Raw genomic sequence first — 57,671 nt, 5'->3', positions numbered from 1 at the left:
TATTCATCATTGATCCACCTGGCTTAAGAGAATATCCACCAGTATCAAAAACTAAACCCTTTCCTACGAAAGCGATGTGCTTCATGTTCTTAGTAGCTTTTGTTGGAGTATAAGTAAGGTGAACAAGTTGAGCATCGTATGCAGAACCGTTGTTAACAGATAGGAAAAGATCCATTTTTTCTTTCTTAAGTTCTTTCTTTCCAAGGATCTTACACTTTACACCTGCGATACCTTCAACATCTTTTTTAACACGCTTTGCGTATTCAGTTGAACGTAGAACGTTTGGTGGCTCGTTAACAAAGTCACGTGCAACATTGATCGACTCAGTAACAAATTGTGAATCTTTGATAACTTTATCAAAGTCTTTCTTCTTTGCAGCTTTTTCAGCAGTATCAATGATTACTTCTTTAAGAGCAGCTGGCTTTGATTCTGAAAGATACTTATCAAATTTATAAGCAGACATTTCAAAAGCTTCAACTAGAACTGCTAGAGACTCTTCTTTTTTCGTTTTAAAAGTAAACGTATCAAAAGCTACAGCAACTTTCTTATACTTAGAAACAAGTTTATAAGTTTTCGCTAACTCTTTTCTAATGTCTTCAGTTGTAACTTTAGTTTTGTCACCAAGTCCAACAACTAATACGTCGCTACCATAGTGATTGAAAGCATAAGTAGTACCTTTTGTACCATTGTAATCAACTGAGCTATTCATTGATTCAAAAGTAGCTTTAAGCTCTTTTGGCCAACCTGTAAGAGCTACAGTTTCTACTTCTTTTTTACCTTTTTTTGTTTTTGTTGAATAAGCACCAATTACATAACAATCAGCACTTGAATTTTCTTTAGAATTTAAATTCAAAGTGAATTTCATATTTGCTCCTTAAAAGGGGGTTTCAAAGTGATTTAAGAGGGTATAAACTAGCAGTAACTATACAAAAAGACAAAGTATGACAACAGTCGCTAAGGGTTTTCATGGACGCAGTCAAAAAGATCAAAGATTTAATCCCAACTAAGATATTTCAAAGATACCTTGCGTCAAACTTTATTGTCCCTTTTGCGATGAGTCTTACTTTCTTTGTTGCCTTCCTCTTAACGACACAACTGTTCAAATTCATGAGGCTTGTGACAAAAAAAGGTGTAGGAATTTTTCAATTTTTAGAAATTCTTGGCCATATCTCTATTAGTTTCATCCCAATGGCGACTCCGTTATCGATTCTTTTTGCAATGATCTATACACTAAATAAATTAAGTGAAGACTCAGAAATTGTTGCATTGAGGGCCATGGGAATTAATAAGCACAGAATTTTTTCTCCTTATTTTATTATCTCAATTCTTATTGCTGTCTCTGTCGTTTCTTTAAATACGAATATGATTCCTACTTCAAAGAAAATATTCAGGAATACTTTTAAGCAACTTGGATCAAAGGGAATTCTGACAGATATTAAAAAAGAACAATTTTTTACAGAGATTCCTGGGGTAATTCTTTTTGCTGAAGATGTGAAGGATGATGGAAAGATATTAGAAAATGTTTTTTTGAGAATCTCTTCTAAAGATGGTGTTGATAAAGTAATTATGGCCAAACAAGGAGTCTTGAATAAGCCAAAGTCTGATGGAGACTCAAGTGGTTTAAATATTAGATTTGATTTTTTCAATGGAAGTATTATTTCTATTGATAAAGAAGGCCATGAAGTAGAAAAAATTCTATTTGAAACGTATGAATATCCAATAGTAACAGGTCAGAGTTTTTCGAGTGTTAACAAGGCAAGTATGATGTCATCTAACGAGCTGAGAAGACATATTAGAAAGCTAAAGGGCCAATTAAAAAATACTAAGACGAAGAAGATAAAGGATAAGCTAGAAGATGATATAAGAAAGGGAAATATTGAGTATTGGGAACGTTTTACGATACCTATTCAATGTATTGTTTTTGCTCTTTTAGGCTTTGTCTTTGGTGTAAAAAAGGGGAGAGGTGCAACTCGTAATACTAGTGCATTAGCTCTTTTGGTAACGATTGTTTATTACACTCTTTATTTCTCTGGTGTGTCTGTTGCTAAGAAAAGTAATTTACCAATCCCATTAGTCCTGTTCTTACCAGCGGTAGTCACAGGAGCTATTGGAATTAGTTATTATAAAAAATTAGATTGGAATTCTTAGTTTTGAGAATTTTCTTTTTGTTCTAAATATTCTTTAGATGTTTGAACACCACCGTTTTTATCAAAAATAAACAGTGGTAACTTGTAATCTTTTGCAATTTCAACAGGGAAAACTAAGCTTTTGACCCCTGAGCGAGAATTCATACCTAGTAGTTCACCATTATAAAATACGTTTAGAGCATCAATATTTCCTAGGCGAAGTAGAATCTTATCACCCTTAATTAGAAGATACCTTCCTTCTTTAAGCGTGAACTTTTTGATTGGATCTTCATCACTTTGATAAACAATCCAAGAATCACCAGTCATAGCTTTTAGAAAAATATTTTGTTTTCCATCTTCAAATGCAGCTCTGATATTTGCTGGAATAATCTCATTCTTCTCATCTTCTGAGATATCCTTGAATGCAAAGAGTGGAGAAGGAAGATTGTAGAAATTAAGCTCTTTTTCTTCTTTTTCTTCTACCTTTTTTTCTTCTGGCTTTTCTTCTTTTTTAGTTTCAACGATAACTTCAGGTTTTGTCTCTTCTACTACTTGCTCTGTAGCATCTTCACTTGTTGCTTCTTGTGAAGTTGTTTCTGTCTCTTCAACGCTTTCTTCTTGTAGCGGAGTGTTCTCATCTAACACTTGTGCTTCGACAACGACTTCTTTAGTTTCTTCACCAGTATCTACTTCTCTGGATTTATCAAGATTAATAAAAATAAAAATACCAATAGAGAAGGCCGCAACAACACCTAGTAATTTATATTTTAGAGAGTCCGAAATCTGTACTTCTTTTTTAACAAGATCCTGCTTCTTCTCTACGTTTGCTTGAGGGAAGTCTGTTGCTTCAAGCGGTTGTATCTGTTCACTTGCAGTTTCGCCATAAAGCTCTTCAAGCTTTCTTGTTGCTTCTTCGACATCAATGTCATAAGTTTTTGCCAGTGTCTTAACGAAACCTCTTACGTAAGCGATATTAGGTAATCGCTCGACGTCGTCCGCTTCAAGTGCCGAAAGGTTTGTTAGGTTGATTCTAGTATGTCTGCTTACTGCTTCGATACTTAGATCTTTCTTATCTCTGGCCTTTTGGAGATATTTTCCTAGAGATAGGTTTTGGGCTTCTTTTGCAACTTCCTGTTCCATTATTACGCCTTTTTAATTATAAATTATCAGTTTCAAATTTGTTTGAGTAATAAACATTCTTCATTAGATTATTCTTGATTACTAAGCTTCTTTTCGCATAATCAGTTCTTGGGAACTGCTCAATAATTTCGTTGTAAAGAGGTAGTGCCTTCTTAGCTTCACCAAGAGAACGATAGATTTCTGCAAGTTCAAACTTTGGTGCAATCTCTTTCTTACATTCACCTGTTGTTGCAATATTTAAGTTCTTGATGGCCTCTTTGATATTTCCATCTTTCTTATAGATTAGGGCCAATTGATAAGGAGCAGGACAATAGTCTAGTGTGTAGCCAGTAACTTCTTGAAGGTACTTAACTGCTGCATCTTTGTTTCCTCTCTTAAGTTCTATAAGAGATAGGTTGTACTTAACTCGATAGTTGTAGCGATAAATAAGGTCTTTTAAAACAATTTTGTAGTGCTCTTCTGCTTTATTGTAATCACCTTCTTTGAAATAAATTGAAGCAAGGTTATTTCTAGCGTCTGAGTTTTTATTATCTATTTTAATCGACTGATTAAAGTAGAACTTTGCTTTTTCTGGTCTATTTTTAAAGTAGTATGCAAGACCAAGATTGTTTAAAGTTTTTGTATCATTAGGATTTAATTGATTCGCATTCTCTAAAGCTTCAAGTGCTTGAGAGTAATCCTTATCGATCATTTTTTGAGTACCATATGTATAGAAGAGCTCTGCCTTCTTTAACTGTTCTGCTTTCTGATTCGAAGAACATGAAGTCGTCATGATTCCAATTAATGTTGCAAATAGAAAAGTAACTGTAGTTCGTTTCATCATTTCACCAAAAACGTTAGATTAAAAAGAGAATATACTCTTTAATTGTAATGGCTTTCAGTGCCCATTACAATGTTAATCTAAGAACTTACAATCGTTACCTATGCGCGAAGAAGATAACTGATTCAAAGTGTCGGGTACCAGGAAAAAAGTCGAACATGTGCGACTCTTCAATACGATATTCTGATTGAATTTTATGGGTATCTCTGGCCAGAGTTTGGTTATTACAACTGACATATACGATATGTTTTGGCTTTAGGATTTTAGTGAATTCATCAATATTTTTAAGTCCACTTCGAGGAGGATCAATTACAAGAAGATCAATTTCTGTAATTGCCATTTCCTCTAGCTTCTTTATGGCCGTGTGGTGGTAGATATCTAATTCAATATATTCCTGATGCTCTTTATTTTGTAACTTGATAAATTTAGTCGGAGTTGCATCCATGACAACAGTACGATGTGAAAGTGCTTTTGTAATATTTCCGCTTCCTCCAAATAAATCAACAGTGATAGAGGAGTTACTTGTGACTTTACTCATATATTCATTAACTAGTGTTAATAGGCGTTCATTCATCGGTGGATTTACTTGTAAGAACCCTTCCGCTGAGTAGTAGGAATCAAATGTTTTTAAAATTTTTCCATCTCGTTGAAATAATTCAACATGGCCTTTGCTTTTTTTTGCATCACTTTGCCAGTCTTCATGAAGCACTGCTAATTCACTATTAATGTCATCATTTGCCATTAAACAATTTTTAATTGTAATGATTTTAGAATTTGAATCGTTAAAAAAGCCAAGAGAGTTGTCCTTCTTATTATAATGAAGTTGAATACGATTTCGATATTTATAGCGTTCGTCTGCTTTATGAATAATCAGAGATTCACTTAAGTCGATTTTAAATTGGCGACTAAAGTTGTCGAGATAAGCTTTCTTTTTAAACTCAATCTCATTTTCATAACTAGTATGTAGGAAGTGACAACCTCCACACTCGCTATAGTAAGGACATTCAGAATCAGTACGTAATTGGGACTTCTTAGTTAATTCAGTTAAGCTTGCAAATTGAATACTTTTCTTAGACTTGTATACAAGGGCCTTTCCTTCTTCTCCGGGAAGTGTTTTTTGAATAAAAGCAATTCCATTTGATTTTGAAACTCCTTGACCAAGAGAGTCGAGGTGTTCGACTTTGAAATCGATTGGGAAAGTTTTTGGAAACTTGATCTCTTTGTTTGGTTTCTTCTTTTTAGTCATAGGAAAATATGTCTCAATCTGCTATAAGTATCAACTTAGCTAAATTAGTAATATTATTAAAGAATATGGCATCATTATTACAAAAATTGTCATTCCTGTTTGAACTTTTTTTCAACGGTAGTTTTATCCTCTTATTCACTCTCTACGATAATAAGAAGATCCCGGCCAGTTGGAATCAAAAGTTTATCGTGAATACCCTAGACTTAATGGTTTGGGTAGTCCCAATTGCCATTGCTTTAACGGTTATTAAGAACATGATTGAAGCAAAAAATGGTGAAGACTTTTTTCGTCGATATTCATTTTCTTTACTCGTATTTATACCGACACTCATTACTTGGGGTGATTTAAAGTTTACCTATTTGCTCGCCAGCGCGCACTTACTCTCGACTATTTTATCTTTATATGATGATGGGGGAGAGCCAACAAATCGAGAGTATAAGAATCGTTTTGATACGCTCTTTAGTAAAATCAAATTAACGTCTGCTCAGCTTGTTCTCTTCACCTTTGGTGGGGTTATCATGGCAGGGACTTTATTACTCATGCTTCCTCTCTCTGCTGCAGATGGAGTAAGTATCAGTTTTGTGGATGCCCTCTTTACTGCAACCTCGGCAACTTGTGTTACAGGACTTTCAACCCTTGGAACGAATACGAGTTTTAGTGTGGTCGGACAATTGGTCATCTTAGGACTAATTCAAATTGGTGGTCTTTCCATTATGACCCTTTACTCTTCTATGGCCATTGTTCTAGGTCGATCGATGAAGATGAAAGATCGTATCATCATGCAGGACCTTCTCGATGTTTCTTCTCTGGAAGAGCTCTTTGCTATGATTATCAATATTGTTAAATATACTTTTATTATTGAGCTTTGGGGGGCCATTATCTTAACGATTGGTTTCACTTTCGAAGGCTTTGAATTTGGCCAGGCAATGTACTACGGATTCTTCCATAGTGTTTCTGCATTTTGTAATGCTGGTTTTGCTCTATTTGATAACTCTCTTGAAAATTATGCTACTAATCCATTAATTCACGGAACTATTGCAATTCTTATTTCTCTTGGAGGAATTGGTTTCATTGCTCTAAAGGAATTAAAGGAAGTTGTCACTAGAGAGAAGACGATTGTTCGTTTAGGGATGCACACTAAAGTTGTTCTTATAACTTCATTAGCTCTTACTGTTGGTGGTGCAATTTTTATTTTCTTTGGAGAGTTTCTTGGTGCTCTTGATAGTTATAATCTTTGGGAGAAAATTCAGATTTCTGTCTTCCAATCAATTACCCTTAGAACTGCGGGATTCAACACGATTCCTCTGACGAATCTTCATTCGTATACGATTTATATGATGGCCATGTTTATGTTCATCGGTGGTTCACCAGGTTCGACGGCCGGTGGGGTTAAGACGACGACTCTTGCTATTCTTGTTCAGTCTATTATATCAACACTAAAAGGTGATAAAAACGTTATGATGTTTGATCGCAAAATTGCTGGACCTGTTGTTGTTAAGGCAACAGCACTTATGTTCATCTCTATTGTCGTTTCAACATCATTTATTTTTATCATGATGAAAATAGAGCCAAATCAAAACTTCTTACCACTTTTCTTTGAAGTTCTAAGTGCAGGGGGAACAGTTGGGCTCACTCTTGGAGTTACTCCATTTTTAACAGTCGCAGGGAAAGTCGCAATTTCTATTCTGATGCTTATTGGACGTATTGGTCCTTTAACTCTAATCTTAGCAATTGGTGAGAGACAGAAATACTCAGGTAAATTAGACTACCCTGACGGACGAATAATGATTGGTTAAAATTAGATAAAGGATTTTATATGCTAGTTGCTGTTATCGGGCTAGGGACATTTGGAGCAAAAACTGCGGTTGGACTTTTTGAAAAGGGAGCCGAGGTAATTGCTATTGATAAGAATGATGAGCTCGTTGATAAAATTAAAGACCGTACAACACACGCTGTTGCACTAGATGTTACTGATGAAAGATCTCTACGATCTGTAAATATTTCTGACGTTGATACTGCGGTTGTTGCCATTGGTGACAATATTCAGATGTCGATTATGGCCGTAACAATGCTTCGAAAGCTTGGTGTAGGTCGTGTAATTGCCCGTGCTACTTCAAAACTTCACGAGCACGTTCTTCATGAAATTGGTGCTTCTGAAATTATTAAAGTTGAAGAGGAGATGGGGGAAATCGTCGCTTCTAAGATTATTGCTCCTCACGTTCTTCAGCGTTATAACTTTGCGGCCGGATATTCTATTGTCGAGCTTAAGCTTGGAAAGAAATTTGAAGGAAAGACTCTGGTAGAGAGTAAGATTCGTCAAAACTATTCACTTAATATTGTTGCCCTTCAAAAGAAGGTTCCATATATCACTGAAGACGGTAAGTCTGCTTATCGTATGGAAATTAACGATTGTCCAATGCCGATGGATATTATCGAATCAGATGACATCGTTGTTCTAGTTGGAAGTGAAAAGAATTTTAATAAACTTTTTGCTGATCTTGAGGATGCATAAGTCTTTGACGTCGCATAAAGGGGAATAATTTTGAATTTATCACTAAGAAATCGAGTCGCCTGGAGTTTTTCATTTGCAGCAGCAGTTGTAATTCTTCTAGCGTTCATCGTTTTTTATCATTTAAATAACCTCAATAAAGAAATTGAGTCGATTACTGATCGTTCAAATAAAGTAACTCTTATTACTGACGAGGTTAGGATTTCAGCGGTTGCGATTTTAAAGAATCAAAGAAGGATTCTCACAAAAAAACCAACTCCAGAGATGGTGGAAAGAATTCTAAACCTTTGTGAGTCTTTTACATCACAACTTCAAAGACTTGATACTCACTACGATGAACCAGAGGTTAAAAAGATTATTGGACAAATGCTCTCTTATACCGATTCATTGAAGGTTATTCTAAGTAAAGCTTCTTTATTCCATCGAAATAATATCGGAATGACTTCCATAGGTGAGCTGGCCGATAAAATTCTTGATGCATTCTCTGAGTTTCAAGACATTCAGTATTATCAGAATGTGGAAAGAGAAGAGAAAATTAAAGGAATCATCAACGAAACTAAACGCAAGATGATGATTACTCTAATTATTGCATTTCTTTGGACGATTATTTTAGGTCTAGTTATCCCTGGTAAAATTGCTTTACCATTTAAGAAGATTAAAGATGCTATTCGAGAGCTACAAGATTGTAACTTCGACGTTTCGATCTACTATTCGCAAGATGACGAGATTGGAGAGATTGCTCAAGAGATGAATAAGATGATTCACTCTTTCAAAAAGTTTGAAGAGTTACGTGCAGATAAGATTGTTGTAGAGAATAGAAAGTTTGATGTACTTGCCAATATGGTTAAGAGACCTGTTCTTTTAACAAATGCCAAGGGTGAGCTCATGTATATGAATAATCAGATTTACCAACTTCTTCAGGTTCAATCAGAAGATACAATTGGTAAAGTGATGACAGATTCAATTATTCCTCAGTGCATCATTGAAACATATGAACTTGCCATTAAGCGTCGTTCTAAGATTGAAAACCAGGAAATCAAAATCGCTAAGCGCGATGACTCAGCTAAATCAGATAAAGAGATTGGAGATAAGATTTCTGTAAAGGTTGATATCGAAGGGGATGAAGCAGGTGAGTCTCATGAAGATATCGAGGAAGTAGTTGAATATATTTACGAAGGCTATGCGTCAGTAATTCCAATTCGTGGACGCGACTCGTCACTAGATTATTACTTAATGGTAATGTCAAAAGAAGTTCAGGCATCTTAAGTATTTAGGTGCCTCAAAACTCTCGAAAATATAGTTATCCCTAGAAATATGTGCTATGATTCGTGGAATTTAGCGGAGTTATAGATACAATGATTGATAGGAAACTAATTCGAAATTTTTCCATTATTGCACATATTGACCACGGGAAATCGACTCTTGCGGATCGTTTAATTGAAAAAACAGGTTCAATTACTGATCGCGAGAAATCTGATCGTATTCTCGATAATATGGAGCTTGAAAAAGAGCGTGGGATTACCATTAAGGCACAAACTGTTCGATTGAACTACAAGGCCCGCGATGGACAGACTTACTACCTAAATATCATCGATACTCCGGGTCACGTTGACTTCTCATATGAAGTTTCAAGATCACTTGCTTCTTGTGATGGTGCTCTTCTTGTTGTTGATGCCTCTCAAGGTGTTGAAGCGCAAACTCTTGCTAACGTTTATATGGCCATGGAAAATGATCTTGAAATCATGCCTGTCCTTAATAAAATTGATCTTCCTCACGCAGATGCAGAACGTGTTAAGCAAGAGATTGAAGATGTTGTTGGTATTGAAGCATTAGATGCTGATGAAGTTTCAGCTAAGTCAGGACTTGGTGTAGAAGACCTACTTGAATCGATTATTGAAAAAATCCCTTGTCCTAAAGGGGACCCAAATAAAGATCTTCAGGGTCTAATTTTTGACTCATGGTTTGACCCGTATCAGGGTGTAATCTTCTTACTCAGAGTGGTTGAAGGTACGATTAATAAGAAAGATATTATCTATCTTAAGAATTCAGATCAAGAATATGAAGTTCTTAAGCTTGCTGTGAACACTCCGTTCTTTACTGAGGTAAAAGAACTCGGTGCCGGTGAAGTTGGGATGGTTATCTGCGGTATTAAAAATATTCGTGACGTAAAGGTTGGGGATACAGTTGTTAATGCTAAGAAGAAAGATACGCCAAGTTTAGGTGGATACGAAGAAGTAAAGCCAATGGTTTTCTGTGGTATCTTCCCTGTTGAATCTCATGATTATGAAGTATTAAAAGATGCTCTAGAAAAACTAGCGCTAAATGATTCTTCATTTACATACGAGCCTGAAACATCTCAGGCACTAGGCTTTGGTTTCCGTTGTGGATTCCTTGGTCTACTTCACATGAATATTATTCAAGAACGTCTTGAGCGTGAATTTAGTTTAAATTTAATTTCAACTGCACCTTCTGTGTCTTATAAAGTTAAGATGAATGACGGTGAGATTGTTGATGTTGAAAACCCTTCAACAATGCCTGAGCCTGGAAAATTTGAAGAAATTACTGAGCCGGTTGTTTCAATCTCAATTCACGTACCAAACGAATTTGTTGGTAAGATTATTCGTCTATGTGAGGAAAAGCGCGGTATTCAGACAGATATGAAATATATTACTGAAGAGCGTGTGCAGGTTACTTATGATCTTCCACTAAGTGAGATGGTTTTTGACTTCTATGATAAGTTAAAAAGTTACACTAAGGGATATGCATCGATGGATTACGAGTTCAAAGGTTATCAAGCCTCAAAACTTGTTAAGGTTGATGTCCTTTTAAATAGTGAGAAAGTTGATGCTCTATCAATTATTTGTCACGTTGATAATGCATACTATAAGGGTCGTGATCTTGTAGGGCGATTAAGAAAGATTATTGATCGTCAGCAATTTGATATTGCCATTCAGGCTGCAATTGGTGCTAAAATTGTTGCTCGTGAAACTGTAAAGGCACTTCGTAAGAACGTACTTGCTAAGTGTTACGGTGGTGACGTTTCAAGGAAGAGAAAACTACTTGAAAAGCAGAAAGAAGGTAAGAAGAGAATGAAGATGGTTGGATCCGTAGAAGTTCCACAAGAAGCATTCTTGGCCGTTCTTGCTGTAGATGAAGAAAGTAGTGGTGGGAAAAAATAAACATGGAAGAATTGAGAAGTATTTTAGACGATGCTGTAACTAAGTTTTCGTCGAATGAATACTATGACAAATTAAGATCAGCAAAAGAAGAGTATTTTAAGCTTGCTGGGAAATTATCGGAAGAGGATGAGGATTACGAATCTCGTATGAATGGATTCGTTTACTGGTATATCACTCAACGTGACTTCGATGATAATGGGCCACTTATTAAGAAATTTGTTAATGAAATCTCAATTGAAGAAAATCAAAAAGATTCAATGTTAAGTATTAATCATTCTCTTTTTGAATACCGTGGACAAAATCTTTTTAAAAAGCATGTCTTTAAAGACATTCTACATAATACTAAATTCTATATTCCTAAGAATGAGTTTACGTTACAACTAGTAAAAGATGACTTATTCATTGCTCGAACAATTTCTCACGAAGGAAAGACGATGTTATTAGATGATATCTCTGTTCTTCCTTATGATGCGAGAGGGCCGCTTGTTAAGGAATCTAAGAAAGTCAGAAAGCTAAATGATCGTAAAAGAGATATGCAATTTCTTTTAAGGATTGAAGCTTTAAAGACTAAGTGGCGTCAGTACGGCCATATCGATCCGAAAAAGATTTTTGTTTTTAACTAATTTACTTAATTTTCTTCAAGTGCTTCAGCTTCTTTGAAGGTGTGCTTCTTTTTCCAAAGAACGTATGGAATGACACCTAGAAGATTCACTGAAATTGCTACTAAGAAGTAGAGATTGAAAAATGAAGCACCTTTATCTTGTCCCAGTGCCTTAAAGAGCTCTTCAAAAACAAGGTGGCCAACACCTGCTCCTGCAGGAGATATTGGAATAGCTATTGAAATCAGCCCAATAGGGATAATACTAAAAAGTTGTTTAATTCCAATATTTGTATCTAGGAAAGAATGAACTAAACTCCAGAAAGCGCTAATTGCAAAGATGTGGACTATCACTGAGAGGCCAATTGATTTTAATATCACGCTTCGACTTTCACCAATTTTCCAAAACGTTTCAGTAATATTTGCAATCTTATCTCCAACAATTGGTAGAATTTTTATTAATTCAATGACATGTCTTTTAATTCTTACCGGCATAAAGAGTACTAAGACAAAACCAAGTGCACCAAGTAGAAGCATAATATTGAATGAAATGAGAGGTTTTACCTTTGGTGATAAAACGATCAGTTCCGAATAAAAATAAATCGAAGAGGAGCCACCGACAATTAAAAGGCCAATAAGGCCAATGATTCGATCAATAAGTGCAGTACTTAAAAGAAATGATCTTTTTAAATTTCGATCACAATCTCTAACATAGAGAAGTTTTAAGAAGTCACCAGTTACAACACCTGGGAGAAAAGTGGAAAAGAATTGTCCAATCAAATTAATTGGATAAATTTTCTTTATATGAATCTTTTCACTTTTTGTTTTAAGGAGAAGTGACCAGCGAAAAGCTGCAATAAATGAACCACACACTAACAGAGTAAATGAGATCAGGGCCCATGGCCCATTTTCAAGTACTTTGTTTATTAGCCCAAGGTCAAGCTTGTCTGACTTTGCAAGCCATGTCAGGATAGCAATTGCGAAAACTACTTTGAGAATTGTCTGGAATGACGCCTTGAGCATACTGTTGAAGTCCTTATTTAGACTTAAAACTTAGCATAAAAGGTGCTAATCTAGTACCAATTTTTAAAAAGGATAAAAGCTTGAAAATTACAGTTATTGGAACAGGATATGTAGGTTTAGTAAGTGGAACTTGTTTTGCGGAAATCGGTCACAAGGTTACTTGTGTTGATATCGATGAAAATAAAGTTGCAATGATGAGACGTGGTGAATCACCAATTTTTGAACCAGGACTTAACGATCTACTAGAAAGAAATATTAAAGCAGAGAGACTAACTTTCTCAACAGGTCTTGAATCAGTAAAAGATTCTAAGTCAATCTTTCTTGCGGTTGGAACTCCTTCTGGAGATGATGGAAGTGCAAATCTTTCATATTTATTTCAAGCTGCCGAAGATGTAGCAAAAAATATTAGTGATGATGCAATCATTGTTATTAAATCAACAGTTCCAATTGGAACATGTGAGAAAGTAAAAGAGATTGTTGCAAAAAATACTGACAAGAAATTTCATATCGTAAATAACCCAGAGTTCTTAAAAGAAGGATCAGCAATTGAAGACTTCATGAGACCTGATCGTGTAGTTATCGGTCACAACGACCCGTACGCAGCGCAAGCTATGGAAGAGCTTTACGAGCCATTAGTAAAACAAGGTAACCCAATTTATATGATGTCTAATCTTTCAGCAGAGATGACAAAGTATGCGGCAAACTGTTTTCTAGCGACTAAGATTTCTTTCATTAATGACATTGCAAGACTTTGTGACACTCTTGGTGCAGACATTAATGAGGTTCGCCAAGGAATCTCAAGTGATCGAAGAATTGGACCACACTTCTTATATCCGGGCCCTGGTTATGGTGGATCATGTTTTCCAAAAGACGTGAAGGCCTTAATTTATACAGCTAAAGAACATGGGCATACTCTAAGAGTCATTGAATCAACTGAAGATGTAAATGATGAGCAAAAACTTTACATGGCAACAAAAATCAAAAAGCATTTTGGTGAAGACTTAAGTGGAAAAACTTTTGCATTTTGGGGTGTAGCATTTAAAGCAAATACTGATGATGTTCGTGAGTCTCCTGCAATTTATATGGCAAAGGACCTAATCGATGCTGGTGCAAAGATTCGTTTCTTCGATCCTGAAGGTGGACCAAACTTCATGAAAGCTGTGGATGAAAAGTATCACTCATCTATTGAGCAAGTAGCTAATAAGTATGACTGTTTAAGTGGATGTGACGCTATGGTTACTGTAACTGAATGGAGAGAATTCTCTACTCCTGACTTTACTGAAATCTCTTCGCGCTTAAATGGTAAAATCATCTTTGATGCAAGAAACTTATTTAAAACAGAAAAAGTTTTAGCGGAAGGATTCACTTACTACGCGATCGGAAAGAAAATTTAATGAATGAATTGGTTATCGCCAATATTCAAATTTCTTCATCTCTCGATTATCAATCGAATCTAAAAAAAATTAAAAAATACTTATCTCAGGCAAAAGAAGCGGGGGCCCAAGTGGCCTTCCTGCCTGAGTGTTTTTATTCAATCTCAAATGGCCGCATGCCAAGTCCATACCTTGTGGAGTGGGACAATGAACACTTTGATAACATCAGGCAATTGGCCATTGATTCTGGGCTCTTCCTTGTTGGGGGCTCTGTTGCTTTTAAAAGTAATACAGCTATTTATAATAAGGCCATTAACTTGGATCCTAAAGGTTGTGTTATTGGTAGCTACGACAAGTGCCATTTATTTTCTTGTGACATCACAACTGTAGATGAACAGGGAAATGAGATTCATAAGAAAGTTAATGAAGCTGATATTTATACAGCAGGAAATGATCCTTTAATTATTGATATTCTTGGCTGGAAAATTGGTATCGCAATTTGTTTTGATCTTCGATATCCAAAGTTCCTTCAGTATTACTACGATAATAAGGTCGATCTGATTACTTTTGCTTCAGCGTTCACTGTTCCTACTGGAAAGGCACATTGGCATACTCTATTACGAGCTCGTTCAATTGAAGGACAGTGTTATGTCGTGGCCAGTGCACAGAGTGGTGAAAATAATCCTGGCATTCACACTTACGGACACTCCCTTGTTATTAACCCTTGGGGCGAGATTCTTTCTGATCAAAAAAATGAAGAAGGTGTGTCTATTGTAAGACTCAAAAAAGAGCAAATTCTTGAGGCCCGTTCAAGAGTCATTCTCTAATCTAAGTATTTAAATTTATTGAAAATTGAGTAGAATTTGGAGGTATTCCACATTTATCTGCCGATAAGTCTATATGATTAGATTAAGGAGGCAAATATGGAATTACTAGAGATTATACTCGTGACTACAGTCATGGCATTTGCCACCAGCGGAAGTATTATCCTTTCAGGATTAAGTTATTGGGAGACTGAGGATAGGGTGAGAAGATCAATTTCTCATGCAAATGAAGACTATGGAATGCGCGAGTCCGAATTAGAAGAACATACTAAAGTCGCTTAAACTTTAATAAGCTGATAGCTCCCGACTGGGAGCTATTTTTTTACATAAACGGATTATCACCCTTTGAGTGATCTGTAACATCCACAACTTCTACTATGTCTGGAAAGTTTTGCTTAACAAGTCTTGCAACACCATCTGTAAGCGTTGCCTGTGAAGCAGAACAACCCTGACAACCACCAGTCATCTTTACATAAAGTTTATCATTATCGTAATCGATTAATTCGATATTACCACCGTGAGCAGCAAGAGCTGGTCTTACTTGTTCATCAAAAAGTTTTTCAATTTTTCTAAGCATATTATTTCCTATCCATTAATTGGTTTAAGTGGCCAAGGATTGCGATTGAGGCATTTTCAACTCTCATAATTGAAGGACCTATGCTGATTTCTTCAAAACCAAGATTTTTAAATTCAGTTATTTCTTGGTTGGTCCATCCACGCTCTGGGCCAATGGCCAATTGTAATGGTCTTTCAATATCTATTTTAACATCTTTTAACTTTGTTGTGGCATAAGGTGAGAGAATAAATCGTTGAACACCTTTCGCTTCTATATCCTCATATTGATAAGTCTTCTTAAGAGTTGGAGCTTTATAGAAAACAGCAGACTGACTAACGCCAAGTTCTGATAATTCTTGAAAGCGCTCATAAACTTTAGAAGTGAGATAGCTCTTATCACTTAAAATGGCCTTAAAAATATGAAAGTGACTTGCACCCATAGCACTACAGTGCTCAAACACTTTTTTCATTGTAGGAGGTCTTGAAGCTGCAATAATCAACTCAATTGGAAAGTGAAGCCCTTTTCTGACTTGCCCAATTTCTACTTCAACAATTCCATCGCTAATATTACTTACAGTAATAGTCGTTAGACCTTCTTCAAGAATTGTCCCTTTGAGTTCGTCGCCAACTTTTACTTTTACAATTTCAAGTAAATGCTTCGACTGTTCTTGTGTGAGAACAGCTTTTGAATCGTGAATTTGCTCTTTTCTAATTATGACAGAATTCATGTTCTTTAATTTTAATGAGTTATAGCTTTAACTCTTTTACCACTTCTTGCACCTCTTGGGTATGGATTTTAAAGCAACTTTGTCACAGATCGTCAATAGAGAGCATTCATTCACTTTATTTATGGCCCCTATGGGCTGGGGGAAAACAAGACTTATTTGGCAATTATTAGAGGACTTTGAAAGGATTATTATTGTCTCTCCGCTGCGTTCAATACTGGAAGATTTGAAGGAGAGGGACTGTGTTGTGAATAATATTTCTGACAAAGGAATCTTTTTAACGACAGTGGAGTCGCTTTCTCGGGATGATTTAGAGTTTGCTTTAAAATCCAACTCCTTGTTTGTGCTTGATGAATTTCATCTCTTTTACGAATGGGGAGAGTCTTTTCGTCCACGCTTGCTTGATTTTCTCTATCAAATCTCTTCCTCTAGAAATACAAAGGTGATTGGTTTAAGTGCGACAATCACTGACGAACTTTATCGAGTGATTGAAAGAGATGTTGAAAATAATTTTAGGCATTTTTGTTTTCTAAATATCGGAAATTTTCAAAAGAAAAATATGTATAAAAAGAAGAGGATGTTAATTAGGCCACTTCTTTTATTGAAGCTTATCTTTGAGCAGTTGTTCTTTGAGAGGGGACGAACGATTCTGTTTTGCTCATCACGAAAAGAAGTCTTTTTTTGGAATAAGTTCTTTCAAAGATTAGGTGTTTCTTGTGATTATTGCGTGGGGGGAGAGGTTAAGGATTTTGTTGTCAGAGAGAATCAGGCACCCTCTGATTTAATTATTGCAACTAGCGCCTTAAGTCACGGGGTTAATTTACATGGAATAGAGAATATTTATATTAGTTATAAACCAAATGAATCGACAAATTTTCAAATGATAGGTCGCGGAGGACGATTTGGAGAGGAATTTCAATACATTGGAGCTCTTGAAAAGGGGAAGAAGTGGTGGGAAAGAATTCACTACAAGATATGTGATTATCTCTTTATAATGAGTCAGGATTTATTATTATGGTTGAATTAGAAGGCATTCTTATTAACAAAATTCCATATCAAGACAAACACTTGATTGGAAATTTACTCCTCAGAAACGGAAATAAAATTTCTGTGATGTTCTATGGTGGACAGGGAGGAGGAAAGAGGAAAGTATCTTCTATCTTGCAAGTTGGTTATCTTTTTAAAGTTGGCTTTGGCCGAGTTAAAAATAGTTTCGAAATACTGACTAGTAAGGATCATGTTGAAAAATGGTGTCATAAAAATATCTCACATAATCCAATGGCATTCTACCTTCTTTGTTTTTTCTGCGAACTTTGTCAGTCTTTTGCTCCACAGATTACGCACAAAGATGATCTTGATTTAAGTGAAAAAAGTCATGAAGGTATTTTTCGACTTCTTTCAAATGCAATCTTTCGCTTGGAAAGTCGAGTTACTGCTAGCGATTTTAATCCTAATCATGAACTATTTATTTTTCTAGTAAAGGCGATGGTCGAATTGGGGATTTTTCCTCGAACTGAAACATGCGCCGTCTCTGGTGTTGAAATTGGTGATAATGACTTTGTGTCACTCTCAATTGAACAAGGTGGCTTTATTCACTTCTCACATTTAAGTCTCGAAGAGCAACGATTGGTAAATGGGCAAGAGGGAAAGAGCCTTCGAAACGAAATGCTTAACGTAGCTGCAAGTAAGTATTCGGATTATAAAGTTAGTACACATATTCAAAAGTCGGATCTTAATCAATTAGTGAATTATATTTGCTACCATCAACACGTGCAGCGTGAACATTATAAGTCACTAAGCTTATTATTATAGATCTTCAAAAACTTTATATGTAAGTGAAATGGCCTTAGCTAAATTTGTATTCTTTGCAATATTTAAAATTGTTTCATCTGAGTAATTTAAGACAATAGAGCTTCTCGTAAACATATATGAGTAATTGAAACTCGTTGAAAGGTAGTATTTGTTTTCACCTTCGATGCCATCTATCTTAACGGCACTGTCTTGCCAATAAGTTAAAGAAGTTCCAAAGCGCATAGTTGCATTTGGATTATAACCAAATCCTAAGGAAGAAGAGTACCCAAAACCTGGCTCTACTTCTTTATTGTCTATCGTTCTTTTAAAACCGTAGTGACCTTCTAGTGTTAATGAATAATCGTATTCGTATACTACCTTAAAAAATGCAAAACCTAGAGTTGATTCAAAAACACCACGGCTTAGGGAGTCTGACAATAGAGGATCGTTATAGCTGTATATTGAATTACCATTTGGAATTAACTGTTTAAAGAATATAAAACCACGAGGCTTAATGAGATTATAAGTTAACTCCGGTAAGAACTCCCAAGTAAATTGAAAGCTTGGATCGACTATCTCTGTGGTACTCGTCCTTTGGGTTGGAGACTCAACTGTTCTTTTTTTGATTGGTATATCAAAGGCAAATTGAAAGTAGCTATCAATTAGATAACTGCCTTTTAAGGCGATTGTTTCTGTTACTTCATTTTTAGAATTAATATTATGAATCTTACCATCTACTCCGGCTTCACTTGTTACTGCTGAGTTGGCATAATTAATTTTTGCCTCCCATTGGTGATCGCCAAGAATAATATTAGGTATATTTGCTCCGCCGCCACAGCATGAAGACGCATAAGTGCTAATAGTAAAGATAATTGTAAATAGAATTAAAGTGTAAGAGGCCATGATATAGAGTCGTATAAATTTCCGTTATCTTTTAATTGTAAGTGAAAATCCCAGAGGCCACCCATTGTGAAATAGATATCAGTAAGTTGATAAACTCCAGTAGCTATTCTCGTTACAGTAATTGGGTATGAGCCATGTCCCATATCTGGCATCCAGATGTAGGCAGAGAATTCACCTGCAGGATCTTTCAAGTTATTTGCTGAGTCTTTAAATGTAATTGTAAGTGTTGAACTATCGTAAACTATTGGGCCTTTATCCCACTGTCTCAAAATAGTTAAGGCCTCCGTATCAAAACGTATTTCGTTAGAAATATTATCAACTCCACTAACTAACTCTTTAAGACCACCAGAAAAGGGAGAATCTCCACAGCTTGTAAATAGTAAGAATAGAAGTGTAAGTGACAATAGTTTCATTACTTCTTAAGCTCCACATCAATAGCTGTAATGTCGCCGTCTAATTCAAAGCGAACTTGCCAGTAACCTTTCATATGTCCCATGAAGAACTTAGCATTTCCATTGATTATTGACTCTTCATTAAATGACCAAGTGATTGCAGGCCCACCATGTTGATGCCCATTGGCCATCATCATCCATACATATACTTTTAAATCTTTCGGTGTCACTCTCTCTAGTGAATCTTTATCAAAGACAACGGCTTCAAATGTAGATGGTTTTCCATCAAAAGGCCCATTAGTCCATTCAAGATCAACACATAAGTTTTGAGATTCTATTTGGTAAGGACATGCAACAATTGAAGCTGTCATAAGTAGTGTAATTAGTGTCTTAATCATATTTACCTCGCGATATAGCAACCAAGTGCTTTTGATTCTTTATATGGTAGCTCTTTATTATTTTTGAGTGCAGTTAGCACATCATTTAAATAAAATTTCGTCGATAATTCAGGGCTTCTCTTATTTGTCACAGCTCCTTGATAGATAACTTCTTCTTTCTCATTTAATAAGAAAATATGTGGGGTCTTTAATGCATTCATCTTATTTGCAAACTTAAGATCCTGATCGATAAAGATTGGAAAGTTAATTTTGAATTGATCAAAGTACTCAAGGGCCTTCTTTTTACTTATATGCTTGTTAGAACTAAAACCAATAAATTCAATGTTATTGAACTTTTTTGCAAGAGAGTTTATGTAATCAAATTGTTTTTGGGAGCAAGGACAGCTTGGTGAAAGAAAAATAAGAACTTTCTTATTTTTAGTTCGAGAAATTTGTTTCTCTTTATGTGTTGATAAATCGTAGCGAACTTCTGTGAAGGCCCCAAAAGTTATACTTGAGAAGATAAATGCAATTAGTAATTTCATATGTGATATTTATAAAATCTCTAATTGAAGTACAAGAATTCAATACCCTAGTAGGTATTAATATTTACGATTTCTTGATTAATGTCAGTTTTTGGGGACGTGTTAATTTTTTAATTTGGGCTTCTCGTTTACTCGCACTTGAGCGGTCAGGGTGCTCTTCTGTAAAACGAATTTTTTTAGGAGGGTTTGCTTTAGTGAATTTTGCTCCTTTCGGATCATTTTTGTGTTCTTCAAATCGGCGCTCTACATCAGTTGTAATACCTGTGTAGAGCTTTCCATTTTGAGTTTCTATAATATAGACAAACCACTTGTTGGCTTTTGCCATTAATTCTTTCTCGCTTGATAAGTATCTTCTTTCATTAGCATCCCTGTACCAATTCCGTACTTTTCCTGAGTGCCTAACATTGATTTTAACTCATTCGTTGAAATCTTTCCATTGAAGAAGTTTAGATAACCTTCAAGTTTACTCTTAAGTTTGTCATCGTGCTCATTTAAAAGTTCAATTCTAAACTGTGAGACACCTTTTGCAATTAACTCATCAATTAAGTCAGTTGAGCTTTGTGCAATAGCATTGAACATTGTATTTCGACACTCTTGATCGGCTTTAATAAAGTGCATATTTCCAAATTGATCTTTAAGTTCTACATGATGTTTTTCACAAGGCTTCCCACAGTCCTTAAACGATGAACCTTCTGATAAGAATGCTGCATACACACAGTGTTCCATGTGAAAGCTTGGCATATACTGATGAATATTAACTTCAATCTTTCCAGCATCAGTATTGGCAAGAAGATTTTCTAGTTGTTTTGCATTTAAGTCATATGATGAAGTTAATGTTTCAAAACCTTTATCAAGTAAATAATTTGCTGTTTGAGAGTTTGCAACGTTAAGAGAGAAATCTCCTTTCAATTGAACATCTGTCTTTGATCTTAAATATTGATACGACCCTAGATTTCGACAAAGGATAAAATCCGGATCCAATCGAGTCAGAACATTTAAATGATGGTATTCTTTAGGTTTTAAAATTCTATTAGTCGCAACACCAACTTGGCAGTTTGGTAGTTGTTTAAGAAGCTCTAATGAGGGCTTATAGTCTTTTCCAAATTCAAAATCTAAAGTAATTAGAAGTCTTTCAAAATCACAGTTTTTCAATACTTCGTATGCTTGCTTAACCTGATCAAAATCTCTAAGAAGAAAGTTTAGTGTGATCTCGTTTTCTGAAACTTCTTTTTTAGATAGTTTAAATGATTGCGATTTTGGTGCTTTGACACTAACTCTTTGACTATTCAATTCTTCAATAGCTTCTTGTCTTAATTTCTTAAGTGCCTTTGAGTGAATGAAAGGAGACTTACCATTTGTTTTTAAATCGAATTTTGAAACAGAATAAATAGTACGCGAAAGTGCACAAGCATCTTTTTCAACTTTCTCAAGATCAGCTGGTTTTCTCGCTTCTTCTACTAAGTCATCACTTTGTCTAATAACTTTGTATTGGCCATCTGTAATAATATAAGTAAGCTTTTCTCCTGCATTTGCTAACAGTGTTACTTCAACAGGTATACGCTTTTGCTTATTAATATCGCTAATTAGAGACTCGCTCTCTTTTGCAACCTTTGGGTCAGAGTTTAGGTAGATATCCATACCTGGGCGAACTTGCTTCCATTTAAAATCATGAGCAAGAGAAAGGCTAACTCGTTTTCCTTTTCTTTTTACACTAAAAATAGATGAGCCAATTTCAATACCTTTATTGTCATCACAAATTGCAACACCCATTCCATTCTCTAATTCACGGTCGGTATCGATTTCAAGATATGGAGGATCAACTCTCTTGATCTTACCAAGTTCAATTCCTCGGTGAGCTCCGTAGTTACCTTTTACTAGTTGTTGATGGTCAACACCATGAAGCCAACCAGAAAACAGGCCACGTGAATAAGTAAGTGCCATATTATCTATTTCTTTTTGACTTACTTCTTTCCCTTCAAGTTTTGCTTTAAAAGCACCTGCTGCTGTCGACACATATGCAGGACCTTTAAGACGGCCTTCAATTTTAAAAGAGTCAATGCCCATGTCTTGAAGTTCGTTAACTTCTTCAATTCCACAAAGATCTTGAGGAGACACAAGATAGCTCATTTTACGGCCATGTTTCGTGAGGTCTTCTTTTTTACCATCCACAAACATTTCATAAGAGAAGCGACAGCTCTGTGCACATTGACCACGGTTGGCCGAACGTCCGCCGATACTTTCTGAAGTAAAGCACTGGCCAGAGTAGGCAACACACAGCGCCCCGTGAGTGAAGACTTCAAGCTCTCGCTCAGTATTTGCTCGAATTTCTTTTATTTCAGGAATTGAGTTTTCGCGTCCTAGTACGAAGCGTTTGATATCAAGATCTTCTAAGAAAGTGATGTGATCATGATTTGTCACAGTCATTTGAGTTGAGCCGTGTATTACTTGATCTGGATAAATTTGGCGAACAAGATTTGCAAGGCCAATATCTTGAATGATTAGAGCATCGGGACCTAATACCACCACTTCATTTAATCTTTCGATGGCATCTGTTATCTCTTCTTCAAATATTAAAATATTAAACGCCACGTGAACCTTAACTCCATAGAGGTGGCACATGTCGATCATCTCTTTTAGTTCACCAACTGAGTGGTCGTGAGTTCTTCCACGGGCATTGAAGCCAGGCATTCCTACATAGATGGCGTCCGCACCACCGTGAATTGCTGCTAAGCACATTTGCATATTGCCCACTGGGGCGAGAATTTCTGATTTTTTCATGACCTGCTTTTAGCACGAGCGCAAAAAGTATGCGATATCAAATCGTGATTTCAGTAATTTATATATAGATAATCGCCATATTTATCTGAATTTTGGAGCTAGATCATTGGATTATAATTATCGCTAATTACTTGCATGAACTGTTATTAGCTTTTGCTTATATTTGACTGAAAAATCACGGTTTTTGAACAAAAAATGACGCATAAGTTAGTAATATTACAAAAAGGTGGCGTTTACCTTAATGGGAAAATAATTAGCCGATTGGTGAATGAGTGGGTATACTTTGTGCAATTATTTACCATAGTAGGGGGCATTGTGTCAGAAAGTAATATTAAGGACATGCAGCAAATTGTTAGTCTAGCTAAACGCCGTGGATTTATTTTCCAAAGTTCGGAAATTTATGGCGGTCTATCTTCTTGTTGGGATTACGGCCCATACGGAATTGAGTTAAAAAGAAACTTAAAGAATAAGTGGTGGAAGGCCATGACTTTACGTTCAGATATCGTTGGTGTTGATGCTTCAATTTTCATGCACCCAATGGTTTGGAAAGCTTCTGGTCACGTTGATGGTTTCAACGATCCAATGGTTGACTGTAAAGCATGTAAGTCTCGTTTCCGCGAAGATAAAATTGATACATCAGCTCCTTGTCAAAACTGTGGTGCTGTTGGTGAGTTCACTGAGCCACGTGATTTTAACCTAATGTTTAATACACAAATGGGGCCAGTTGAAGATTCATCTTCAAAAGTATACCTAAGACCTGAAACGGCTCAGGGGATTTTCGTAAACTTTCTAAATGTTCAATCAACAATGAGAAAGAAGCTTCCATTTGGTATTGCTCAAATTGGTAAAGCTTTCAGAAACGAAATTACTCCAGGTAACTTCATTTTTAGAACTCGTGAGTTTGAACAAATGGAGATGCAATATTTCATTAAGCCAGGAACTCAAGCTGAGGCAATGGAGCAGTGGAAAGAAATTCGTTGGAATTGGCACTTATCAAATGGTCTGCGTCCAGAAAACTTAAGATGGCATCCACACTTAGGTGATGAGCTTGCTCACTACGCGGATGCTGCAGAAGATATTGAATATAAATTCCCACATGGTTGGGATGAGATGGAAGGTATCCACTCAAGAACAGACTTTGACCTTCGCCAACACGAAGAGTTTTCAGGAAAGAACTTAAAGTACACAGATCTACTTGATGGAAATAAGAAATTCCTTCCTTACGTTCTTGAAACATCTGTTGGTTGTGATCGTTCACTACTAGCGATTCTATGTGATGCTTTCAGAATTGAAAATGAAGGAGATAAAGAGAATGAAAGAGTTGTAATGAAATTCCACCCTTCTCTTGCTCCTGTTAAAGTTGCTGTTCTTCCACTAACGAAGAAATTAGATGAGCCAGCAACAAAATTATTTAATGAACTCCAACAAGAGTTTGCAGCTGAATATGATGTGGCAGGTTCAATTGGAAAGCGCTACCGTCGTCAAGATGAAATTGGTACTCCATTCTGTATCACTTTTGACTTTGACTCTTTAGATGATAACGCTGTTACGATTCGTGATCGCGATTCAATGAATCAAGAGCGAATTGCACTAGATCAAGTTAAGAATTATTTAAGAGATAGAATCTACATTTAAAATAAATTTTTTGAAGGGCCACAAGTTCGTGGCCTTTTTTCTATACTAAGCAAGGAGCGCAGTTATGAGTAAATGGGTTTACTCGTTTTCAAAGGAAAAAACTGAAGGTAATAGAAGCATGAAAAATCTTCTAGGTGGTAAAGGTGCCAACCTGGCTGAAATGTCTGCTCTTGGATTACCAGTCCCTCCAGGTTTTACAGTTACAACTGAAGCCTGTATCGATTATCAAAAAGCTAATAAAATAAATGAAGAAATTAAGGCCCAAGTTATTGAGTCTTTAAAGCTTGTTGAGCTTTCAACAGAGAAAACTTTCGGTGGTGGAGACAATCCTTTACTATTTTCTGTTCGCTCTGGAGCAAGAGTTTCGATGCCAGGAATGATGGATACGGTTCTAAACTTAGGACTTAATGACGAAACTGTTGAGGCCCTTGCCAAGAAGTCTGGTAACGAGAGATTTGCTTGGGACTCATATAGAAGATTCATTCAAATGTATGCAAACGTTGTTATGGGAATGAGCCATTCACTCTTAGAATCTACTCTTGAAGATTTAAAAGAAGCAAAGGGCGTTGATTCTGATACAAAGTTAGATGCAAAAGATTTTAAAAATTTAGTAAAAGTCTATAAGCAAATTATTGCACAAGAAACAGGAAAGGCTTTTCCTACTGATCCAATGGAACAACTATGGCTAGCAATTGAAGCAGTATTTGGTTCATGGAATAACCCAAGAGCTATCAAGTACCGTCAGCTTAATAATATTCCAGGAGACTGGGGAACTGCTGTAAACGTACAGGCCATGGTTTTTGGAAATATGGGTGATGATTGTGCAACAGGTGTTTGCTTCACTCGTGATCCTTCTACTGGGGATAAGAAGTTCTTTGGTGAATACCTTGTAAATGCTCAAGGGGAAGATGTTGTTGCGGGAATTAGAACTCCTGCTCCAATTAACGAGTGTTCAAAGAATGATTCAAATAGAAATGAAAAAACACTTGAAGAATATATGCCTAAGGCGTTTGCTGAATTAACTAAACTTTATCAGCAACTAGAAAAGCATTACAAAGATATGCAGGATATCGAGTTTACGATTGAAGCAGATAAACTATATCTTCTTCAAACTCGTAATGGAAAAAGAACTGCTGCAGCTGCATTAAAGATTGCTGTTGATCTTGAGAAAGAAGGAATTGTGACGAAGGAAGAAGCGATTATGCAAATCGATCCTGAAGCACTTAACCAACTTCTTCACCCGAGACTTGATCCAGATGCAACAAAGAATATTATTGCAAAAGGTCTTCCTGCTTCTCCAGGAGCTGGTGCAGGTAAGATTGTATTTCACTCAGACGATGCCACTAGTATGCACGAAAATGGTGTGAAGGTTATTCTTGTTCGCCAAGAAACTTCTCCTGAAGATATTGCTGGAATGGCAGCCGCTCAGGCGATCTTAACTGCTCGTGGTGGGATGACTTCACATGCGGCCGTAGTTGCTCGTGGTATGGGGAAGCCTTGTGTTGCAGGATGTTCTGACATTCTCGTTGATAGTAAGCATCGCACGATGATGATTGGCGATAAGAAATATGTTGAAGGTGACTTCATCACACTTGATGGTGGAACAGGTGAAGTTATAGAAGGTGAGGTTCCAACACTTGATGCTGAAATCAATGCAGATTTCGCTGAGTTTATGACTTGGGCAGATGAGATTAGAACACTTAGAGTTCGTACTAATGCTGATAACCCAGAAGACAGTGAAACGGCCGTTAAATTTGGTGCAGAAGGGATTGGACTTTGTCGTACGGAACATATGTTCTTTGAGCCAGAGAGAATCCTTGCCGTTCGTGAGATGATTTTCGCTGATTCAACAATTCAAAGAGAAAGAGCACTTGCAAAACTTCTTCCTTATCAGAAAGAAGACTTCAAAGGAATATTCAAGGCCCTTGATGGTATGCCTGTTAATATCAGACTTCTTGATCCACCTCTACACGAGTTCTTACCTCACTCAGATGAAGAGAAAAAAGAACTTGCTGAGTATATTGATGTTGAAGTTAAAACAATTGAAGATGGCTGTGAAAGACTTCACGAGTTTAACCCAATGCTTGGACACCGTGGTTGTCGTTTAGGAATTACATATCCAGAAATCTATACAATGCAGGTAACTGCTATCACTCAAGCAGCTCTTGAGTCTATTGCTGAAGGTGTTGATGTTAGACCTGAGATTATGATTCCTCTTGTTGCAACAGCAAAAGAACTATCAATCTTAAGAGAAATTCTTGTTGAAACAATTAATAAGACAAAAGGTGATAAAGAGTTCAAATACAAACTTGGAACAATGATTGAGCTTCCTCGTGCTGCTATTACTGCTGCTGAGATTGCAAATCATGCAGACTTCTTTTCGTTTGGTACAAATGACTTAACACAAACAACTTTTGGACTTTCTCGTGATGATGCTGGACGTTTCTTAACTGAATATATTTCAAAATCAGTTCTTCCAAATGATCCATTTGTTTCTCTTGATCAAGAAGGTGTTGGTTATCTTGTTAAGTTTGCAACAGAGCAAGGTAGAAGTGCCAATAAAGATATTCACGTTGGAATCTGCGGAGAGCATGGTGGTGAGCCACAATCAATCGACTTCTGTCATAGAATTGGATTAGACTATGTTTCTTGTTCTCCTTACCGAGTTCCTATCGCTCGTCTTGCAGCGGCACAGGCCGTGATTCGCAACAAGTAATGTCGATTACAGAATTAACAAACAAAATAAAAGCAGAGTTTGGCAGTTATAATTTTAACTGCCTTGCTTTTGCTTATATTGACTTCAAAAAAAGCACGTATGAAACATTTTCTTTTTTTGAAAATCCTTTTTTAAAAGGTCAAAAGGTTTATTTTGATTTGGCCTCTCTGACAAAGCCTCTGACACTTGGTTTTGCTTATTTAAATAAACCAGAGCTATTCTCTGAAGATATGAAGCTTCTTTTAAATCATCGTGGTGGTTTGAATTCTTGGGGGAGACTCTCGGTCGATACTTGGAGAGAACAAATTCTTTCATATGAGATTAAAGAGAGCGAAACTCTTTATTCTGATTTTGGCGCTCTAAGGCTTCAACTTGAAATCGAAAAGGAGCAAGGGCTTTACGAACTTGTTTCAACAATGTGGGATGAAGAAATAAAGCATTGGCTTGATATCGAAGATGAGATCTGTGTACCAACGGGACGTCGAAACCGAGATATCATTGATGGGGAAGTTCACGATGATAATGCTTTCGTTATTGCGCAGAAAGTTTCACATGCTGGGCTCTTTGGAACCATTGATGGCGTTTGCCGAACACTTCTAAGAGTAAATAATGATTATCAATTAATTAATAAAACAAATCGTGAAAGTGATCATCGATTTATTAATGGTTGGGATAGCGTGACAAATCCTGAAACATCTCTTGCAGGTATTTATTCCAATAAAGATACTTTTGGTCATCTTGGTTTTACAGGTACTTCAATTTGGATTGAGCCACACTCGCAAAAAGGAGTGGTGATCTTATCGAATGAAGTCATTAAGTTTTGGTATGATCGCCAGAAATTAAGTGAAATCAGGAAGGAAATCGCAAATAATTTCTTTTCTAAGTAGCTGAATTTACAGTTCCTCTTATAGCTTCAATTAAGAAATTCTTAATAATTGCCGATAAATATCAAGTATTTTATCGGAGATGAATAATGGGACTCGTCCTTAAGCGCATTCAATTATTATTTTTAGTATTTTCATTCTTACTAATGTCTTGTCAGCAAAAAGATCGATCGATCTCAAGTGTCGATGGTGAGATTAGTAATCAACCTGCTCTTTACTTAAATTCTGTTACAGAGGTGTCTGACCTATTTGACCGTAACTTAGAAGAGCTAGTTGCACATTACAATGTAAACTTACAAAAGAGAGTTTATGATTCGAGTGAAACAAGGGCCGTCTTAATTTCACTAGACTCTATGGATTTACCTGAAGGTCAAGCATTTGCAATTGATACATCCATTGAAGAAAATGGTGTTCATGTTTTAAAAGTTATTCGTTCAACAAATAATGAAGCAATCACTAAATCTTCAAAGAGTCTTTTATTCAATTTTCTATCTGAAATTAATGAGAAAAAGAATATCGTAAATATCTATTCATTCTTTGAAATTGCACATAATGCTAAAAATGGAGACCTTCGTGCAAAGATCGCTTTAGAAGAATTAAAAATTAAGGCATTAGGTGATTCAGCGCTTTACGATGAAGATCGTAAAACGATCGAAGAAGGAATCTCTCAACTTGAAAGTGATTTTAAAGTTGTGAAAAAAGAAATGAAGGCGAAAGAGACAGCGCGAAAAAATGCAATGGCCGCGCTGGATAAAGCTGCTGAAAATCATCAGCTTAAAGCACTTATTCAAAGTAATGACCGAAAAGGTGTTGCAGATCTTCTTGAAAAATATCTTCCTTGGGAGCAAATGACTCCTATTGAAGATTCGTATTGGAATCATATCCTTAAGCGCATGCGAAACCCTATTGAAGCCAAAGATAAGGTTCTAGTATATCGTGGAACTTATGGAGATCGACTTTTTCCACAAATCGTAAACGGTCAAGAGCTAGAATATGAGGATGCTGTTAAGCAAGCAAACCTTGGCTCAATGTCGACAATTCTTACAAGAAATCAAGGGACTTATAACCGTAGGCTTCGTTCTTTACAGACGATGTATGGTAAGAAGATTGCTTCAAACCCAAGTAATGCAGACTCTAAATTTGTCGAAACTGCTCGTTTAACGACAATGCTTAAACAACACTCAATTGAAGCGCAAGGAAGCCCATTCCTTTCTTTCACTTCAAACTTTGATACTGGATATACATTTGGTTTTTCTATTGCAGATGATAAGACTGTGGCCGATGCAAAAGGTGCTATGGGGGCTTTCCTAATCGATCCAGAGCTTCTGATTTTTAATCAAATGTCTGGTTTTAAGTCTGAAATGGAATACCTTGCTCCACTAATTACTTTCCCAGATGAAATGGTTGGATTCTTTGATGAAGATTATATGGAGAAGACAAATCGCGAGGCGATTAAAGACTCACTTCATGACGGTCTTAGAAAAGAGATGATTAGGATTTATGGAGATGCTCAAGGGCCTAGTATTGCTGACGAGATTCTGTCTCGCTCTAGTGAGTTCAATGAATATGATAAGGCATACCTAGTTCCAAAGTTGAAATCAAACCTAACAGGATCGACAGAAGGTAATGTTGGAGTTGCCAAGAAGATTAGTAATTTCTTTAGTAACTTAAAAAATAAATTTTCTTCTTCAAGTAAGGGGAAAGTAAAAGTGATTGATGAAATGCCTAAGATTAATAATTGTTTATACGCTATTAAGAGCTTCTTACAATAATAAAAGAGGAATACATGCATAAGAAAGCATTTGGTTTACTTTCCGTCTTACTACTCACTCTCACTGTTCTAACACAGTATACTCAGGTCGATCGCTCTGAATATTCGTATTTTAGTACGAGAGCTCCTGCATCTGTTGCAGATATGGAGAGGCTAGAGACTTTATTAGCAGTTGATAAACTTGATTACTATATCGGCGAGTACGTTAATAATTTTGGAAAGAAGATTGATGAGGAATCATTAGATGTTCTTAAAAAAGTTGAGCTTGATTATATCGTCGATAAATATTCAAGCGATTCAAGAATATTTGATGCAAAAAATTATGATGCAATCATTTATGATATTCTAAAAGATCGATTAGGTAAGAAGCCTTCTGGGACAAAAACAAGCTATGAATGGGGTTATAACTTCTTTAAGAATAAGCTTAATGAAGGTTTCACTCTTCTAGATTCTAAGATTAAACCAAAAGATGATTCAGCTGTTACTAAAGTAGAGCCGCGATCAGAATTCACTCTTCCTGATCAAGGAATTAAAAATGGTGAATTAACCCTAGATGCGGATCACTATATTTCTAATCGAACAACACGTGCTGTATTTTGGGAAGCTGTTGAAAGTAATCGCGATGTAGAATTTCACCTTGAGAACTCAAGAGAATTCTTAAAGAATCTTCAGGCAAATGGTGGTCAGATATTAAAGGAAATCCGTCCTTTTGCTAATAATTATAATAAAATTTATGCTGTTCAATATCCTGGAGAATCAACTTATCGCTACGCTATCACGGCCATTGGTGGGAAAGATCGCCTTAATCACTTAATGTTGCAATTTGGACTTTCTAAAAGAGGTCACACAGTAACTAATAAGGTGAGAATCTTTGGTGATCTGGATGAGACTCACAAAATGATGGAGGATGAGTTATCAGGTATTTTTAGACATTTACCAAAATCTGAAAGAGTCATCATTGGTCAAAAGGGTGCTATTGAGAGGACGTTTGAAACGTTATGGAAAGTACGTGCACTTAAAAATCTTTACGAAGACGAGCCTGATTTGGTGCTTTCACATATTTCGGATAAATTGAAAGACTCCTTTAAAGCGTTAATGGCTGATGGTGATATTAAGAAATACGATATTTTTAAAAATAAAAAAGATGTCGAAACAGCTTATACGAAATTAGAAAAGACAATTAAGGCCAAGGGGATAGAACCTTTTGAGTTTAAGAAATATGACTATGATAACTATGTTATCTCAATGTCTGATCTTGTCTTTAAAAATTCTGAAGGTGAAGACGTTGTTTGGCGTGTTGTTGCTAATAGTTGGGGGGATGAGATCTCTCCACTTGCTAAGGCCTTAAAGAATACTGGACATAAGAATATAACATATATCGGTACTGCGGGAGCGTTTCCTGATAAAGGCTATAGTGTTGGTGATCTTGTGATTCCTTCACATACTCGTTTAGACGGAGAAAGCAAAAAACTTCGTGGAACGATTATGGATATTGATGGTGCTAAAGTCGGTGGTACTGTTGATCATGTTTATTCTCCTTTTATTGAAACAAATGAGTGGTTAACAGAGAGTTCTAGTCATTCAGATTTTGTTGAAGTTGAAGTAAGTCACTTAAGAAAAATTCTTAATGGTCAAGATGATGATCTCCAAGCTTATCTTCTAATTTCAGATGTTTTAAATTCTGAAGGTGAAACACTCGCATCTGCCACTGGTGCAAAAAGAAGAAATTCATTGAATAAACTTCTCTATGCAATGCTTGATAGAGACAAAGTAGGTATTCCTCAAGGAGTAAATACTGCTGATAACCACATTGGAATATTGAGAAGTACAATTGATAAAGTACTAGGGAATAAGGCAAATACATTAAAGTATTATGTCTTTTCAATGCTAAAGGATAATAAGAATGTTTCTGAAGCAGAGATTCAGGCCGTAGTCGATTCAGTTGATAACTTTAGTGATAATTACTTTACAAAGAGAATTACTGAATCATCTGAAGTTTCAAGCTATGTTTTAAGAAAACTTGAAGAGTTTGGGCATATGCCAAAGATTTCTATCGATAAGAAATTTGTTGATGGTAAGTGGCATCCTAAAACAGATAAGATTATTATCAACGTTCATGCTGATACAGATGCTATTGTTGAGCAATATAAAGAAGTTGTTGCTGACTTAGAAAAAGAAATTAGTAAGGTTTCTAAGTTTTGTGAAATCAATTTTATAAGAGGACCTCCATCTGAGGAATTTGTTACAATTCCAAAATACGTAGGTCTTGACAGTGACTTCCTTGTAAATCTTTATTCTCAGTCCGCATTTAAGCAAGCTGGTCTTGATGCACAAGTTACTTATAATGGTAATTTAAAATTTAATTTCCTACCTACTGTTAATAACTCAGATGTTTGTGTTGATGATAAATTCTGTCACTTATCATTTTTTAAACCAGACCAATCAACAAAAGATCTTTTAGTCGATTTTGATACACATGCAAAATTTAAAGCACAATTTGATAAAGATCCTGTTTATATTTTTAATGAATATATTAAGTCAGCTAACTTACAAGGAAATGCTAAAAACTACAGATATGAAGTTGTAGTTGAAAAGAATGCTACACTTGAAGATGGAAAGCTTGCTGAAATTGTTCCAGATGTTGATCCTGAAAAAGGGCTTCTAATAAAGGTACGTTTTACAGAGGAAGGATATAAGAATCCTCTGGTTCTTTTAGAAGAGGCTATGCATGTGGAGCAAATTACACGCAATGGCGACTTCTTGAAACATCCGGTATTTTGGGCCGAAGCAGCTTTAAATGCAAAGCATGGATCAATGCGTTCTCGTGAGTTTTTAGCACGTGCAGAAGTAGATGCTATGGATAAGCTTACTAATATGATGAGAGGCTACTTCCAAGGAAATGCTGATGAAGCACTTTCTAAAATTGAGCAATATGCAAATACGAGAAAAGAACACGCATCAAAAATTGTAAATAACCTTAAGAAGAAAGTGCGTTCTGAAAAGACTGTTCGAAATGGTTTGGCCAAACAATGGAAAGAACTTCATAAAGCACTTGAGGCGCAAGATCTCAAGTTAGATGATTATATTTCTTCAGGTAATCGTAAGAAAGTGGCAGAACTTATTGAAGCTTATATGCCATGGGAACAAATGGAGCCAACTGAGATTGCAGCTTGGCAAAGATGGTTAAAAGAAATTGAAAATCCAAGTGATGACTTCTTTGTGAGCTTTAGAGGCCTAGGAGATGATCTTGTTCGTGAATCAGATGATGGTGGACACTTCCTTATGGCCAAAATGCTAACTAAGAATCAGGGAAGTTATACGAGAAGGCTTCGTTCTTTAAAAACTTTCTTTGATAAAAAAATTAGTAAAAAGTCAGGTCAATATATGCCAGTTGAATTTCAATCGTTGGCCGCAGTATTTAAAGGGCATAGTGTTGAGCCTTTAGGTTCTCCATTTTTATCAGGCTCAGTCCTATCTGTAGCAGATAGTTTTGCTAGTGAATTTAAAGGGCAAAATATAGCCGCACTAAAGATGTCTAATAATAGGAGCTTATTAAATCTTGTTTCAAATTATAATGAGCTAGAAGAGATGATTCCACTGATTGTCTTTCCTGATGAGATTATTTCAATTGAACCTGCTGGAGATCTTGAAGCAATTCAGGATGCTGTTGAGGAAAAGATTGGACGCCAACTCAAACCAACTGAATTAGAAAGAATTGCGGTACAGTCCGATGATAATGAAGATTTCAAAGTTAAAGCGGTGCTTGAGTGGTGGAATCAAATTAACCCGGATGGTATTACATCTGCAAACTCAACTAAGACATGTAAGGATGTAATTAAAATGTTCCTATCTCAACAGTAATTGATTAATTACAAATATTTACCCTTACCCTTTGTCCGAAAAACGGTTAAAATTGACGGATAAAGGGTAAGTTATGAATTTAGAAAATTATAAAGATATAAATGCACTTTCTGCATTAACAGAATCAAATAAATTTAAAAAAGTATTCTTTTACCGCATTTGTGGGACGGGAATGGGAGCAGCTGCTTGTTTACTAAAAGAAGCAGGCTTTGAAGTAGCTGGTGCGGATCGTATGTTTTACCCACCAATGAGTACCTATCTAGATAACTCGGGTATTGATGTCTATAAATTTGAAGAACATAATATTGAAGAAGTAATTAAAGATTTTGATCTAATTGTTGTAGGTAATGTCGTTGCAAGAAACTCTGATGATGCAAAATTTATTGAAGAATCAGGAATTCCTTTTTGTTCATTTCCGGCCGCTATTGGAGCACTCGTTTTAAAAGATAAAACTGTTGTTGGTATTTCGGGGACGCACGGTAAGACGACAACTACATACTTCGGTGTTCAACTTTTTGAAAAGTTGGGGATGGAGCCGGGCTACCTTATCGGTGGTGTTATGGACGAGCGCCCACCTGCAAGAGTTGGAAGAGGGGATTACTTCTTTATTGAATCGGATGAGTACGATTCGGCATACTTTGAAAAATTCTCAAAATTTCGCTCTTACTATATTAATAAATTAATTATTACATCTCTTGAGTTCGACCATGCAGATATTTTTGAATCAATTGAAGATATAAAAAATGAGTTTAAAGCAATTCTTCCTAGTGTGGACGAAGTAATTGCATGCTCTGAATGGAAAAGTATTAACGATCTTAAAGTTACGGATAAGTCTTGGTCAGAATATGATCGTGATAATGTGAAAATAATCAATGTCGATAATGGTTTAACGACATTTACTATGAAATGTTCATTGGGTGATCACGAATTCAAAACAAATCTAATGGGACATCATAATATTTTAAATTTAGCTTCTGTTATTATCGTTGCCTTAAAAGCTGGGAAAAAGCCTGAAGAGATTCAAGCAGGAATACTAGATCTAAGAATGGTTCAAAGAAGGCAAGAAGTTAAGGGGATATATAACGAGTCTCCGATAATCGATGATTTTGCACACCATCCAACAGCTGTTTTGGAAACACTACATGCTATTTCATTAAAATATCCAGGTAAGAAGATACATGCTTATTTAGAGCCAGGCTCAGCAACAGCTCGAAGTGACCTATTTCAAGAGCGCTTTGCTGATTCTTTAAAACAGGCTGTCAGTGCAACGATTATCAAACCATCTCGTCCGACGACGGCCAAAGGGCAGGGGGATTTAGATGTTGATAAGTTACAATCAGACTTAGAGAAAAGCGGAATTAGAACAAATGTTGTCACTGAGCTAGAGTCTTTAATTTCTTTAATTAAAGAAAATAGTAATGGGCAAAGTGTTCAATTAGTTATGAGCAATAGTTCTTGTCTCGGTTTATGGAGTAGTGAGTTTGTTAAAGCACTTTAAAACAACTCTTCCATTTTTAATCGCTTTTACAAGTTTTTCAAATCAGTTTGTTCAAGCAAAAGAAATTAGTGATGCTCAAGTTATTAATGAGTATATGAAACTTCATCGCGCCCAGTATAAAGCGACATGCTCAATGAAGATATATAATGAGTCACAAAAGCTTTATAAAAACTTTTTAGGTAATGGTATTTTTATTCCGTTCAAACTAAATGGTGAACTTGATGAAGCTACGATTAAAGAATATCTCCCATTAATGCAAAAGAAACGTGAGTGGATAAAGGGTGTTAATAAACGTCTTTCAAAAATGCGTTCGTTTAGAAATGTTCTTTCGCGAAATCGTGAAATTCAAAATCAGTTTGAAAAGGCCATGCGCCACAATTATAAATATCGCTATATAAAAGACTTAAAAACTAAATCATTAGTCGCTTTAAAATCAAAGAACGAGATAAAAAAATTTCTAACAGATCTTGAAGCATATTTAAATAGTCTTTTCTTTCTACAGTCATTCAGCTTTCCCGTTGATCATCTTCACCTAAGAAGTGAATACGATAAAGTTAAAGATATAGAGACAGCAGAAGGTAAGCAGAAGTCAAACTCTGCTTATTTGTTAAGGAAGATCGTAGAAGATGGGAGTGTTGACCCTAAAAAAGGTCGATCTGATCTAAGCTTACGGTCACTAATTGATTCTGTTTATTTACGTATTGTTGGTTTTGATAAGCCATTTTTAACGGAAGACCTCCGTTATGATATTTCGGATTTAATTTCTCGTCTTGATGGTGTTTTAAGACAAGGTTATAAGAAAACTTTTGCTAGAACAAATTATTGGCAAAAGAAAATCATTGAACGAGAGGATTACTACGTTGATCTTTTAAATAAGAGTAAAACGAAAGATGATATCTTAAAGAAAATTTTCGAAGATAAGAATCAAGCACGTTATGCTTTAAGTAAGTATATCTATGATAAAGAAGCATTAGTTTATAAGTTTTGGAAAAGACAAAAAGAAATTTATCGCAAGCTATATGCACTTGAGACGATTCTCATTCATGAAGTTGGTCGCCTTGACGATAGTTACGGAAGTGAAAGAAGAGATGTTGCTAAGGTTGTAATCAATCGTGTTGATAATCCTGGCTATAATACTATTGAAAGTGACGAGCCTTTCTATCAGTCACTATTAGATGCTGGAGTTAAGGACACACAAAAGTATCCTTGGTTAAATGTACTTTTTAAAAGGGGACAATTCTCTTTTACTTACTTTTTTATTCCTGCATCTAAAGGAATCTTTTGTCCTGATCAATCAAAGTCTGCTCGCAAACTAATGCGTAAGAACTTGAAAATGATTTTAGATGAGTTACATAACCCTGATAAAGATTTCAAAGCTACTCGCTATTTTTCGAGAGCATCAATGCTGGGAAGAATGGATATGTCATCACTATGGGATGAATATTCAAGCATGGAAGAAAGGCCTGGGCCTTTAATTCATAATACGACAAGATTAAATACTCTACTGAATCGTAAGAACTTGAACTTCTTGTATTCATTTAAAGATAGTGGCGAGCAAACATATGATGTTTATCGCTATAAAAATAATGTTTATGTACATTCTGCGAGGACTGGTAAATTCTACCAATATCGTAATCCTCATTATTTCAAATACTTCGTAAAGAACGATGATTACTAATTTTTATTGAGTATAAACTATTGAAAATAGTGCCTTAAACTAGTTGTTAAAACGTGCTAATAGAAGTATATTCATTCAATTATTAGTGTATTAATTATTTATAGCTAGGAGATGAGGCAGTGCTAAAAGATTTTACATTCACTTCTGAATCAGTAACAGAAGGGCACCCTGATAAAATTGCGGATCAAATCAGTGATGCGGTACTTGATGCGATGTTAGAACAAGATCCAAAATCTCGTGTTGCTTGTGAGACTATGATTACAACTGGTTTAGTTGTTCTTGCAGGTGAGATTACTTCGAAAGCTAATATCGATTTTCAAGAAACAGTAAGAAATAAAATTAGAGAGATTGGATACGATCACTCTGACAAAGGTTTTGATGCTAACACTTGTGGAGTTATGGTTGCTCTTGATAAGCAATCACCAGATATCGCTCAAGGTGTAAACGTTGGAGAAGGTACTTATACAGAATTAGGTGCTGGTGACCAAGGTCTAATGTTTGGTTACGCTTGTAATGAAACAGATAGTTTTATGCCAATGACAATTGATCTTTCTCACAGACTTGCTGAAAGACTTTCAGAAGTTAGAAAGAATGGAACTCTAGGTGAGCTTAGAGCTGATGGTAAGACACAAGTATCTGCTCAGTACGTAGATGGTAAACTTTCACGTATTGATGCAATCGTTGTTTCTACTCAACACTCAGACAACATGACTCTTGCTCAAGTTCAAGAAGCAGTAAGAGAAGAAGTTGTTAATAAAGTTGTTCCAGCTTCACTTGTTGATAACAACACAAAATACTTCATTAACCCAACTGGTAAATTTGTTATCGGTGGCCCAATGGGTGACTGTGGTCTTACTGGTAGAAAGATTATCGTTGATACTTACGGTGGTCACGGTGCTCACGGTGGTGGTGCATTCTCTGGTAAAGATCCAACTAAAGTTGACCGTTCAGCTGCTTATGCTACAAGACAAATTGCTAAGCACATCGTAGCTGCAGGTCTAGCTGAAAAAGCTCTAGTACAAGTTGCATACGCAATTGGTGTTGCTGAGCCAATGTCACTACTTGTTGATACTTTTGGTACAGAGAAAGTTGATGTTGCAAAGATTAACAATGCTGTTAACCAAATCTTTGATATGAAGCCAGCTTCAATCATTGAAAGACTAGATCTTCTAAGACCAATCTATTCTCCAACTGCTGCTTATGGGCACTTTGGTAGAACTAAAGATGGATTCTTTCCTTGGGAAGAGCTGTCTTACGTAGAGAAGTTAAAAGCTTTATGCCTTTAATATAAAAAAGAGCTCCCAATAGGGAGCTTTTTTTTTGTTTTCAGTTTAAAATACCTTTATGAATGAAGCATCCGCGAAATTGGCCGCCCCAAGGCGGGCTATTGTTTGCGGTGCTAGCCCACTATTCTTTAGCTATTGAATTAATCGAGAGGAGTGCATTTATGCACGACGGTTCGACTCAAGGGCCGACTAATGGGAATGACTTTCTTTTTTTGCAAATGCGATTATACTTATCCTATGAATGAATTCCTCATGTTCACATTGCGCTACACGCCATTTTGGTCAATTCCAATTATTATTATCGGTAGCCGTTTCGCGTATTACTACTGGCTAAGAGGCTATACTCTGCCGCCATTATTTTTTGCACTTTGCTCTTGTATCTCAAGTTTCTTTCTCTTTATTTGGATAATGGCCGGTGGCCCAGACAAAGTTGTTCATTATTTCTTAGATATTGTAAGAAACTTTTAGAGACTAAACTTTTTGTTTAATACTGTAATATTAGCTATTTATGCTAGTTTCGGAAGTTTTATCTTGGTGTTAAAAAATTGACACGTCCACGAATTATTCGATACCATTTTAGTGGGACAATTTTAACCTCACACGATGAGAGGCAATGACACATGAAGAATGATTTTAGTTTTCTAACTGATACATTTTCTAATGATGAATCAGATAATGAAGTAAAAATCGATCAAGGAAGAAAACCAGTCATTATTGTCGTGGAAGATGATCAAACTCTTTCCGCAATGATAACGAAGTATCTAAGTAAGAAGATTAACCTAGAAGTTATTAGTTTCTCTTCTCCTGCACCTGCAATCGAGCATATTACAAAGAATCAAGTTGATCGCTTTTGTTTAATTACTGACATTAGTTTTGAAGATAATTCTTCAGATGGGCTTTACTTAATCGACCTCTTAAAAGAGCGTGGGCTAACTTTTAGCTCGATAGCGATGACTGGGTTTGCATCAATTGAAACTGCCATTGCGGCAACGAAGAAAGGTGTTTTTCACTATCTAACAAAACCGTTTGAGTTAGAAGCGCTTAAGGATCTAGTTGTTAGAGCTCTTGTTCACAAGCTAGAGTATCGCGAAAGTCTTGAGATTAATGCTAATTCAGCAGTATCAAGCGATAAACGCTCATTTAGTAGTAGATACAAGCTAGAGATGCCTACAGAAGATGATATGTTTTGTGGGATGATTGGACGCTCAAAACCAATGAGAAAGATTTTTGAAAGAATTAAGAAGGTTGCTGCTTCTAATTCGACAATCTTAATTGGTGGACCTTCTGGAACAGGGAAGGAGTTGGTAGCGAAGGCCATTCACTTATCTTCAAATCGTAATCACAATAAAATTGTAAATGTAAACTGTGGTGCCATTCCTGGAGAACTCTTAGAAAGTGAGCTATTCGGTCATGAGAAAGGAGCCTTTACTGGAGCAGTATCAAGTCGCATGGGACGCTTTGAAGCTGCTAATGGTGGGTCAATTTTCTTAGATGAAATTGGTGATATGCCACTACTACTTCAAGTAAAACTTCTTAGAGTTCTACAGCAAAGAGAAATCGAGCGAGTTGGTTCTTCAACGACGACTCCTGTTGATGTTCGTATCATTACGGCAACACACAGAAACCTTGAAGATTCAGTACAGCAAGGCAATTTTAGAGAAGATCTCTATTATCGTTTAAACGTAATTCCTATAAAAATCCCTGCTCTTAAAGATCGCAGGGAAGATATTCCACTTTTAATATCATATTTCTTATCTCGTTTTGTAAGTGCAGACGGAAGAAACGATATTGAATTAGATGACGAGACTTTTGAAATTCTTATGTCATATGAATGGCCTGGTAACGTTCGTGAACTTGAGAATTTAATTGAAAGACTTGTTATCTTAAGAGGTGGGAATAAGATTAGACCGCAAGATTTACCGCCTAAAATCTTAGCTCTTACAAATCGTTCGATGATTGATACAGATGACCTTGTTAGTCTTCCAGAAAACGGTATCAATTTAAAAGATTTTATGAATGAAGTAGAGGAGTCGCTAATTAAGCAAGCTCTTATTAAAACAAATGGTAATAAGAACCAAGCTTCAAAGCTGCTCCAGATGAATCGTACGACACTTATCGAAAAAATGAAGAAGAGAAATTTAGACGTTAATATGCAACAATAAATTTCTACTTAACAAAGCCATTATGACACCAATACTTAAGCCGACTTTCACAGTCGGCTTTTTAAATGCCTAATATTCTGTAATGTAAAATCTTTGACATGGAAAAAACGTCCTATGAGAAAAATTTTCCTTTGAAATATTTCAAAATATTGTAAAATGAATTCACGGCATGCTTTAGGACGAAGAAATTGCCAAATAATTGACGTTATTAAATTTGAAACAGGAAGTTTCTACCAAATGAAGATAGATTTTAATTCAAAAAATTTATTATCTTTTATCGTACTTGTATTTTGTACGGCCTTCCTAAATATCGCATCAGCAACAATTGTTACTCCAGAAGCTCATAATGACTTTCTACGCGTTAAGTTTTTTATTGATAAGAAACTAGTTAATGTAACGAAATCAAGCACAGAGGTATCATTTTCGACTTTAGATGGTGATGTTTACTCTAAGGTAAAAGATGGGCTGAAGAACTTCTCTTCTTCTAAGTATATCAAGACAATCTCATACACTGAGCCAACGTCTGGAAATAATGTTTTCACGATTACATTAATGTTAAAGAAGGATGTAGAGGTTTTCTCATTCTATAAAAATCGTGATCGTGCTTACTTTGTCGACTTCTGGAAAGACGGTGCCGTAAGCAATAAGCAAGCCGCAATTAAAGATGTTTCAACACTTGTGAAAAAGAATGAAGCTTCGGCCCAAGAATCAACTCCAAAATTTGTAAAAAAAGCTTCCGCTGCAAAGCCAGCTCCGAAGAAAGTTAGAAAAAATGTTGTTAAAAAGGCTCCTTCTAAAAAAACGAATCCATATCGTGACTTTAGATATGGAGCCTCTTTTATCTGGGATTATCAAGCACTTGCACCAGAGCTAAAGACACAAATTTTAACGAATAGAAAAACTGCAGAATACTTCTTTCCAATTAAGAACTTTGATTACAATAAGAACGAACAAGAAGCTCATATGCAACTGACACTTAATCTTTATAGAAAAGGTAAGTGGGGACTTATGTATAAGTCGATTAAGCTTTATGAGAAGAAATTTCCAAAGTCATATAATCCATACAATGACTACATGAAAGCAAATGCTCTTTTAAGAGAAACACTAGAAAAAGGTGATATTAAGCCAGTTGATACTGCTGTTTCAATGTACACAAATATTCTTGAAAGAACTGATGTTTATGACTTAAGAAAAGGTATTTATAAATACTTAGTACAGTTTTACCGTGAAAAGAAAGACTTCGTTAAGGCCCTTAAGTATGCAAAGAGATTCTTTAGTGATGCAAAAGAAAATTTTGATTATGAAGAATTAGAGTATATGGGAGAGTATATTCTTTCTTCTCTTGCAAACCTTAATCAAGTTGAGAAAGTAGAAAATTTAATTCAAGATAAGACATTAGTTAAGATCATTTCTAAGCAAAAGCTTAAAGCGTACGAGATGTACACTTATCTGAGACAAAATGATGAAGAAAAAGTGATTGATGCTTACGAGAACTTTGCAAAAACTACTAAGGGTGAATACCTACCGTCAATCTACTATAACGCAGCTGAAGCTTACTTTAGAACTTCTCAATATGAAAAAGCATTTAGAATTTACGATACTTTCATCGCTAAATATTCATATGTGAGTGAAGCGGCTCAAGCAAGACTTCGTATGGCCCTTATTGCTGATCTACAGGATCGTCCAAAGAATGAAGTACTAGAGCTTTATAAGAATGCAATTAATAGAGCTCAAAACCAAGAAGTGAGCCTTGAGGCCCGTATTCGTTATGTAGGTCTTCGTACAATTAGAAAGTTTAAGCCTGATTCAAAAGATATTGAAACAAGAGTTTTCCTTGATAAGGGTACTGATAAGAAACTTAATAAAGAACTCGAAATGCTACTTTGGCAAACTCGTTTAAGAACGTTCATTGTTGATGGACAGTATGAAGAGGCCCTGACTTTCTTAACAGCTCTACCTATTGCAGGAATGAAAATTAGTGAAAAGAAGGTTTTTGAAGCTGATGGTGCAGAAATTGTGTACGGGATCATTAAGTCTAACTTTGATGAAGGAAAATTTGCTCGTGCTATCCGCGCTTGGGAAATCTACAAAGATACTTATTTTGCTAAGATCGGTGCAGACCCTGAAATACAATTTATTATCGCGAAATCGTATATAAATCTTACACTGTGGGACGGATTTCAAAAAATGTATGAGAAAATGATAGCGAGCAAAAAGGAAACTGCTCATACTTTCCCTCTATGGGTTTCTCGCAAGGAAGTTAAGAAATTGGACTTGTATAAAAACGAGCTACAAATTCTAAGAAATCTAAAGCTAAAAAATTACTCTTCAGTAGATCGTATTATCGCGAGTACAGAAAAAGACTACCCAGGATTCGAAAAGATCACATTCTATAAAGCTCTAGCTCACTATAAGAGAGGAGAGTTTTCAAAAGCTGAAAAAGAGTATGAGAAATTCTACGCAAGTGGAACAAATGCAAATTCAATTGATGCTAAAGACCTTGTTGACTCAATCCAGTTTTACCTTGAATCAATCTATGAGAGTAAGAAGTTCGATAAATACCTGAAGGTATCAACTGCACTTCTAAAAGATGCTAGCTCATTCCAGATCGCTGATACAGTTGTTGAGGGATTAAGAGAAAGAGTAAATTACCAAAGAATTGAAATCCTATTTAAGAATACAGATAAGATTGCTGCAGATGAGGCAAGAACATTCTTAAATGAGTATAAAACTTCTCTTTATAAAAACCGTGTGAAGTTCTTATTAGGAAAGGAAAGCCTAAGAATGAATGATTTCACAACTGGGGAAAAGTTATTAAATGAAATACTTTCAGATAGTGAAGCTAAAGATTATCTGAAAGAGTTGGCCAGGACAGAGCTGACATTAATTAACTTGAAAAAACGTACACTATAAAATTTTAGCCCACGGATCGGGCAATGACAGACAGGAGGTCAGATGAATACGTTTACAGCAGAAATTTTCGGACAAGATCCTAAAATTGTTAAAGCACTCAAAGTTGCAAACAATGTTGCTGTTACAAAAGCACCAGTACTTATCGTTGGTGAAGCAGGTGTTGGTAAGAAGACACTAGCTGGTTTTATCCATGAAAATTCAACAAGACAGGGAAAGCCATTTGTAACTGTAGACTGCGCAGCAGAAGCAAACCAAGTTGAGAATGAGATCTTAGGTTATAGAGACCCAGAAACAGGACGTTTCATTAAAGGTGCATTCGAAAACGCTAACGGTGGAACTGTTGTTCTAGTTAATGTTGATGGTCTAGAAGATACTTTTCAAAAGAAGCTTCACAAGATTCTTGGTGAATTAACTGATTATGAAATTGATGTAAGAATGGTTGCTACAACAACTAAGAACTTATCTAAGCTTGTTGGTGCAGGTCGTTTTTACCGTGGACTATATACTTTCATTTCATCTAACTCAATCACTCTAACTCCACTTAGAGAGAGAGTAGGTGACCTAGAGTACATCGCAAAAAATATTATCAAAACTACTCTTGGTGGTGCAGAAGTTAGCGTTCAAGACGATGCTATGAATAAGATTCTTTCTCACTACTGGACTCACAATGTAAAAGAACTTAAGGCAGTAATTGAAAATGCTCTTGCAAACTTTGAAGGAGATGAAGTTTCAGCTGAACACCTTGAGATCGGTGAGAAGAAAGCAGTAAATGTTATCTCTGAAGATGATTCAGAAGGAATCAGACTAATGTCTCTTAAAGAAGCTGAAAAGCTACTTATCAAGAAGGCACTTATCCATACTTCTGAAAACAGAACTCAAGCTGCAAAGATTCTTGGTGTTTCAATTAGAACACTAAGAAACAAAATCAATGAGTACCGTGGAGACGGAAACTCATACTTTGTTAACTTAAGATAAGGTTTCATCATGAGGGTTGAGGATAAGACATTAAAAGCACTAGCTGCATCTTTGAATTTAAGGCAGATCCGACATGAGGTCTTAACTTCGAATATCGCTAATGCAGATACACCTGGCTATAAAGCAAAGCGAGTTGACTTTGAAGAAGCACTTGCAAGAGCTTTAGACGTTGATGGGAATCTTGAAATGTTGACCTCTGAAGAGAAACACTTTGACGTTGGCAATGGTGGTTTTGAAAATCTTCAACCTGAAATTTATGATGATCCAAATGGAATCGTCTCTGAAGACGGGAATACTGTCGACAGAGACGCTGAAATGGCCAAAATGGCAGAAAATAAAATTTTGTATGATGCATCGGTAAAGTTACTGAATAAGAAACTTGGGATGCTGAAATATACAATTAACTCTGAAAAATAGAGTAGGGGGAGATAATGGATTTACTAACGAGTTTAAAAATTAGTTCATCAGGTGTTGCTGCAAATAAGAAGCGCATGGCCGCGATTTCTTCAAATATTGCAAATGCCCAGACGACAAGAACGGCCGAAGGTGGTCCATATCGTAAGAAAGAAGTTGCTTTTGGAAGCGAGCCAGCTCGTGAAAGCTTTTCTGATATTTTAGAAGGTGAGATGGGCGAAGTAGCACAATCTGTTCATGCAACAGAAGTTGTTTCGAGCGATAAACCACCAATCTTAAAATATGAACCAAATCACCCTGATGCAAATGAGCAAGGGTATGTTGCCTATCCAAATATTAATGTAATGGAAGAGATGGCAGACATGATTTCAGCTTCAAGAAGTTATGAAGCGAATATTAACGTAATGAATACGACTAAGAGTATGGCGATGAAAGCGCTTGAAATTGGAAGTGGAAACTAAGAAGTATAAAGGAAAGGGGTTAAACCATGGCGATCAATAATATTACTACAATGAATGACGTCTTTAACTCACATAAAATGCGCGAGTGGACTAGTCCAACTGGTGGCGCGGAAGAATTTAAATTAGAGGGCTTCGATGAGCTATCTAAGGTTACTCCATCTGAGAAGAGTCAGTCTTTTTCTGAACTTTTAGCAAATCAGATCATGGATGTTAACAATTTACAAAAAGAAGCTAACACAGCTATTGAAAAATTAGTAAGTGGTGAAAGTAAGAATATCCACGAAACAATGCTAGCTGTTGAAAGAGCTGAAATTGCTTTTAAGACAATGAACCAAGTTCGTAACAAAGTAATTGATGCTTATAAAGAAGTAATGAGAATGCAAGTCTAGTTAATAACTAGTTGTTAATGATCTCTTAGTTTAGGATGAATTAAGAGTTTCAGGTGTCAGGAGGATACGTGAAAGATTTTTTCGATAAAATGCTTAGAAACTTCAAAGAGTTCTACGGAGAACTTGATGCAGGAAAGAAGATTTCTCTCTTTGCTGTTACTGGGGTTATTCTAGTCTTCCTACTAGGTGTTGTCCTTTGGGCCACTCATACTAACTATAAAGTTCTTTACTCTGATCTTAATAAAGAAGATATGACTAAAGTTGAAGTCTTCTTAAGTCAGAACAATGTTGAGAAGAAGACATCTGCAGATGGTAAAACAATTAGTATCCCTGAAGATATGATTGAAACTGTCCGTCTTAAAATGATGACTTCTGGTTTTTCATTTTCTGGAACAGTAGGATATGAAGTATTTGATAATCAATCTTTTGGTACAACTTCATTTGTTCAAAAAGTAAATAAGCAAAGAGCACTTGAAGGTGAGCTAATTAAGACAATTAAGCACCTAAGAGGTGTTAAAAGAGCACGTGTTCACTTAAATATTCCTGAATCTTCTCCGTTTGTATCTGAGAAGAAACCACCAACGGCTTCAGTTGTTCTTGAGCTAAACCGTGGAGTTACTCTAACAGAACAAGAGATTAAAGGTATCTCTTCACTTGTTGCTTCATCTGTAGAAGGAATGAGAGGAGAAGGTGTTGTCATCTTAGATCACAGAGGAAAGAAGCTTTCTGAAAATATCGGTGATGCTATGACTGCTAATACAGCAAATCGTCTTGCTCTTGAGTCTAAATTAAATAGAAAGTATGAAAAACAAATTGAAGATATTTTAACGAGAGTCGTAGGTGCAGGAAAGGTAATTGCTAAAGTTTCTGTTGATATGGACTTTACTGAAAGTGTATCGACTCAAACAACTTACGATTCTGAAAATAAGGCAGTTCTCTCTGAAGTAACAAATACTCAAAACCTTCAAGGCTCACGTCCTTCTCCACAAGGTATTCCTGGAGCACGTTCAAATCTACCTGGAGAGCAGCCTCAACCAGGTGTTCCAGAGACAAGAAATGACGTTAAAAAAGAACTAGCAACTCGTAACTATAATGTTCCAAAGAAAGTTACTCGTTCAAAATCACCAACTGCATCTGTTAGAAAAATCTCTGCTGCAGTAATGGTTGACGGTAAACGTGTAACACAATCGTTAGATGGTAAGACGGTAACTAAGTATGAGCCATGGTCGGAAGCTGATATTGCAAATTTTCAAGCGATCGTTGCTTCAACTCTAGGTATTGATAACCGTCGTGGTGATGTTATCACAATTAAGAATATGGAGTTTCAACAAGAAGATCTTGAGGCCATTGATGCTCTTATGCGTGAGCGTGAAAATAGAGAGTTAATCAAGAATATCTTCAAGTATCTTGCAATTGGTTTAACGATCTCACTATTCTTCTTTGTAGTTGTTCGTCCATTTATCCAGTGGGTAACAGACAACGCAGTAGAAACTGTTGAAGATTTCTTACCAAGAACTCTAGAAGAATTAGAAAAGGTTCAAGCAAATCAAAAACTACCTGGACTTGAGGATGCTCTTCCACAGATTGAAGAAAAGCTTAATCCAGAGAAAATTGAAGGGAATATGCTACGTGAGAAGATTATTTCACTGGTTGAAGGAAACCCTGCAAAAGCGGCACAGATTGTGCATGATATGATTCATAGTACGGAATCTGATAAGCAGATTGCGTAATGAGAATAGTAAATAATAGAGCCCTTTAAGGAAGAGGAGAGAAAAGTGGCCGATCAATCATTAGACCCAGATGTAGAATACTCGCTACTATCAGGACAGGACAAAGCAGCACTTCTGCTTAGTTCTCTTGGTGTGAGTACGACGCAACTTATATTCGCACATATGCGCGATAACGACGTAAAACGTCTTATCAATGCGATGTCTAATGTTAAGAAGGCGCCAATTTGGATGATCAAGCGTGTTTTAGAGGAGTTCTACTCTGAACTAAACGAAGAAAATGATCTACTTTTCTCTGATAACTCATCTCGTGACTTTATTGTTAATGCTCTTGGTGAAGATCGTGCTAAGCAACTTCTTGGTCAAATCATTGATGTTGGTGCCAATCAGACACTAGAATCACTGGAGCTAGTTGATACTAGAACACTTGCTAACTTCCTAATTAATGAGCACCCACAAACAATTGCGCTTATTATTGCTCACTTATCAGCAGAGCGTAAGGTTGATGTCCTAAGACGTCTTCCTGAGGGACTTCAGGCCGAAGTTGTATTAAGGGTAGCAAACCTTGACTTCGTTTCTCCTGAACTTATTGCACAACTTGATGATGTTCTTAAGACTGAACTTTCTACACTTGGAACAATTGATACAAATCAACTTGGTGGTGTTGAACCTATCGCAGATATGCTTAACCTTATGGATAAGAATTCTGAGAAGAATATTATGGGACGAGTTGAGGAAAAAGACCCAGAACTTGCAGAAGAAATTCGTAAGCTCATGTTTGTTTTCGAAGACCTTGTCTATGTTGATGATCGTGGTATTCAAGCACTTCTTAAAGAAGTTGATCAGCAAAAACTTGTTATTGCTCTTAAAACGGCACCTGAAGAAATTAAAGCGAAGCTGTTTAGAAATATGTCTAACCGTGCAGCAACTCTTCTACAGGAAGATTTGGATGCTCTTGGACCGACAAAACTTTCTGATGTTGAAAAAGCTCAAGCAGAGATCGTTCACAAATGTAAAGAACTTGAACAACAAGGTAAGGCGTTTATCTCACGTGGTGGAGATGGCGATGCCCTTGTATAAGATAAGGTTAGTAGCTTAGTATGACTCGTGAAGTAAAAGAATATGAATTTCACTCTTTCTCTCAAAAACCTCTGAACTCTAGTGTTGAGGATTTTGAGTTTCAAGATTTCGAAGGAATGTCGATTCGTGAAATCGAAGAGAAGCAAAAGATTATTCGCGTTGAAAGACAAATGGCCAAAGATACTGGTTTTGACTTAAATCCAATTGTTCACGAGCATAGAGGTGTGCGAGCACAGGAAGAAGATGATTTTGCTAGGGCCGTACAAGAAGAAGTGGCCCGTCAAGTTGAAGCTGTTAAAGAGGACGCTTATCGTGAAGGGTTAGAGCTTGGACGAGAGCAAGGACGTGAAGAAGTTAAGGTTGAACTTGCTGGAGCAGCGGAAGAGAAGATTCTTCTTTTAAACGATATGGTTTCAGAAGTTCTTAGTACTCAAGTAGGACTTCTTTCTGCACAGAAAATGCAAACATATACACTACTTAGAACAATCGCAAAGTGGATTGTTTTAAAAGAGCTTAAAGATGATGGGGAATATATTATTCGTCTTCTCGAAAAGCTTATTGTCGAAGCACAAACAAAAGAAAACCTTCTTATTAGAGTCAATGAAAAGCATTTCGAACAAATGCCAGAGGTTTTAGAAGTTGTTCAAGCAAAACTTGGAGAGCTTACTAACACTCGTGTCGAAATTGACTTTGATATCGAGGCTCCTGGTATTGTCGTTGAATCTCAAAACGGTATTGTCAATGGTAGCTTAAAGACTCAACTTGATAGTCTAGATAAGTTATTTGAAGCAGTAGGCTTAGCAAGTTCAGAGGACGACTCGGATGAATCACAATAATTTTTCAACATTAGACCTTGAAGCAATTCATAAGGCATATGAATACGCAACTCCTTACCAAAAAGTAGGGAAGGTTTGTGCATCAAAGGGTATGCTTTATGAAGTAAACCTATCACGTGCCGTTATTGGTTCAAACGTTGAGTTTGTTACTGAATTTGGTGATCGTTGTCTCGGAGAGGTCGTTTCAATCGATGGCCCAAAATGTTTAACAATGCCTTATTCTGAAATCGCAGGGATTAACTCAGAAACAAAAGTATACTTAAAAGAGCTTGTTACAAAGGTTAACGTTGGAGAGCAATATCTAGGTCGTGTTATCGACTTCCAAGGAAACCCAATCGATGGAAAGGGCCCGATTAAAAGATCTAATGAAGTGAGATCTATTTTTGGTGAGTCTATTAATCCATTAGAGCGTCCACCAATTTGTGAAATGCTAGATACTGGTGTTAATGCAATTAATGCTTTTATGACAGCTGGAAAAGGACAACGTTTAGCTATTATGGCCGGTTCTGGTGTTGGTAAGTCAGTAACACTTGGTATGGTTGCGCAAAAGTCATCAGCTGATGTTAATATTATCGCTCTAATTGGAGAGCGTGGCCGTGAGGTTCGTGAATTTATCGAACATGACTTAGGTGAAGAAGGTTTAAAGAAATCAATCGTTGTAGTTGCAACTTCTGATACTTCTGCACTTATTCGTATGAAGGCCGCTTATGTTGCTACAACATTTGCAGAATATTTTAGAGATCAAAATCAAGATGTTCTCTTAATGATGGATTCGATTACACGTTTTGCTATGGCCTCTCGTGAAATTTCTTTAAGTGCTGGAGATCCTCCAGGTCAAAAGGGATACACTCCAACTGTATTTGCACAGCTTCCAAAATTAATGGAGCGCGCGGGAACAAAAGCTGACGCTGGTACCATTACTGGGATCTATACTGTTCTTGTTGAAGGGGGAGATATGGATGAGCCGATTGCTGATGCCGTAAGGGGGATCAGTGATGGACACATTATTTTATCTCGTGCTCTTGCATCAAAAAACCAATTCCCTGCAATTGATGTTTTACAGTCATTATCAAGGGTAATGAATAAAGTTGTTTCTAGCGAACATAGAGTAGTCGCAGGACATATGCGAGATCTTATGTCAGCTTATCGAGATAACGAAGATCTAATTAACGTTGGAGCTTATTCAAAAGGTTCAAACCCTAAGGTTGATAAGGCGATGATTATCATTGATCAACTAAATGATCTACTAAAACAAATGCAAGGTGAGGACCATTATCAATCAATTGATGAACTATATGATTCGATGGTTGGACTCGCAAAGTATGCAGAAGAAGCTTATAACTCATATGAGGAGTAATATAATTGCGTAGAGAAAAGTTTAAACTACAAGGCTTATTAAAACTAAGAGAATTCAAGGAACAAAAAATTAAACTTGAATTAGGGCAGATTAATATCGAAAAAGGCCGTTTAAACGAAGCTATTGCAAAATGTAACATCGATATTGAAGAAACTTATAAGGCCCAAGAGGCTTTCTTTGATACATATACATCGGGAAGGAATGCTCAATTTTTTCCAATGTTTATTCAATCAAAAAGAGACGAAATAAAAGTCTTAGAAAATCAATTACACGCAGTTGAAAGACAGTACCAAGAGAAAGTAAAAGAGCTTTCTGTTGCAAAAGGTGAAGTTAAAGTAATTGATAATTTAAAAAATGAATTTGAAACAGAACAAAATAGGGTCATTGAGAAGAAGCGCCAAGAAGCGATTGATGAATTAATGATGGCAAAAAGGCATGCTCAAAAATTGGCCGGGGAAGCTTAAATGAAAAGGTTATTACTTTTAGTTTTGATTATTTCATCTTCACTTTCAGCTATTGCAGAAGAGAAGAAAATATATTCACAAGAAGAGTTTGATAAGGCACTTGAAGTTGCCTTAGAGAAGAAAATGAAAAAAATAGGGCGTTCAAAGTTGATTGAATTCTCAAAAGAGCTTCTTAAAAAGGAAGAAGAGTTGGCAATTCGTGAAAAGGCCTTAAAGAATCAACAAGAACAAGTTGTTGTTAATCAAAAAGAACTTGAAGGTCGAATTAAGGAATTTAAAACTTACCAAACAAATTTCCTATCATGTCTTGATAAGAAAGATTCTGATGAACAAAAGCGTGTTATTCACATGGTTGATGTTGTTTCTAATATGAGGCCTCAGACAGCGGCAAATCTACTTTCTCAGCAAGATCCTTCTATCTCAATCAAGATTCTCGGAGAGCTCGATCCTGTAAAGGTTTCGAAGATCTTTAACATGATGGATAAAGAAGTTTCAGCGCGTTTACAAAAGCAATACATGACGATGAAGAAGTAGGGGTAAACTTTTCCATGGTTAATTTTTTTGTGAATTTATGTAAAGATATTGCAAGGCGTTAAAAAGGGACAAAGAATAATGCTTAAAAACTTACTTGGACATAACTTAAAAGCAAAGGGGATGAAGGAGCAGTCGCAGACTAGTGCGAAAACTGTTTCTCTCGATAACCTGCTTTCTAGTCATGCCAATAAGAAGCTTTCTAAAGGACAAAAAGAAGAGTTTAGTAAACTTCTTCATGGTGGGGAGTCCAAAGGACAAGAATCACTTCTGACTACGAATGTGGCCAAGGGATTAGTGTCAAAATCGCAAAAGCATAATCTTAAAAATCCAGTTAACGAAAAAATCACTCATCAAGAAGTAAGAGAGCTTCTTAAAGAGGGAAAAGCAAATACTAGCTCGCTAATTAAAGATTCAAATAGTCCAAAGATTGCAAAGGCCATGGCCAAACACTCAACACCGACATCTTTAATTTCAACTTTAAGCTCAGCAAGTACAGCAGAGAATAGACCAGTTGGTAAGCACAGTGATATTGATAATATTCTTGGAACAAAGAATATTATTGAATTACAAAAAGCAAAAACAACACTTGTTAACTCAAAATTAGAAAATTCAACTGAAAACAAGCAAGCACCAAAACTAGCTTCAAATGGTGTTAAGACTAATGCTCTACTAGGTAAGCACACACAAGCAATTATTGAAACAGCGCAAGTTTCACCAGATAGAGAAGTTGAAGCTCCTCGTGAAAACACGAATCTTTTAAGAATGGCACCAACAAACCTACTTAAAGGTAAGAAAGCACCTAGTTTACAAAGTAATCAGTTGACGAGTAGTGCAGATTTTATTGCTAATCGCCAAGTATTAAATAATCAACCTGCAAATGAAATGAAAGCTTCAAATAGCTTACATATGAATAAGTTTACAAAAGAAGCATCACAGAAGAATAACTCAATTATTCGTATGAAAAATGAAGTTAAGGTTGAAGACTTTTCATCAGATATTACAGCAAAAGGTGATAGAAGAGCACCACAACAGGTTCAAAATAATTTAATTGGTGCACTTGGAAATTCGAATACAGCAAATGATTTTAAAGCTGAAATCAATCTTGCGAAAGCACCAGAAGTTCTTGATCTTTCAAACGTAACGAATGCTGATCAAATGATTAAAGAAGTGACTAACTATATCGAAATGAATCGAATTGAAAATAGTAAGTCTCTACAAGTTCTTGTAAAGCATAATGAACTTGGACATTTTAATGTAACGGCCAATAAAGACGCTAATGGTATGATTGCATTAAATATTGAAGCTTCAACAATTGAAGCGAAAGAATTCTTTAAGGAAAACGAAGTTAAGCTACTTAAAAATCTTGATATGAAAGGAATCAGAGTAGCTGACTTTAAGATCCATACGGCCACGTCTGGTCAAATGAGCGATACTGCTTCACAATCTGAAAGCTTTAAGAATGAAAAGCGTAATAGTGAAAGGCAAGCGGACAAAATCTCCTCTTCAAAAATGAGTGGAAATGAGTCTGAATATGCGAGACAATTAGATAGTGAAGATTCTTTTGCATTTGATAGTTTTCAAGATGCAAGAGAAGGCCGTCAAAGAAGATGGCAAGAGTATAGCGAACGCATAGGTGCATAATGCCAGAAATTGGAAAACCACAACAGAGAAATTCATTTTCACAAATCGGTATGGGCCCACGTCAAACGAAGGGCAATAGTCGAGGTGAATCGGTTGGTGAGCAACTAAACCGTATTGCTGGTAATGATATTGTTGATCAAAAGTTTGTTGATGAAAAAGAGCACAATAAAATGGGCCAAGATGGTTTCTTAAAGCTTCTTTCTCACCAGCTTACAAATCAAGATCCAATGAAGCCGATGGATCAAAAACAGCTATCTGCTGACCTTGCACAATTCTCTCAATTAGAGCAGATGACAAATATGAATGCTAAGCTCGATAAAATGGGTAAGAATGACCCTCAAGAGCTCAAGTTTTTCGGTGCTAGTTTCTTAGGAAAAGAAATTTTAACGAAAGGTGCCTCAGTTAGTTATGATGGCCAATCGTATAAAAAAGATGTTCCATTTTTCTTAGATAAAGAAGCTAAGAATGTTATGGTTAATATCTATGATAAAAATCGCCAGTTAATTGGAAAGGTTGAAGCAGAAAATCTTGGAAGAGGACAACACACTCTTGCTTGGAATGGCCGTCAACTTGATAATACAAGAGCTGCAAAAGGTGATTACACACTTGAAGTTTGGGCCTTTGATAAGGACATGAATAAATTTAAGGGTGAAACAAAATCGACTGGTGTTGTTAATGGTGTTGATTTTGAAAATGGAGAGACAATTTTCACATTAGAAAATGGAAAAAAAGTTTTCTTACGTGATGTTGATAGCTTCAAACTAGCTTCTAATACAGGTTCAGAAGTGAACGATAAAAATATTGCCGCATTGCAAAAGAGGGCGGCACAAAACTATAATAATATTAACAATTCCGCTAACCAATAATTGGAAATAAATGGGAACTAAAGATATTTCAAATTTTCATATTCCAAATGTAAGCCAGATTCCTGGTTCGAAGAAAGTTGATCTTCGTAATCGTCTTGGTAATGTTGGTGGAAACGAAGCTGCTCAATCAGAATTTAAAAATCTTTTAAATGAGCAGATCTCAAATGAGAAGATCAATAAAGCGCATCAGTTAGATCAGTTAGCGCAAACTCAAAGAGAACACGGAATTCAACTTTCGACTCATGCAGCGAAGAGATTGCAAGAGCGAAATATTGATATTGATAGTAACGAGTTTTTTAAACTTAAGGATGCTTTTCAAAAACTTCAAAGTAAGGGTGGAAAGGATTCTTTAGTAATTACAGATAAAGCAGCCTATATCGTGGATGTACCGGCCAAGAAGGTGGTAACGGCCATTGATAAGGGAAGTATAGAGAGTAACGTATTTACAAAAATTGATTCGACTGTATTGGTTTAAGATTTAATTAGCTGGTCCTAACGGAAGCTTCGTGTTTGCCTGTCGTTGTAAACACATCTTTTAAAATCTTTATTCCATTTAGTCGTTTTTAGATCTGGATCTAACAGAGCAGTTTAGATTTAGTTTTAGTCTAGGAGGGACGAATGAGTATTTTAAGGTCATTTAACATTGGTGTATCTGGTTTAAGCGCATCTGGAGCGGGAATGAACGTTGTTTCAGACAACATCTCAAACGCTGGGACACATGGTTTTAAAGCTTCTAGAGCTGAATTTCAAGATGTACTTGCAGTCTCTCTAAAAGGGATCGAAGGTGGAGATCAGTTCGGTGCTGGTACAAAGCTAGCTCACATTAAGCCAATCATGACTCAAGGTGATGTTGCAAGAACTGAGTCGATCACTGACCTTGCTATTCAAGGTGATGGATTCTTCAAGGTAAAAGCTCCATTCGGAAATGGATACTCTAGAGATGGTTCAATGCACTTTAACAAAGACGGTGAGCTTGTTAACGGTGATGGATATAAAGTAATTGGTTTCAAATCAAATGAAGATGGAACACTTACAAATAAAGAAGGTGAGATTAAGTTAGGAAACACAACGATTCCAGCTCAAGCAACTGAAAAAGTTAAGCTTTCTATGAACTTAGACTCAAGAGCTTCTGTTAAGCAATTTGATCCAAATAATCCAGAAGAAACTTCAAACTTTTCTTCTTCAATGACTGTATACGATAACGTAGGTACAGCTAGATTAATTACTGTTTATTATAATAAGACTGCTGATAATAACTGGACTTACCGTGCAATGGTTGACGGTGCTGATGCTCAAGGTGGTGAAGCAGGAACTATGGTTGAAATGGCACAAGGTCAACTTATCTTCAACGACAAAGGTCAGCTTCAAGAAGAAGTAGAGTCTTCAAATGCTTTCAACTTCAATAAAGGTGCACAACAAGGTCAAAAAATTGAATTCTCATGGGGTGAATCAATCTCTGAAGGTGGAGATGGTACTGATGCTTCAACTCAGTATGGTTCAGGGTCTGCAGTTGCTAGACACACTCAAGATGGTGCATCAGCTGCTACTCTTGGATCTCTATCGTTCAACGATGATGGTATCCTTACTGCAGTTTATGACAATGGTGAAACAAGAGATATCGCTCAAATCGCTATTGCAAAATTTGATAATAACGAAGGTCTTTTCAAAATGGGGAAAAACCTTTTTAAAGAATCTAAAAACTCTGGTCAACCAGCAATGGGGAAACCAGGTGAAGCAGGACGTGGACAAGTTCTTTCAAAGTCGATCGAACTTTCAAACGTTGATATTGCAAATGAGTTCGTTAACCTAATGACGTCTCAAAGAAACTTCCAAGCTAATGCTAAGACGATCTCTACAGCAGATAAAATGATGCAAGAGGTCTTCAGAATCAAGGGTTAATAAATAACTCATACTCCTATGCTTTTAAGGCCCTCTTTTGAGGGCCTTTTTTATGTTCTTGTGCTTAAATACTTCTATTATTGGAGAATTTTATGAAGACAAGAATTGAAGAAGATTTACTCGGACAATTAGAAATAGATAATGAAATGCTTTATGGAATCCATACGCAAAGGGCCCTAAATAATTTTCAAATATCAAATGCAAAAATTGGAGACTACCCTAATTTTGTTAAGGGGATGGTTCTTACTAAAAAGGCAGCAGCAGCTGCTAATAAAGAAATTGGTACAATGGAAGATGATAAGTGCGATATGATTATTAGCGCTTGTGATGAAATCCTAGCAAACCTTGATGATTACTTAAAATACTTTCCATCTGATGTCTTTCAAGGCGGAGCTGGTACTTCGGTAAATATGAATACTAACGAGGTTATTGCTAACGTTGCTCTTGAAATGAATGGACATAAACGTGGCGATTATAGTGTCTTAAATCCAAACGATCACGTAAATAAATCTCAATCAACAAACGATGCTTATCCAACTGGTTTTCGTGTCGCAGTTTTCTTTTATATGACTAAAGTAATTGAGCGAATTCAAGAGCTATCAGATAGTTTTGAAAAGAAGGGAGTTGAGTTTGAAAAAGTTTTAAAAATGGGGAGAACACAATTACAGGATGCTGTTCCTATGTCATTAGGAGATGAGTTTCACTCATGGGCAGTTAATCTTCGTGAAGAAGTGCGCTCTCTTTCTCGTTGTCGTGACCTTGTTTTAGAAGTTAACTTAGGTGCGACAGCAATTGGAACAGGACTAAATGCTCACGATCGTTATTCTGATCTTGCCATCGGTTTTCTTTCAAAATTTACAGAAGAAAGTTTTGTAAAATCGGAAAACTTAATTGAGGCAACATCAGATTGTGGTGCTTATGTCATGATCTCTGGGTCTTTAAAAAGAACAGCGGTTAAACTTTCAAAGATTTGTAATGATCTAAGACTTCTTTCTTCAGGTCCACGTTGTGGGTTTAATGAAATCAATCTTCCTGAGCTCCAGGCTGGATCATCTATTATGCCAGCAAAGGTAAACCCAGTTATTCCAGAAGTTGTAAATCAGGTTTGTTTCAAAGTTATTGGAAATGATATGACTATTACAATGGCCGCTGAAGCAGGACAACTGCAACTTAATGTAATGGAGCCAGTTATTGCTCAATCTCTATTTGAATCAGTTGATCTTCTTAGTCATGCTGCTACGACATTAAAAGAGAAGTGCGTTGAAGGTATTACAGCTAATGAAGAGCATACGACAAATATGGTTTTAAACTCAGTTGGAATCATTACATATTTAAATCCATTTATTGGCCACCACATGGGTGACGTTATTGGAAAAGAGGCCGTAAAGACGGGGAAATCAATTCGAGAATTAGTTCTTGAGAAGAAGTTACTTTCAGAAGAAGAATTAGATGAGATTCTTTCAGTTGAAAATTTAATTAAGCCTAAGTACAGAGCAAAATTATTCAAATAAAAAAAGCCTCCATTTCGGAGGCTTTCTTTTTCGCTATATTAATTACGACGATTTCTTCTTTCTTTAAATACATGAGCTCGGCAAGTTGCGGCCATGATATTTGGATGATTTGTTGGCCCTGAGAACCTTGTGAAATCAAAGCTTCTAACGTTGCAACCATGTTGGCAACGGTAGTTAAAAGTTCTTTGAAATCCATTCGTGTATGTAAT

General features: G+C 36.2%; 51 protein-coding genes (2 of these 51 running past the window's edge). 37 read left to right on the top strand and 14 right to left on the bottom strand.

Features of this window, described 5'->3' with window-relative positions:
• Nucleotides 1-865, bottom strand: partial view of a leucyl aminopeptidase gene (locus tag ACMAYL_RS07110; RefSeq protein WP_103218917.1) — the 5' portion only. Its footprint begins 644 nt before the window's first position; 865 of the gene's 1,509 nt are visible here — the first part of the coding sequence; the start codon lies at nt 863-865; the stop codon falls past the left edge of the window.
• Between the two features lie 101 nt (nt 866-966).
• On the opposite strand from ACMAYL_RS07110, the gene ACMAYL_RS07105 reads away from it, so the two are divergent.
• The gene (locus ACMAYL_RS07105) at nt 967-2,148 is read left to right on the top strand and encodes an LptF/LptG family permease (RefSeq protein WP_103218918.1); all 1,182 of its coding nucleotides are present in this window, start codon (nt 967-969) and stop codon (nt 2,146-2,148) included.
• Here the strand turns inward: ACMAYL_RS07105 and ACMAYL_RS07100 are convergent.
• From ACMAYL_RS07100 to ACMAYL_RS07090, 3 genes are all read right to left on the bottom strand, one after another.
• Nucleotides 2,145-3,266: a helix-turn-helix domain-containing protein gene (locus ACMAYL_RS07100; protein ID WP_412470919.1), complete on the bottom strand. Its 1,122-nt coding sequence runs from the start codon at nt 3,264-3,266 to the stop codon at nt 2,145-2,147. The genes ACMAYL_RS07105 and ACMAYL_RS07100 overlap by 4 nt on opposite strands.
• Before the next feature lie 16 nt (nt 3,267-3,282).
• A complete protein-coding gene (locus tag ACMAYL_RS07095; RefSeq protein ID WP_158246932.1) occupies nt 3,283-4,086 on the bottom strand; it encodes a tetratricopeptide repeat protein in 804 nt (267 codons plus the stop codon).
• A gap of 97 nt (nt 4,087-4,183) precedes the next feature.
• On the bottom strand, nt 4,184-5,332 hold the full coding sequence (locus tag ACMAYL_RS07090) for a class I SAM-dependent RNA methyltransferase (protein WP_412469942.1): 1,149 nt from the start codon (nt 5,330-5,332) through the stop codon (nt 4,184-4,186).
• 65 nt (nt 5,333-5,397) lie between these two features.
• On the opposite strand from ACMAYL_RS07090, the gene ACMAYL_RS07085 reads away from it, so the two are divergent.
• The 5 genes from ACMAYL_RS07085 to ACMAYL_RS07065 all read left to right on the top strand — a co-directional run bounded on the left by ACMAYL_RS07085 (nt 5,398) and on the right by ACMAYL_RS07065 (nt 11,643).
• A complete protein-coding gene (locus ACMAYL_RS07085; RefSeq protein ID WP_158246933.1) occupies nt 5,398-7,128 on the top strand; it encodes a TrkH family potassium uptake protein in 1,731 nt (576 codons plus the stop codon).
• Between the two features lie 20 nt (nt 7,129-7,148).
• The gene (locus ACMAYL_RS07080; protein ID WP_021266154.1) at nt 7,149-7,844 is read left to right on the top strand and encodes a potassium channel family protein; all 696 of its coding nucleotides are present in this window, start codon (nt 7,149-7,151) and stop codon (nt 7,842-7,844) included.
• Nucleotides 7,845-7,874: 30 nt separating this feature from the next.
• Nucleotides 7,875-9,107 carry a HAMP domain-containing protein gene (locus ACMAYL_RS07075; protein WP_103218923.1) on the top strand — a complete coding sequence of 411 codons (1,233 nt, stop codon included), beginning with the start codon at nt 7,875-7,877 and terminating at the stop codon, nt 9,105-9,107.
• Between the two features lie 89 nt (nt 9,108-9,196).
• Nucleotides 9,197-11,020, top strand: coding sequence for a translation elongation factor 4 (gene lepA / locus ACMAYL_RS07070; RefSeq protein WP_146037906.1), 1,824 nt, complete (start codon nt 9,197-9,199; stop codon nt 11,018-11,020).
• 2 nt (nt 11,021-11,022) lie between these two features.
• A complete protein-coding gene (locus ACMAYL_RS07065) occupies nt 11,023-11,643 on the top strand; it encodes a hypothetical protein (RefSeq protein ID WP_103218924.1) in 621 nt (206 codons plus the stop codon).
• A gap of 5 nt (nt 11,644-11,648) precedes the next feature.
• Here ACMAYL_RS07065 and ACMAYL_RS07060 read toward each other — a convergent pair whose 3' ends face one another.
• Nucleotides 11,649-12,641 (bottom strand): lysylphosphatidylglycerol synthase transmembrane domain-containing protein, encoded by a 993-nt coding sequence (locus tag ACMAYL_RS07060; RefSeq protein WP_103218925.1) that lies wholly within the window; start codon nt 12,639-12,641, stop codon nt 11,649-11,651.
• Nucleotides 12,642-12,721: 80 nt separating this feature from the next.
• Here ACMAYL_RS07060 and ACMAYL_RS07055 point away from each other — a divergent pair, with 80 nt between their 5' ends.
• From ACMAYL_RS07055 to ACMAYL_RS07045, 3 genes are all read left to right on the top strand, one after another.
• The gene (locus ACMAYL_RS07055; protein ID WP_103218926.1) at nt 12,722-14,035 is read left to right on the top strand and encodes a UDP-glucose dehydrogenase family protein; all 1,314 of its coding nucleotides are present in this window, start codon (nt 12,722-12,724) and stop codon (nt 14,033-14,035) included.
• Nucleotides 14,035-14,841, top strand: a complete 807-nt coding sequence (locus ACMAYL_RS07050) for a nitrilase-related carbon-nitrogen hydrolase (RefSeq protein ID WP_103218927.1) — start codon at nt 14,035-14,037, stop codon at nt 14,839-14,841. The genes ACMAYL_RS07055 and ACMAYL_RS07050 overlap by 1 nt, the downstream gene beginning before the upstream one ends.
• Nucleotides 14,842-14,937: 96 nt before the next feature.
• A complete protein-coding gene (locus ACMAYL_RS07045; RefSeq protein ID WP_103218928.1) occupies nt 14,938-15,120 on the top strand; it encodes a hypothetical protein in 183 nt (60 codons plus the stop codon).
• 40 nt (nt 15,121-15,160) lie between these two features.
• On the opposite strand, the gene ACMAYL_RS07040 is transcribed toward ACMAYL_RS07045, so the two are convergent.
• Complete coding sequence (locus ACMAYL_RS07040; RefSeq protein WP_021266260.1) at nt 15,161-15,415, bottom strand: NifU family protein; 255 nt, start codon at nt 15,413-15,415, stop codon at nt 15,161-15,163.
• A 1-nt stretch (nt 15,416) separates the two neighbouring features.
• A complete protein-coding gene (locus ACMAYL_RS07035; protein ID WP_392990773.1) occupies nt 15,417-16,121 on the bottom strand; it encodes an RsmE family RNA methyltransferase in 705 nt (234 codons plus the stop codon).
• A 61-nt stretch (nt 16,122-16,182) separates the two neighbouring features.
• Here ACMAYL_RS07035 and ACMAYL_RS07030 point away from each other — a divergent pair, with 61 nt between their 5' ends.
• Nucleotides 16,183-17,145, top strand: coding sequence for a DEAD/DEAH box helicase (locus ACMAYL_RS07030; RefSeq protein ID WP_412470918.1), 963 nt, complete (start codon nt 16,183-16,185; stop codon nt 17,143-17,145).
• Complete coding sequence (gene recO / locus ACMAYL_RS07025; RefSeq protein ID WP_103218931.1) at nt 17,133-17,930, top strand: DNA repair protein RecO; 798 nt, start codon at nt 17,133-17,135, stop codon at nt 17,928-17,930. The genes ACMAYL_RS07030 and recO overlap by 13 nt, the downstream gene beginning before the upstream one ends.
• Here recO and ACMAYL_RS07020 read toward each other — a convergent pair.
• The 6 genes from ACMAYL_RS07020 to ACMAYL_RS06995 all read right to left on the bottom strand — a co-directional run bounded on the left by ACMAYL_RS07020 (nt 17,925) and on the right by ACMAYL_RS06995 (nt 22,904).
• A complete protein-coding gene (locus tag ACMAYL_RS07020) occupies nt 17,925-18,812 on the bottom strand; it encodes a hypothetical protein (protein WP_412470917.1) in 888 nt (295 codons plus the stop codon). The two genes, recO and ACMAYL_RS07020, sit on opposite strands and share 6 nt — an antisense overlap.
• Nucleotides 18,794-19,225 (bottom strand): FixH family protein, encoded by a 432-nt coding sequence (locus ACMAYL_RS07015; protein WP_412462991.1) that lies wholly within the window; start codon nt 19,223-19,225, stop codon nt 18,794-18,796. The genes ACMAYL_RS07020 and ACMAYL_RS07015 overlap by 19 nt, the downstream gene beginning before the upstream one ends.
• Nucleotides 19,225-19,602, bottom strand: a complete 378-nt coding sequence (locus tag ACMAYL_RS07010) for a hypothetical protein (RefSeq protein WP_412462990.1) — start codon at nt 19,600-19,602, stop codon at nt 19,225-19,227. The genes ACMAYL_RS07015 and ACMAYL_RS07010 overlap by 1 nt, the downstream gene beginning before the upstream one ends.
• 2 nt (nt 19,603-19,604) lie before the next feature.
• Nucleotides 19,605-20,126: a redoxin family protein gene (locus ACMAYL_RS07005; RefSeq protein ID WP_103218935.1), complete on the bottom strand. Its 522-nt coding sequence runs from the start codon at nt 20,124-20,126 to the stop codon at nt 19,605-19,607.
• A 64-nt stretch (nt 20,127-20,190) separates the two neighbouring features.
• On the bottom strand, nt 20,191-20,451 hold the full coding sequence (locus tag ACMAYL_RS07000) for a GIY-YIG nuclease family protein (RefSeq protein WP_103218936.1): 261 nt from the start codon (nt 20,449-20,451) through the stop codon (nt 20,191-20,193).
• Nucleotides 20,451-22,904, bottom strand: a complete 2,454-nt coding sequence (locus ACMAYL_RS06995; protein WP_412470916.1) for a DUF3656 domain-containing U32 family peptidase — start codon at nt 22,902-22,904, stop codon at nt 20,451-20,453. Before ACMAYL_RS06995 ends, ACMAYL_RS07000 begins: the two co-directional genes overlap by 1 nt.
• Nucleotides 22,905-23,219: 315 nt before the next feature.
• On the opposite strand from ACMAYL_RS06995, the gene ACMAYL_RS06990 reads away from it, so the two are divergent.
• From ACMAYL_RS06990 to aspA, 26 genes are all read left to right on the top strand, one after another.
• The gene (locus ACMAYL_RS06990) at nt 23,220-24,539 is read left to right on the top strand and encodes a glycine--tRNA ligase (protein ID WP_304466325.1); all 1,320 of its coding nucleotides are present in this window, start codon (nt 23,220-23,222) and stop codon (nt 24,537-24,539) included.
• Nucleotides 24,540-24,603: 64 nt separating this feature from the next.
• Nucleotides 24,604-27,255 carry a pyruvate, phosphate dikinase gene (gene ppdK, locus ACMAYL_RS06985; RefSeq protein ID WP_412470915.1) on the top strand — a complete coding sequence of 884 codons (2,652 nt, stop codon included), beginning with the start codon at nt 24,604-24,606 and terminating at the stop codon, nt 27,253-27,255.
• Nucleotides 27,255-28,142 (top strand): hypothetical protein, encoded by an 888-nt coding sequence (locus tag ACMAYL_RS06980; RefSeq protein WP_412469936.1) that lies wholly within the window; start codon nt 27,255-27,257, stop codon nt 28,140-28,142. Before ppdK ends, ACMAYL_RS06980 begins: the two co-directional genes overlap by 1 nt.
• An 86-nt stretch (nt 28,143-28,228) precedes the next feature.
• Nucleotides 28,229-29,911, top strand: coding sequence for a hypothetical protein (locus tag ACMAYL_RS06975; RefSeq protein WP_412469935.1), 1,683 nt, complete (start codon nt 28,229-28,231; stop codon nt 29,909-29,911).
• 14 nt (nt 29,912-29,925) lie between these two features.
• Nucleotides 29,926-33,771 carry a hypothetical protein gene (locus ACMAYL_RS06970; RefSeq protein WP_412470914.1) on the top strand — a complete coding sequence of 1,282 codons (3,846 nt, stop codon included), beginning with the start codon at nt 29,926-29,928 and terminating at the stop codon, nt 33,769-33,771.
• 73 nt (nt 33,772-33,844) lie between these two features.
• Nucleotides 33,845-35,269 carry a UDP-N-acetylmuramate--L-alanine ligase gene (locus ACMAYL_RS06965; RefSeq protein WP_412470913.1) on the top strand — a complete coding sequence of 475 codons (1,425 nt, stop codon included), beginning with the start codon at nt 33,845-33,847 and terminating at the stop codon, nt 35,267-35,269.
• Nucleotides 35,253-36,947, top strand: coding sequence for a hypothetical protein (locus ACMAYL_RS06960; protein WP_412470912.1), 1,695 nt, complete (start codon nt 35,253-35,255; stop codon nt 36,945-36,947). Before ACMAYL_RS06965 ends, ACMAYL_RS06960 begins: the two co-directional genes overlap by 17 nt.
• Before the next feature lie 119 nt (nt 36,948-37,066).
• A complete protein-coding gene (metK, locus tag ACMAYL_RS06955; protein WP_103218945.1) occupies nt 37,067-38,233 on the top strand; it encodes a methionine adenosyltransferase in 1,167 nt (388 codons plus the stop codon).
• A gap of 237 nt (nt 38,234-38,470) precedes the next feature.
• Complete coding sequence (locus tag ACMAYL_RS06950; RefSeq protein ID WP_412470911.1) at nt 38,471-38,701, top strand: hypothetical protein; 231 nt, start codon at nt 38,471-38,473, stop codon at nt 38,699-38,701.
• A 152-nt stretch (nt 38,702-38,853) separates the two neighbouring features.
• Nucleotides 38,854-40,395, top strand: a complete 1,542-nt coding sequence (locus tag ACMAYL_RS06945; RefSeq protein ID WP_412469932.1) for a sigma-54-dependent transcriptional regulator — start codon at nt 38,854-38,856, stop codon at nt 40,393-40,395.
• Nucleotides 40,396-40,632: 237 nt separating this feature from the next.
• On the top strand, nt 40,633-43,308 hold the full coding sequence (locus ACMAYL_RS06940) for a tetratricopeptide repeat protein (RefSeq protein ID WP_103218948.1): 2,676 nt from the start codon (nt 40,633-40,635) through the stop codon (nt 43,306-43,308).
• Between the two features lie 42 nt (nt 43,309-43,350).
• Complete coding sequence (locus ACMAYL_RS06935; RefSeq protein ID WP_103218949.1) at nt 43,351-44,283, top strand: sigma-54-dependent transcriptional regulator; 933 nt, start codon at nt 43,351-43,353, stop codon at nt 44,281-44,283.
• A 9-nt stretch (nt 44,284-44,292) separates the two neighbouring features.
• Complete coding sequence (flgB, locus tag ACMAYL_RS06930; protein ID WP_021266076.1) at nt 44,293-44,700, top strand: flagellar basal body rod protein FlgB; 408 nt, start codon at nt 44,293-44,295, stop codon at nt 44,698-44,700.
• A 14-nt stretch (nt 44,701-44,714) separates the two neighbouring features.
• Nucleotides 44,715-45,158: a flagellar basal body rod protein FlgC gene (gene flgC, locus ACMAYL_RS06925; RefSeq protein ID WP_021265925.1), complete on the top strand. Its 444-nt coding sequence runs from the start codon at nt 44,715-44,717 to the stop codon at nt 45,156-45,158.
• 26 nt (nt 45,159-45,184) lie between these two features.
• On the top strand, nt 45,185-45,547 hold the full coding sequence (gene fliE / locus ACMAYL_RS06920) for a flagellar hook-basal body complex protein FliE (RefSeq protein WP_199177570.1): 363 nt from the start codon (nt 45,185-45,187) through the stop codon (nt 45,545-45,547).
• A 68-nt stretch (nt 45,548-45,615) separates the two neighbouring features.
• Entirely contained in the window at nt 45,616-47,277 is a 1,662-nt protein-coding gene (gene fliF, locus ACMAYL_RS06915) for a flagellar basal-body MS-ring/collar protein FliF (protein WP_103218950.1), read from the top strand.
• Nucleotides 47,278-47,322: 45 nt separating this feature from the next.
• A complete protein-coding gene (gene fliG / locus ACMAYL_RS06910; protein ID WP_021266524.1) occupies nt 47,323-48,354 on the top strand; it encodes a flagellar motor switch protein FliG in 1,032 nt (343 codons plus the stop codon).
• A 20-nt stretch (nt 48,355-48,374) separates the two neighbouring features.
• Nucleotides 48,375-49,190: a FliH/SctL family protein gene (locus tag ACMAYL_RS06905; RefSeq protein ID WP_103218951.1), complete on the top strand. Its 816-nt coding sequence runs from the start codon at nt 48,375-48,377 to the stop codon at nt 49,188-49,190.
• Nucleotides 49,177-50,547, top strand: a complete 1,371-nt coding sequence (locus tag ACMAYL_RS06900) for a FliI/YscN family ATPase (protein WP_392990805.1) — start codon at nt 49,177-49,179, stop codon at nt 50,545-50,547. Before ACMAYL_RS06905 ends, ACMAYL_RS06900 begins: the two co-directional genes overlap by 14 nt.
• Before the next feature lie 5 nt (nt 50,548-50,552).
• Nucleotides 50,553-51,011 carry a flagellar FliJ family protein gene (locus tag ACMAYL_RS06895; RefSeq protein ID WP_412470910.1) on the top strand — a complete coding sequence of 153 codons (459 nt, stop codon included), beginning with the start codon at nt 50,553-50,555 and terminating at the stop codon, nt 51,009-51,011.
• Nucleotides 51,012-51,545, top strand: a complete 534-nt coding sequence (locus ACMAYL_RS06890) for a hypothetical protein (RefSeq protein WP_103218954.1) — start codon at nt 51,012-51,014, stop codon at nt 51,543-51,545.
• 78 nt (nt 51,546-51,623) lie between these two features.
• A complete protein-coding gene (locus ACMAYL_RS06885) occupies nt 51,624-53,186 on the top strand; it encodes a hypothetical protein (RefSeq protein WP_412470909.1) in 1,563 nt (520 codons plus the stop codon).
• Nucleotides 53,186-54,052, top strand: coding sequence for a flagellar hook assembly protein FlgD (locus tag ACMAYL_RS06880; RefSeq protein ID WP_103218956.1), 867 nt, complete (start codon nt 53,186-53,188; stop codon nt 54,050-54,052). Before ACMAYL_RS06885 ends, ACMAYL_RS06880 begins: the two co-directional genes overlap by 1 nt.
• A gap of 10 nt (nt 54,053-54,062) precedes the next feature.
• A complete protein-coding gene (locus ACMAYL_RS06875) occupies nt 54,063-54,527 on the top strand; it encodes a TIGR02530 family flagellar biosynthesis protein (protein WP_103218957.1) in 465 nt (154 codons plus the stop codon).
• 143 nt (nt 54,528-54,670) lie between these two features.
• Nucleotides 54,671-55,951: a flagellar hook protein FlgE gene (locus ACMAYL_RS06870; protein ID WP_103218958.1), complete on the top strand. Its 1,281-nt coding sequence runs from the start codon at nt 54,671-54,673 to the stop codon at nt 55,949-55,951.
• Nucleotides 55,952-56,043: 92 nt separating this feature from the next.
• Nucleotides 56,044-57,462 (top strand): aspartate ammonia-lyase, encoded by a 1,419-nt coding sequence (aspA, locus tag ACMAYL_RS06865; protein WP_103218959.1) that lies wholly within the window; start codon nt 56,044-56,046, stop codon nt 57,460-57,462.
• A gap of 38 nt (nt 57,463-57,500) precedes the next feature.
• Here aspA and ACMAYL_RS06860 read toward each other — a convergent pair whose 3' ends face one another.
• Nucleotides 57,501-57,671 carry the 3' end of a hypothetical protein gene (locus ACMAYL_RS06860; RefSeq protein ID WP_103218960.1) on the bottom strand. Its footprint extends 171 nt past the window's final position, so only the last 171 of its 342 coding nucleotides appear in the window; the start codon falls outside the window, past its right edge; its stop codon occupies nt 57,501-57,503.

Origin of the sequence: Halobacteriovorax sp. RT-2-4 (genome assembly GCF_047085445.1) — a bacterium.
Taxonomy (GTDB): Bacteria; Bdellovibrionota; Bacteriovoracia; order Bacteriovoracales; family Bacteriovoracaceae; genus Halobacteriovorax_A.
This window is presented reverse-complemented; position numbering and strand designations above follow the sequence as displayed.

Coding starts and splice junctions, on each gene's coding strand:
- ACMAYL_RS07040 (WP_021266260.1), bottom strand. CDS start 15,415: ATGCTTAGAAAAATTGAAAAACTTTTTGATGAACAAGTAAGACCAGCT.
- ACMAYL_RS07045 (WP_103218928.1), top strand. CDS start 14,938: ATGGAATTACTAGAGATTATACTCGTGACTACAGTCATGGCATTTGCC.
- ACMAYL_RS07090 (WP_412469942.1), bottom strand. CDS start 5,332: ATGACTAAAAAGAAGAAACCAAACAAAGAGATCAAGTTTCCAAAAACT.
- ACMAYL_RS07095 (WP_158246932.1), bottom strand. CDS start 4,086: ATGAAACGAACTACAGTTACTTTTCTATTTGCAACATTAATTGGAATC.
- aspA (WP_103218959.1), top strand. CDS start 56,044: ATGAAGACAAGAATTGAAGAAGATTTACTCGGACAATTAGAAATAGAT.
- ACMAYL_RS06995 (WP_412470916.1), bottom strand. CDS start 22,904: ATGAAAAAATCAGAAATTCTCGCCCCAGTGGGCAATATGCAAATGTGC.
- ACMAYL_RS07085 (WP_158246933.1), top strand. CDS start 5,398: ATGGCATCATTATTACAAAAATTGTCATTCCTGTTTGAACTTTTTTTC.
- ACMAYL_RS07035 (WP_392990773.1), bottom strand. CDS start 16,121: ATGAATTCTGTCATAATTAGAAAAGAGCAAATTCACGATTCAAAAGCT.
- ACMAYL_RS06975 (WP_412469935.1), top strand. CDS start 28,229: ATGGGACTCGTCCTTAAGCGCATTCAATTATTATTTTTAGTATTTTCA.
- ACMAYL_RS07060 (WP_103218925.1), bottom strand. CDS start 12,641: ATGCTCAAGGCGTCATTCCAGACAATTCTCAAAGTAGTTTTCGCAATT.
- ACMAYL_RS07080 (WP_021266154.1), top strand. CDS start 7,149: ATGCTAGTTGCTGTTATCGGGCTAGGGACATTTGGAGCAAAAACTGCG.
- ACMAYL_RS06950 (WP_412470911.1), top strand. CDS start 38,471: ATGAATGAATTCCTCATGTTCACATTGCGCTACACGCCATTTTGGTCA.
- ppdK (WP_412470915.1), top strand. CDS start 24,604: ATGAGTAAATGGGTTTACTCGTTTTCAAAGGAAAAAACTGAAGGTAAT.
- ACMAYL_RS06880 (WP_103218956.1), top strand. CDS start 53,186: ATGCCAGAAATTGGAAAACCACAACAGAGAAATTCATTTTCACAAATC.
- ACMAYL_RS06875 (WP_103218957.1), top strand. CDS start 54,063: ATGGGAACTAAAGATATTTCAAATTTTCATATTCCAAATGTAAGCCAG.
- ACMAYL_RS06980 (WP_412469936.1), top strand. CDS start 27,255: ATGTCGATTACAGAATTAACAAACAAAATAAAAGCAGAGTTTGGCAGT.
- ACMAYL_RS07050 (WP_103218927.1), top strand. CDS start 14,035: ATGAATGAATTGGTTATCGCCAATATTCAAATTTCTTCATCTCTCGAT.
- flgC (WP_021265925.1), top strand. CDS start 44,715: ATGGATTTACTAACGAGTTTAAAAATTAGTTCATCAGGTGTTGCTGCA.
- ACMAYL_RS06945 (WP_412469932.1), top strand. CDS start 38,854: ATGAAGAATGATTTTAGTTTTCTAACTGATACATTTTCTAATGATGAA.
- ACMAYL_RS06905 (WP_103218951.1), top strand. CDS start 48,375: ATGACTCGTGAAGTAAAAGAATATGAATTTCACTCTTTCTCTCAAAAA.
- ACMAYL_RS06900 (WP_392990805.1), top strand. CDS start 49,177: ATGAATCACAATAATTTTTCAACATTAGACCTTGAAGCAATTCATAAG.
- ACMAYL_RS07065 (WP_103218924.1), top strand. CDS start 11,023: ATGGAAGAATTGAGAAGTATTTTAGACGATGCTGTAACTAAGTTTTCG.
- ACMAYL_RS07100 (WP_412470919.1), bottom strand. CDS start 3,266: ATGGAACAGGAAGTTGCAAAAGAAGCCCAAAACCTATCTCTAGGAAAA.
- ACMAYL_RS07030 (WP_412470918.1), top strand. CDS start 16,183: ATGGATTTTAAAGCAACTTTGTCACAGATCGTCAATAGAGAGCATTCA.
- ACMAYL_RS06935 (WP_103218949.1), top strand. CDS start 43,351: ATGAATACGTTTACAGCAGAAATTTTCGGACAAGATCCTAAAATTGTT.
- ACMAYL_RS07000 (WP_103218936.1), bottom strand. CDS start 20,451: ATGGCAAAAGCCAACAAGTGGTTTGTCTATATTATAGAAACTCAAAAT.
- ACMAYL_RS06885 (WP_412470909.1), top strand. CDS start 51,624: ATGCTTAAAAACTTACTTGGACATAACTTAAAAGCAAAGGGGATGAAG.
- ACMAYL_RS06870 (WP_103218958.1), top strand. CDS start 54,671: ATGAGTATTTTAAGGTCATTTAACATTGGTGTATCTGGTTTAAGCGCA.
- fliE (WP_199177570.1), top strand. CDS start 45,185: ATGGCGATCAATAATATTACTACAATGAATGACGTCTTTAACTCACAT.
- ACMAYL_RS07020 (WP_412470917.1), bottom strand. CDS start 18,812: ATGGCCTCTTACACTTTAATTCTATTTACAATTATCTTTACTATTAGC.
- ACMAYL_RS07005 (WP_103218935.1), bottom strand. CDS start 20,126: ATGAAATTACTAATTGCATTTATCTTCTCAAGTATAACTTTTGGGGCC.
- flgB (WP_021266076.1), top strand. CDS start 44,293: ATGAGGGTTGAGGATAAGACATTAAAAGCACTAGCTGCATCTTTGAAT.
- lepA (WP_146037906.1), top strand. CDS start 9,197: ATGATTGATAGGAAACTAATTCGAAATTTTTCCATTATTGCACATATT.
- ACMAYL_RS06890 (WP_103218954.1), top strand. CDS start 51,012: ATGAAAAGGTTATTACTTTTAGTTTTGATTATTTCATCTTCACTTTCA.
- ACMAYL_RS06940 (WP_103218948.1), top strand. CDS start 40,633: ATGAAGATAGATTTTAATTCAAAAAATTTATTATCTTTTATCGTACTT.
- ACMAYL_RS07105 (WP_103218918.1), top strand. CDS start 967: ATGGACGCAGTCAAAAAGATCAAAGATTTAATCCCAACTAAGATATTT.
- ACMAYL_RS07015 (WP_412462991.1), bottom strand. CDS start 19,225: ATGAAACTATTGTCACTTACACTTCTATTCTTACTATTTACAAGCTGT.
- ACMAYL_RS06970 (WP_412470914.1), top strand. CDS start 29,926: ATGCATAAGAAAGCATTTGGTTTACTTTCCGTCTTACTACTCACTCTC.
- ACMAYL_RS06965 (WP_412470913.1), top strand. CDS start 33,845: ATGAATTTAGAAAATTATAAAGATATAAATGCACTTTCTGCATTAACA.
- recO (WP_103218931.1), top strand. CDS start 17,133: ATGGTTGAATTAGAAGGCATTCTTATTAACAAAATTCCATATCAAGAC.
- ACMAYL_RS07010 (WP_412462990.1), bottom strand. CDS start 19,602: ATGATTAAGACACTAATTACACTACTTATGACAGCTTCAATTGTTGCA.